The organism is Streptomyces sp. NPDC094032, assembly GCF_040303965.1.
Classification (GTDB): Bacteria; Actinomycetota; Actinomycetes; order Streptomycetales; family Streptomycetaceae; genus Streptomyces.
Genome location: NZ_JBEOUE010000026.1, coordinates 1 through 55,059, shown reverse-complemented (window position 1 = coordinate 55,059; position 55,059 = coordinate 1). Strand labels below are relative to the sequence as shown.

General features: G+C 74.3%; 53 protein-coding genes and 1 riboswitch (1 of these 54 only partly in view). Of the genes, 25 read left to right on the top strand and 28 right to left on the bottom strand.

Annotated features, from left to right (window positions below):
* The 7 genes from ABTZ54_RS29060 to ABTZ54_RS29030 all read right to left on the bottom strand — a co-directional run.
* Positions 1-399, bottom strand: the beginning of a protein-coding gene (locus tag ABTZ54_RS29060) for a maleate cis-trans isomerase family protein (protein ID WP_351668731.1). 411 nt of this gene lie to the left of the window's left edge; only the first 399 of its 810 coding nucleotides appear in the window; it begins with the start codon at positions 397-399; its stop codon lies beyond the left edge, outside the window.
* A gap of 12 nt (positions 400-411) precedes the next feature.
* A complete protein-coding gene (locus ABTZ54_RS29055) occupies positions 412-1,131 on the bottom strand; it encodes a transglutaminase-like domain-containing protein (protein WP_351668729.1) in 720 nt (239 codons plus the stop codon).
* Between the two features lie 18 nt (positions 1,132-1,149).
* Entirely contained in the window at positions 1,150-2,301 is a 1,152-nt protein-coding gene (locus ABTZ54_RS29050) for an acyl-CoA dehydrogenase family protein (RefSeq protein ID WP_351668727.1), read from the bottom strand.
* 97 nt (positions 2,302-2,398) lie between these two features.
* The gene (locus ABTZ54_RS29045) at positions 2,399-2,773 is read right to left on the bottom strand and encodes an ectoine synthase (RefSeq protein WP_351668725.1); all 375 of its coding nucleotides are present in this window, start codon (positions 2,771-2,773) and stop codon (positions 2,399-2,401) included.
* 44 nt (positions 2,774-2,817) lie between these two features.
* Positions 2,818-3,087, bottom strand: coding sequence for an acyl carrier protein (locus ABTZ54_RS29040; RefSeq protein ID WP_351668723.1), 270 nt, complete (start codon positions 3,085-3,087; stop codon positions 2,818-2,820).
* On the bottom strand, positions 3,084-4,550 hold the full coding sequence (locus tag ABTZ54_RS29035; RefSeq protein ID WP_351668721.1) for an AMP-binding protein: 1,467 nt from the start codon (positions 4,548-4,550) through the stop codon (positions 3,084-3,086). Before ABTZ54_RS29035 ends, ABTZ54_RS29040 begins: the two co-directional genes overlap by 4 nt.
* A gap of 369 nt (positions 4,551-4,919) precedes the next feature.
* Positions 4,920-5,375, bottom strand: a complete 456-nt coding sequence (locus ABTZ54_RS29030) for a MarR family winged helix-turn-helix transcriptional regulator (protein ID WP_351668719.1) — start codon at positions 5,373-5,375, stop codon at positions 4,920-4,922.
* A gap of 129 nt (positions 5,376-5,504) precedes the next feature.
* Between ABTZ54_RS29030 and ABTZ54_RS29025 the strand changes: the two genes are divergently transcribed.
* From ABTZ54_RS29025 to ABTZ54_RS28985, 9 genes are all read left to right on the top strand, one after another.
* On the top strand, positions 5,505-5,918 hold the full coding sequence (locus ABTZ54_RS29025; protein WP_351668717.1) for a DMT family transporter: 414 nt from the start codon (positions 5,505-5,507) through the stop codon (positions 5,916-5,918).
* A gap of 51 nt (positions 5,919-5,969) precedes the next feature.
* The gene (locus ABTZ54_RS29020) at positions 5,970-6,287 is read left to right on the top strand and encodes a DMT family transporter (RefSeq protein WP_046908007.1); all 318 of its coding nucleotides are present in this window, start codon (positions 5,970-5,972) and stop codon (positions 6,285-6,287) included.
* A gap of 8 nt (positions 6,288-6,295) precedes the next feature.
* A complete protein-coding gene (locus ABTZ54_RS29015) occupies positions 6,296-6,784 on the top strand; it encodes a nucleoside deaminase (protein WP_351668715.1) in 489 nt (162 codons plus the stop codon).
* Entirely contained in the window at positions 6,781-7,479 is a 699-nt protein-coding gene (locus ABTZ54_RS29010) for a DsbA family oxidoreductase (protein WP_351668713.1), read from the top strand. The genes ABTZ54_RS29015 and ABTZ54_RS29010 overlap by 4 nt, the downstream gene beginning before the upstream one ends.
* Before the next feature lie 82 nt (positions 7,480-7,561).
* Positions 7,562-8,518, top strand: a complete 957-nt coding sequence (locus tag ABTZ54_RS29005) for a pseudouridine-5'-phosphate glycosidase (RefSeq protein ID WP_351668711.1) — start codon at positions 7,562-7,564, stop codon at positions 8,516-8,518.
* Complete coding sequence (locus ABTZ54_RS29000) at positions 8,515-9,195, top strand: HAD family hydrolase (protein WP_351668709.1); 681 nt, start codon at positions 8,515-8,517, stop codon at positions 9,193-9,195. Before ABTZ54_RS29005 ends, ABTZ54_RS29000 begins: the two co-directional genes overlap by 4 nt.
* 35 nt (positions 9,196-9,230) lie before the next feature.
* Positions 9,231-10,622: an MFS transporter gene (locus ABTZ54_RS28995; protein WP_351668707.1), complete on the top strand. Its 1,392-nt coding sequence runs from the start codon at positions 9,231-9,233 to the stop codon at positions 10,620-10,622.
* A complete protein-coding gene (locus ABTZ54_RS28990; RefSeq protein WP_351668705.1) occupies positions 10,619-11,392 on the top strand; it encodes a maleate cis-trans isomerase family protein in 774 nt (257 codons plus the stop codon). The genes ABTZ54_RS28995 and ABTZ54_RS28990 overlap by 4 nt, the downstream gene beginning before the upstream one ends.
* Before the next feature lie 212 nt (positions 11,393-11,604).
* Positions 11,605-12,474 (top strand): alpha/beta fold hydrolase, encoded by an 870-nt coding sequence (locus ABTZ54_RS28985; RefSeq protein ID WP_351668703.1) that lies wholly within the window; start codon positions 11,605-11,607, stop codon positions 12,472-12,474.
* Between the two features lie 40 nt (positions 12,475-12,514).
* Here the strand turns inward: ABTZ54_RS28985 and ABTZ54_RS28980 are convergent, their stop codons facing one another.
* Positions 12,515-13,141, bottom strand: a complete 627-nt coding sequence (locus tag ABTZ54_RS28980) for a phosphoribosylanthranilate isomerase (protein ID WP_351668701.1) — start codon at positions 13,139-13,141, stop codon at positions 12,515-12,517.
* A gap of 74 nt (positions 13,142-13,215) precedes the next feature.
* Positions 13,216-14,301, bottom strand: a complete 1,086-nt coding sequence (locus ABTZ54_RS28975) for a hypothetical protein (RefSeq protein WP_351668699.1) — start codon at positions 14,299-14,301, stop codon at positions 13,216-13,218.
* A gap of 249 nt (positions 14,302-14,550) precedes the next feature.
* Here ABTZ54_RS28975 and ABTZ54_RS28970 point away from each other — a divergent pair, with 249 nt between their 5' ends.
* Both ABTZ54_RS28970 and lysA read left to right on the top strand, forming a co-directional pair.
* Complete coding sequence (locus ABTZ54_RS28970) at positions 14,551-14,871, top strand: SAV_915 family protein (RefSeq protein WP_351668697.1); 321 nt, start codon at positions 14,551-14,553, stop codon at positions 14,869-14,871.
* Between the two features lie 14 nt (positions 14,872-14,885).
* Positions 14,886-16,220: a diaminopimelate decarboxylase gene (lysA, locus tag ABTZ54_RS28965; RefSeq protein ID WP_351668695.1), complete on the top strand. Its 1,335-nt coding sequence runs from the start codon at positions 14,886-14,888 to the stop codon at positions 16,218-16,220.
* Between the two features lie 42 nt (positions 16,221-16,262).
* On the opposite strand, the gene ABTZ54_RS28960 is transcribed toward lysA, so the two are convergent.
* A complete protein-coding gene (locus ABTZ54_RS28960) occupies positions 16,263-17,009 on the bottom strand; it encodes a DJ-1/PfpI family protein (RefSeq protein WP_351668693.1) in 747 nt (248 codons plus the stop codon).
* A 178-nt stretch (positions 17,010-17,187) separates the two neighbouring features.
* On the opposite strand from ABTZ54_RS28960, the gene ABTZ54_RS28955 reads away from it, so the two are divergent.
* Genes ABTZ54_RS28955 through ABTZ54_RS28945 form a run of 3 tightly spaced genes read left to right on the top strand, consistent with a single transcriptional unit; the run spans position 17,188 to position 19,465 of the window.
* Positions 17,188-17,823: a metal ABC transporter ATP-binding protein gene (locus ABTZ54_RS28955; protein WP_351668691.1), complete on the top strand. Its 636-nt coding sequence runs from the start codon at positions 17,188-17,190 to the stop codon at positions 17,821-17,823.
* Complete coding sequence (locus tag ABTZ54_RS28950) at positions 17,820-18,707, top strand: metal ABC transporter permease (protein ID WP_351668689.1); 888 nt, start codon at positions 17,820-17,822, stop codon at positions 18,705-18,707. Before ABTZ54_RS28955 ends, ABTZ54_RS28950 begins: the two co-directional genes overlap by 4 nt.
* Positions 18,647-19,465, top strand: a complete 819-nt coding sequence (locus tag ABTZ54_RS28945) for a metal ABC transporter solute-binding protein, Zn/Mn family (protein ID WP_351668687.1) — start codon at positions 18,647-18,649, stop codon at positions 19,463-19,465. The genes ABTZ54_RS28950 and ABTZ54_RS28945 overlap by 61 nt, the downstream gene beginning before the upstream one ends.
* Before the next feature lie 9 nt (positions 19,466-19,474).
* On the opposite strand, the gene ABTZ54_RS28940 is transcribed toward ABTZ54_RS28945, so the two are convergent.
* Entirely contained in the window at positions 19,475-21,133 is a 1,659-nt protein-coding gene (locus ABTZ54_RS28940) for a class I adenylate-forming enzyme family protein (RefSeq protein ID WP_351668685.1), read from the bottom strand.
* The gene (locus ABTZ54_RS28935; protein ID WP_351668683.1) at positions 21,130-23,124 is read right to left on the bottom strand and encodes a CoA transferase; all 1,995 of its coding nucleotides are present in this window, start codon (positions 23,122-23,124) and stop codon (positions 21,130-21,132) included. Before ABTZ54_RS28935 ends, ABTZ54_RS28940 begins: the two co-directional genes overlap by 4 nt.
* Positions 23,125-23,309: 185 nt before the next feature.
* Between ABTZ54_RS28935 and ABTZ54_RS28930 the strand changes: the two genes are divergently transcribed.
* Both ABTZ54_RS28930 and ABTZ54_RS28925 read left to right on the top strand, forming a co-directional pair.
* Positions 23,310-24,509, top strand: coding sequence for an acyl-CoA dehydrogenase family protein (locus ABTZ54_RS28930; protein ID WP_351668681.1), 1,200 nt, complete (start codon positions 23,310-23,312; stop codon positions 24,507-24,509).
* Between the two features lie 12 nt (positions 24,510-24,521).
* The gene (locus ABTZ54_RS28925) at positions 24,522-25,061 is read left to right on the top strand and encodes a hypothetical protein (RefSeq protein WP_351668679.1); all 540 of its coding nucleotides are present in this window, start codon (positions 24,522-24,524) and stop codon (positions 25,059-25,061) included.
* Positions 25,062-25,088: 27 nt separating this feature from the next.
* Here the strand turns inward: ABTZ54_RS28925 and ABTZ54_RS28920 are convergent, their stop codons facing one another.
* Positions 25,089-27,452, bottom strand: a complete 2,364-nt coding sequence (locus tag ABTZ54_RS28920; RefSeq protein ID WP_351668677.1) for an ATP-binding protein — start codon at positions 27,450-27,452, stop codon at positions 25,089-25,091.
* Between the two features lie 120 nt (positions 27,453-27,572).
* On the opposite strand from ABTZ54_RS28920, the gene ABTZ54_RS28915 reads away from it, so the two are divergent.
* Complete coding sequence (locus tag ABTZ54_RS28915) at positions 27,573-27,968, top strand: hypothetical protein (protein ID WP_351668675.1); 396 nt, start codon at positions 27,573-27,575, stop codon at positions 27,966-27,968.
* 41 nt (positions 27,969-28,009) lie between these two features.
* Here ABTZ54_RS28915 and ABTZ54_RS28910 read toward each other — a convergent pair whose 3' ends face one another.
* Together ABTZ54_RS28910 and ABTZ54_RS28905 are read right to left on the bottom strand one after the other, a co-directional pair.
* Positions 28,010-29,128, bottom strand: a complete 1,119-nt coding sequence (locus ABTZ54_RS28910; protein WP_351668673.1) for a sugar ABC transporter permease — start codon at positions 29,126-29,128, stop codon at positions 28,010-28,012.
* Positions 29,125-30,273, bottom strand: coding sequence for an MFS transporter (locus ABTZ54_RS28905; RefSeq protein ID WP_502997334.1), 1,149 nt, complete (start codon positions 30,271-30,273; stop codon positions 29,125-29,127). The genes ABTZ54_RS28910 and ABTZ54_RS28905 overlap by 4 nt, the downstream gene beginning before the upstream one ends.
* Before the next feature lie 233 nt (positions 30,274-30,506).
* Here ABTZ54_RS28905 and ABTZ54_RS28900 point away from each other — a divergent pair, with 233 nt between their 5' ends.
* Positions 30,507-31,247: a hypothetical protein gene (locus tag ABTZ54_RS28900; RefSeq protein WP_351668669.1), complete on the top strand. Its 741-nt coding sequence runs from the start codon at positions 30,507-30,509 to the stop codon at positions 31,245-31,247.
* A gap of 122 nt (positions 31,248-31,369) precedes the next feature.
* Positions 31,370-32,017 carry a sigma-70 family RNA polymerase sigma factor gene (locus tag ABTZ54_RS28895; RefSeq protein WP_351668667.1) on the top strand — a complete coding sequence of 216 codons (648 nt, stop codon included), beginning with the start codon at positions 31,370-31,372 and terminating at the stop codon, positions 32,015-32,017.
* Positions 32,018-32,073: 56 nt separating this feature from the next.
* Here ABTZ54_RS28895 and ABTZ54_RS28890 read toward each other — a convergent pair whose 3' ends face one another.
* Both ABTZ54_RS28890 and ABTZ54_RS28885 read right to left on the bottom strand, forming a co-directional pair.
* Positions 32,074-32,940: a DUF3592 domain-containing protein gene (locus ABTZ54_RS28890; RefSeq protein ID WP_351668665.1), complete on the bottom strand. Its 867-nt coding sequence runs from the start codon at positions 32,938-32,940 to the stop codon at positions 32,074-32,076.
* Positions 32,941-32,994: 54 nt separating this feature from the next.
* Positions 32,995-34,086 (bottom strand): hypothetical protein, encoded by a 1,092-nt coding sequence (locus tag ABTZ54_RS28885; RefSeq protein WP_351668663.1) that lies wholly within the window; start codon positions 34,084-34,086, stop codon positions 32,995-32,997.
* Positions 34,087-34,215: 129 nt separating this feature from the next.
* A riboswitch (cobalamin riboswitch) is annotated at positions 34,216-34,400 on the top strand.
* 163 nt (positions 34,401-34,563) lie between these two features.
* On the opposite strand from ABTZ54_RS28885, the gene metE reads away from it, so the two are divergent.
* Entirely contained in the window at positions 34,564-36,870 is a 2,307-nt protein-coding gene (gene metE, locus ABTZ54_RS28880) for a 5-methyltetrahydropteroyltriglutamate--homocysteine S-methyltransferase (protein WP_351668661.1), read from the top strand.
* Positions 36,871-37,022: 152 nt separating this feature from the next.
* A complete protein-coding gene (locus ABTZ54_RS28875; RefSeq protein ID WP_351668659.1) occupies positions 37,023-38,468 on the top strand; it encodes a glyceraldehyde-3-phosphate dehydrogenase in 1,446 nt (481 codons plus the stop codon).
* A 91-nt stretch (positions 38,469-38,559) separates the two neighbouring features.
* Here ABTZ54_RS28875 and ABTZ54_RS28870 read toward each other — a convergent pair whose 3' ends face one another.
* Both ABTZ54_RS28870 and ABTZ54_RS28865 read right to left on the bottom strand, forming a co-directional pair.
* Positions 38,560-39,900, bottom strand: a complete 1,341-nt coding sequence (locus ABTZ54_RS28870; RefSeq protein ID WP_351668657.1) for an MFS transporter — start codon at positions 39,898-39,900, stop codon at positions 38,560-38,562.
* A gap of 86 nt (positions 39,901-39,986) precedes the next feature.
* Positions 39,987-40,325, bottom strand: coding sequence for an ArsR/SmtB family transcription factor (locus ABTZ54_RS28865; RefSeq protein WP_351668655.1), 339 nt, complete (start codon positions 40,323-40,325; stop codon positions 39,987-39,989).
* A 90-nt stretch (positions 40,326-40,415) separates the two neighbouring features.
* On the opposite strand from ABTZ54_RS28865, the gene ABTZ54_RS28860 reads away from it, so the two are divergent.
* On the top strand, positions 40,416-40,871 hold the full coding sequence (locus tag ABTZ54_RS28860; RefSeq protein ID WP_351668653.1) for a tellurite resistance TerB family protein: 456 nt from the start codon (positions 40,416-40,418) through the stop codon (positions 40,869-40,871).
* Positions 40,872-40,974: 103 nt separating this feature from the next.
* On the opposite strand, the gene ABTZ54_RS28855 is transcribed toward ABTZ54_RS28860, so the two are convergent.
* Together ABTZ54_RS28855 and ABTZ54_RS28850 are read right to left on the bottom strand one after the other, a co-directional pair.
* Positions 40,975-41,988: a LysR family transcriptional regulator gene (locus ABTZ54_RS28855; RefSeq protein ID WP_351668651.1), complete on the bottom strand. Its 1,014-nt coding sequence runs from the start codon at positions 41,986-41,988 to the stop codon at positions 40,975-40,977.
* Positions 41,989-42,140: 152 nt separating this feature from the next.
* A complete protein-coding gene (locus ABTZ54_RS28850; protein WP_351668649.1) occupies positions 42,141-42,689 on the bottom strand; it encodes a carboxymuconolactone decarboxylase family protein in 549 nt (182 codons plus the stop codon).
* A 141-nt stretch (positions 42,690-42,830) separates the two neighbouring features.
* Between ABTZ54_RS28850 and ABTZ54_RS28845 the strand changes: the two genes are divergently transcribed.
* On the top strand, positions 42,831-43,412 hold the full coding sequence (locus ABTZ54_RS28845; protein ID WP_351668647.1) for a TetR/AcrR family transcriptional regulator: 582 nt from the start codon (positions 42,831-42,833) through the stop codon (positions 43,410-43,412).
* 15 nt (positions 43,413-43,427) lie between these two features.
* On the opposite strand, the gene ABTZ54_RS28840 is transcribed toward ABTZ54_RS28845, so the two are convergent.
* The 7 genes from ABTZ54_RS28840 to ABTZ54_RS28810 form a co-directional block, all read right to left on the bottom strand.
* Complete coding sequence (locus tag ABTZ54_RS28840) at positions 43,428-45,176, bottom strand: acetate--CoA ligase (RefSeq protein ID WP_351668645.1); 1,749 nt, start codon at positions 45,174-45,176, stop codon at positions 43,428-43,430.
* A complete protein-coding gene (locus ABTZ54_RS28835) occupies positions 45,173-48,559 on the bottom strand; it encodes an FAD/NAD(P)-binding protein (RefSeq protein WP_351668643.1) in 3,387 nt (1,128 codons plus the stop codon). The genes ABTZ54_RS28840 and ABTZ54_RS28835 overlap by 4 nt, the downstream gene beginning before the upstream one ends.
* The gene (locus tag ABTZ54_RS28830; RefSeq protein WP_351668641.1) at positions 48,556-49,029 is read right to left on the bottom strand and encodes a cobalamin B12-binding domain-containing protein; all 474 of its coding nucleotides are present in this window, start codon (positions 49,027-49,029) and stop codon (positions 48,556-48,558) included. Before ABTZ54_RS28830 ends, ABTZ54_RS28835 begins: the two co-directional genes overlap by 4 nt.
* 563 nt (positions 49,030-49,592) lie before the next feature.
* Positions 49,593-50,024 carry a cupin domain-containing protein gene (locus tag ABTZ54_RS28825; RefSeq protein WP_351668639.1) on the bottom strand — a complete coding sequence of 144 codons (432 nt, stop codon included), beginning with the start codon at positions 50,022-50,024 and terminating at the stop codon, positions 49,593-49,595.
* Positions 50,017-50,928 (bottom strand): sulfurtransferase, encoded by a 912-nt coding sequence (locus tag ABTZ54_RS28820; RefSeq protein WP_351668637.1) that lies wholly within the window; start codon positions 50,926-50,928, stop codon positions 50,017-50,019. Before ABTZ54_RS28820 ends, ABTZ54_RS28825 begins: the two co-directional genes overlap by 8 nt.
* A gap of 5 nt (positions 50,929-50,933) precedes the next feature.
* The gene (locus ABTZ54_RS28815; RefSeq protein WP_351668635.1) at positions 50,934-51,449 is read right to left on the bottom strand and encodes an HPP family protein; all 516 of its coding nucleotides are present in this window, start codon (positions 51,447-51,449) and stop codon (positions 50,934-50,936) included.
* 11 nt (positions 51,450-51,460) lie between these two features.
* On the bottom strand, positions 51,461-53,020 hold the full coding sequence (locus tag ABTZ54_RS28810) for a vanadium-dependent haloperoxidase (RefSeq protein ID WP_351668633.1): 1,560 nt from the start codon (positions 53,018-53,020) through the stop codon (positions 51,461-51,463).
* Between the two features lie 886 nt (positions 53,021-53,906).
* Between ABTZ54_RS28810 and ABTZ54_RS28805 the strand changes: the two genes are divergently transcribed.
* Positions 53,907-54,425 carry a hypothetical protein gene (locus tag ABTZ54_RS28805; protein ID WP_351668631.1) on the top strand — a complete coding sequence of 173 codons (519 nt, stop codon included), beginning with the start codon at positions 53,907-53,909 and terminating at the stop codon, positions 54,423-54,425.
* Between the two features lie 104 nt (positions 54,426-54,529).
* On the top strand, positions 54,530-55,059 hold a 530-nt coding region (locus ABTZ54_RS28800), incomplete at its 3' end, for an acyl-CoA dehydrogenase family protein (protein WP_351668629.1).

Below are 55,059 nucleotides of genomic sequence, written 5' to 3'. Positions count from 1 at the left end.
GACGGCCGCCCTGGCGGTGCCGGTGAGGGGGATGGAGCGGGTGAGGGGGGCGAGCCGCTCGTAGAGGGCGTTCTCACCGTCCACGCCAAGGACGTACGAGGAGCTGGTGAAGCCGAGCACGAGTGCGTGCAGCGGCGAGTCGGCCAGGAGCGTGACGGCGTTGTCGACGGCCGGGGGCTCGACGAACGCCGTGATGGGGTCCTGGGGGATCTTCTCCGCGACCATGTGCCCGCCGGGGAGCATCCCGCCGAAGTCGATGCGGGAGGCGTGGATCGTCACCGAGTCCGGGGCGAGGGCCTGGAGTTCGGCCTCGGGGCCGATGTCGGCCGAGGGGACGACGACGCCGATGCGGGTGGTGGCGTCCCAGCCGTCGGACGGCGAGGTGGTGGCGCTGCTCATGCTCTCGGGTCCTTATCTGCCGGAGTCGGCGGGCTCGGCGGCGGTGACGGTGCCGGCCTCGGCGGCCAGCGAGCCGCCCTTGACCGTGCCGCTTCCCTCGCTGCTCAGGAAGTTGGGGTGCTTGGCGCGCATGGTGGAGATGACGAAGTCGTACGGGACGTCGTCGAAGGAGCCGTGGTCCTTGAGGAACTCCATGGAGCCCTTGCCCTCCCCGCCCGCGTAGGGGTGGTAGAGGGAGTCGCCGGTGCCGTCGAACTCCAGGGCCTCCATGCCGTAGAGGCGGCAGAGCAGCTTGTTGAAGACGGGGGTGGCCTTGACCCAGCGGCCGTCCAGGTAGACCTGGGTGAGGCCGTGGAAGAAGACGTCGCCGCCGATGTGGGCGATCAGCCGGGGGCTGGCGAGGTGGTTGCGGACGTCGCCGTAGACCAGCTTGGAGGGGATGCCGAGGGCGCGGACGGCGGCGGCGTAGACGACCGACTTGTGCAGGCAGAAGCCCTGGCCGGCGGTGAGGACGCTGGAGGCCTTGAGGCCCTCGGGGCTGAGGTCGGTGTCGTAGACCTCGTAGTCGAGTCCGTCGCGGACGGCGTAGTAGAGCTTCACGGCGTTCTCGCGCCGGTCGGCGGCACGGTCCTTGACGACGGAGTCCACGAAGTTCTGGACCGCGTCGGACTCGTGGTCGAGGAAGTCCGTGGGCCGGGTCAGTGCGTGCAGTTCGTCGAGGGCGATGCTCATGACGGGAGAGCTCCTAGCTCAGAGTCCGAGGAGGGCGGCCATGCGGTTGCGCTGGATCTCGCTGCTGCCCGAGTAGATGGTTCCGGCGACCGAGTTGCGCAGGTCGCGCTCGATTCCGTACGAGGTGAGGACGCCGCGGCCGCCGTGGATCTGGACGGCGTCCAGGGCGGTCTGCACATTGGCCTCGGAGACGACGATCTTGGTGGAGGCCAGGTCGAGGGAGATGTCCTCGCCGCGCTCGGCCTTGGCGCCGGTGTCCGCGAGCCACTTGGCGGCGGTCTCGACAGCGATCCGCATGTCGACGATCTTGTGGCTGATGGCCTGGTAGCTCGCGATGGGCTGCCCGAACTGGGTGCGCTCGGTGGCGAACCGGGTGACGGTGTCGAGCCGGTGGCGCATCTCGCCGAGGGTGAGGGAGAAGGCGTAGAGGATCTCGCGCTTCATCACGTAGTCCAGGACGAGGAAGCCGGCGCCCTCGGCGCCGACCCGGTTGGTCACCGGGACGCGCAGCCGGTCGAAGCCGAGCCGGCCGAGGGGGGAGGTGCGCAGGCCCAGCTTGTCGAGGGGTTCGCCGATCTCCAGGCCCGGGGTGTCGCGTTCGACGAGCAGGCAGGTCAGGCCGAACGGGCCGGGCTTGCCGGTGCGCACGTACAGCAGGAAGAGGTCGGCGACGGGGGCGTTGGTGATGAACATCTTGCCGCCGTCGACGACGTAGTGGTCGTCCTCGCGGACGGCGACGGTGGTGATGTTCATGGCGTCGGAGCCGCCGGACTCCTCGGTGATGGCGTGCGCGGTGATGGCCTCGCCGGAGAGGATGCGCGGCAGGTAGCGGGCCTTCAGCTCGGCGGAGCCGAACTTCTCCAGCGGGGTGGCGAGGGAGACGATCTGGGTCGAGGCGGAGAAGGCGACACCGGCGTCCCGGCAGTGCCGGCCGAGCCCTTCGAGCACCTTCATGGTCTCGGTGAAGCTGCGTCCGCTGCCGCCGTGCTCCTCCTTGAAGGGGGTGCGCAGGATGCCGCTGTCCTTGATCGCCTGCCATTTGGCGCGGGAGAAGACGGCTCCCGCGTCGAGCTCCGCGAGGTCGGCGTTGAGGACGTCGGCGTAGGGGGCGACGAGTTCGGTGAGCGGGCCGTCCCGGTCGGTCAGGGGCGGCAGTACATCGGCGGTCACGGTCTTCCTTCCTGGTGCGGGCGGGGCGGGCGTTCCCGGCCGGGCCGTGTCGCGCCGACGGCCCGGCCGGGAACGTGGGGCAGTACCAGGGCAGGGCCTAGTACTGGGAGAAGCCGTCCTCGGAGAGTCTGTGCTGCTCCGCGCCGGTCAGCGGCGGGTTGAAGACCGAGATGAGGTGCAGGTCCTCGTGCTCGGAGGCTATGAGGTAGTGCGGGTCGTGGTCGTCGAGGACATAGATGGTGCCCGGGTTGATCTTGAAGACGGTGCCGTCCTTGTGCACGACCGCGCCGGAGCCGGCCACGCAGTAGCAGGCCTCCAGGTGGTTGCGGTACTGGAGGGCGGAGTTGGTGCCCTTGCGGACGAGCGTCTTGCAGACGGTGAAGCCCATCTTGTCGGTCTCGGTCAGCAGCCGGTGGCTGGTGCCGTTGCCCCACTCGACCGGGGTGACGTCCTCAAGCGTGCGCGTGAACATGACTGACTCCTCAAACGGGATGTGCGGATACCGGAAGGGGACGTTCAGAGGGCGGTGTTGTCCGTGATGGTCTTCGTGATGGCGTCGATCGTGCGGAAGTTGTCCGGCCCGATCTCGATGTCGTCGACGGGGACGCCGTAGGTGTTGGCGATGTACTGGATGAGCTTCACGAGGCCCAGCGAGTCGACGACGCCCGACTCGATCAGCTCGTAGTCGCCGGGCAGGTCCTCGGCGGTGATGTCCTCGCCCTTGAGGTACTGCGTGAGCAGGTGGGCGCGGATCTCTCCGGCGATGTCACGGGTGGGGGCGCTCATGCGCTGATCTCCTCCTTGATCTTGTTGCGGTCCGGCTTGCCGGTCGAGGTGCGCGGCAGCGGGATCTCACTGATGCGGACGCTGGACGGAATGGCGTGGCGGGGCAGGTTCGCTCCCGCGTAGGAGCGGATCGTGAGGGAGTTGAGGCCGGCTCCGGCCCGCTTGGTGAGGCGGGCGTGCAGCCTGACCCCGGCCTCCGGGTCGGGGAGGGCGACGACGGCCGCCTCCTCGACGTCGGGGTGCTGGGCGAGGACGGATTCGACTTCCTGGAGGTTGGTGCGCACCCCGCGCACCTTGACCTGCCAGTCGGAGCGGCCTTCGAGGTGGTGCAGGCCGTCGGCGTCGCGGGTGACGATGTCCCCGGTGCGGTAGAGGACCCGGCCCTCGCGGACGAGGAACACGTCCGGGTTCAGGGATTCCTGGAGGTAGCCGGTGGTCTGGAAGGGGGTGCGGACGACGAGTTCGCCGGTGCCCGGGCCGGTCAGCTCCTCTCCCCGGTCGTCGAGGACGGTGGCCTCGACACCGGGCAGCGGCCGGCCGATGGGGATCCTGCCGTGCTTCTCGTACACCGTGCGCGGGTCGACGGGGTGCAGGAAGCTGTCGTTGGTCTCGGTGCATCCGTAGACGTTGTGGAAGCGCGCGTGAGGAAACGATTCTGCCGCGCGTTCCAGGAGGTCACGCGGGACGGCGTCCCCGGTGAGGACCACCTCGCGCACCCGCTCGAAGCTCCCCTCCCCCTCGGTGAGGAGGCGGTAGAGCAGCGGCACCCCCTGGACGAAGGTGACCGTGCCGTCCGCGACGAGGCTCCGCAGGTACGGGGCGTCGGTGGCCTTGTCGCGGTCGACCAGGACGACCCGCGCCCCGGCGCCGAGGAAGGTCCACACGTCGAGCAGGGCCAGGTCGAAGTTGAGCGGCGCGTAGGACAGGGCGCCGTCCGCGGCGGTGATGCGGAACTCCTCCACGGCCCAGGCCGCGAAGGCGTCGAAGGCCTTGGTCCCGATCGGCACCAGTTTGGGGGTGCCGGTGGAGCCGGAGGTGGTCAGGAGCAGCCGGGCCGCGTCGGCGGCGGGCCGGCCGAAGCCGTCCGCGGCCGCCGCGTCCTCGGCCTGCCGCAGGACGGTCAGGGTGCCGTCGGCGGCGGCCGAGAGCCGCGCCGAGACCCGCGCCTGGCGGCAGATCCGGTCGAGGGCGTCCTCGCCGAGTTCGGCCGAGGGGGCGAGGACGACCAGGGGCCGGCCGAAGGCGGCGAGCATCAGGGCGACGGTCGCCGGGTCCTTGCGGGCCGGTACGCACACCGGCCGGTCGGCCGGGAGGTCCGCCGCCTCGATCCGCTCCGACAGGAGCGCCACCAGGGCGGCGAGTTCGCCGTACGTCACCCGCTCGTCGTCGAGTACGAGTGCCGTCAGGGAAGGCTGCCGCTCGGCGTGCGCGGCGATGTTCTGGGCAAGGCTGGGCGATGGCACGTTTCCCCCGCATGGTCTGGAAAAGACTGGGCCAAGCACCGTTCGATTCGTCCGGCCTTCGGTGATCGAGTTTCCGATCCCCCGTTCGAACCGATCTGCGCCGAAGCAAGACATTACCGAGTTTCCATGCACGGTCAAGCATATACCGAGCGGTCGCGTTGTGACCTAGCTCACCGCTTGTGCATGCAACTAACAATCTAGGTCAAGATCATTAAGACGGTGCTGCAGGCGTGTGAACGCAAAAAGGCCGCGCCCTTCCGTCTCCGGCGGGAGGAGACGGTGGGAGGCGACGGCCAGGGGGACGAGGGTGCGGGGGTGCGCCGGGGGTGCCGGAGGTGCCGGGGGCGCGCTTGAGGCGGAGCGGGAGGGTTACGCCGGGCGGGCGCTGCGCAGCGACGCCACGGTGGCCGCGAGGGCGGGGTCGGAGCCCTGGGAGTTGAGCGCGCCGGAGAGCACTTCCGCGTAGGTCGCGCGGGCGGCCACATAGCGGCTGCGGCCCTCGTCCGTGATCACCGCGTAGACCCCGCGCTTGTCCGAGGGACAGAGGTCCTTGAAGGCGTAACCGGCGCCTTTCAGCCGCTCCACGAGCCGGGTGACCGAAGACTGCCCAAGCCCGATCTTGTCCGCGAGCTCCTGCATGCGCAGCTCGCTGGTGGGCGAGGAGGACAGGTTCTCCAGCGCCCGGTACTCCGAGAGGCCGATGCCGTGCCGGCGCTGGAGCGCGTTGGCGAGCTCCCGCTCCACCCGCGCGTGGAGGGTGAGCACACGGTCCCAGACGGCCTGGTCCGAGGTGGGCGCGGGAGACGTGGTGGTGGCGTTGTTCATGTGCCTCTCCTCAAAAGGGGGTTTGACAACAGGTTATATGACCATGCAAGATCCTAGCTAACACCGTGCCGAACTTAGGAGCTTCACGATCCTAAGGAACTTGCACGCACAAACAACTATGGAGGCATCGTGTCCGCCGAGCAGACACAGAAGAACCAGAACATCGGCTGGGCCTGGCTGCTGTTCTCGTCGCTCTTCGAGATCACCTTCGCCCTCTCCACCGAGGCCACCCACGCCTTCACCCGCCTCGGCCCCTCGCTCCTCACGGCCGCGGCCGCCTCGTGCGGCATCTACACGCTCTCCCAGGCCCTCAAGTACATCGACGTCGGCGTCGGCTACACGGTCTGGGCCGGCATCGGCGGCGTCGGCACCGTCATCTTCGGCACGCTGATCTACGACGAGCCGATGACCATCTGGAAGGTCCTCGCCTTCGTCCTGATCATCGGCGGCGGCACCACGCTGCGCATCACGGACAAGATCGCCGCGGACAAGAAGGTCGCCGCGGAGAGCGTCACGGAAGAGCGCGCCAAGGCCACGGTCTGACCCTGATCGCCCGTCCCTCCCCACCCAACTCCAGTAGAGAGAGCCGCTCCCATGACCTGGGTCTACCTCGGCATCGCCATCGTCTTCGAGATCCTCTTCGCGCTCGGCACCAACGCCACACAGGGCTTCACCAAGCTGTGGCCCAGCGTGCTGACCCTGCTCGCCGCGGCCGGCGGCATCTACACGCTGTCCCACGCCCTGCTCGAACTGGACGTGTCGGTCGGCTACACGATCTGGACCGGCATCGGCGGCGTCGGCACCGTCGTCTTCGGCGCGATCATCTTCAAGGAGAAGATCACCCTCGCGCGGCTGCTCTCCTTCGCGTCGATCATCGGCGGCGCCATCATCCTGCGCGTGACCTCCGTCTGAGCCCCCTCATGACGACCGCAGCCAAGGACCACCTGACCAAGCAGGTGGAAGAAGCAGTCCGGATCAGCCGCGAGCACGTCGCCTCGGGCGGCATCCCCTTCTCCGGCATCGTGGTCCGCCACGACGGCCGGGTGCTGGGCACCGGCTTCAACCGCGTCCGCGAGGAGCGCGACGCCTCCGCCCACGCGGAGGTGGTCGCCCTGCGCAACGCCACGAAGCAGCACGGCTCGTTCGCCGTGCACGGGGCGACCCTGATCGCCTCCGGAGAGCCGTGCGCCCTGTGCTACCAGGTCGCCCTCTACTTCGGGGTCGAGCACATCGTCTACGCCGCCGACCGCCGGACCGCCGCCCAGTACGGGTTCGACTACGCCAGCTCGTACGGCATCTACCGCACCGACCCGACCGAGTGGGGCATCAGGACCACCCATCTGCCGGTCGAGGGACACGAGGTGCCGTTCCAGGAGTACCTGGCCAACCGAGGGAGCATCCACTCGTGAGCACCGAGACCGCGGAGACCACGGAGACCACGGAGACCACCGAGAAGGTACGGATCCAGGTCTGGTCCGACTACGTGTGTCCCTTCTGCATGCTGGCCGAGGGCCCGCTGGAGGAGGCCGTCGAGGGCCTCGACGTCGAGATCGAGTGGAAGCCCTTCGAGCTCCGCGCCGAGCCCAAGCCCACCCTCCGCCCGGAGGACCCGTACCTGCCCGAGATCTGGAAGCGCGCCGTCTACCCGATGGCCCGCCGCCTGGGCGTGGACATCACCCTGCCCACGGTCTCGCCGCAGCCCTACACCCGACTGGCCTTCGAGGGCTGGCAGTTCGCCGTCGAGCACGGTCTGGGCGACGCGTACAACCAGCGCATGTTCCGGGCCTTCTTCCAGGAGAGCCTGGACCTCGGCCGGCTCGACGTCCTCGTCGGTCTCGCCGAGGAGATCGGCCTCGACGGGCCCGCGTACCGCAAGGCCCTGGAGGACGGCACGTACTACGAGCGCCACCAGGACGCCCTGCGGGACGCCGAGGCCAACCGCGTCCAGGCCGTCCCGACCATCCTCGTCGGCGACACCCGCCTGGAGGGCGTGCCCAGCACCGCGCAGATCCGGAAGGCCGTCCTGGACGAGCGGGCCAGGCTCGCCGAGTCGGTCACGGTCGAAGGCGTGGTCTGTCGCGCCGACGGCACGGGCTGCGCGTAGCGCGTACGCCGCTCACGGAAACACACGTCAGAGAGACAGGCACAGCACCACACAGCACTACGCAACACAAAGGGGACCCTTCATGACCACCTCCTCGCACCCCGGTGCGCCGGCGTTCTTCGACCCGACCCTGCTCGCACTCGGCGAGGAGGTGTCAGAAGCCCTGGCCCACGGCAGACCCGTCGTGGCCCTGGAATCCTCCGTCCTGTCCGGCTTCCCGTACCCCGACAACCTGGCACTGGCCCGGGAGATGGACGCCGGGATCCGCGCCCAGGGTGCCGTACCGGCCCGGATCGCGCTGCTCGGCGGGAAGCTGCGGGTCGGCCTGGACGACGACCTGCTCCAGGAGTTCTGCGCGTACGGGAAGGTGCCGAAGGTCTCCACCCGGGACATCGGCATCACCCTGGCGGCCGGCGGCCCCGGCGGGACCACCGTCTCGTCCTCGCTGCTCGCCGCCGAACTGGCCGGGATCCGCGTCTTCGCCGTCGCCGGGATCGGCGGCGTCCACCGCGACGCACCCGCCAGCTTCGACATCTCCACCGACCTCGTCCAGTTCACCCGCGCGCGGACCGCCGTGGTGTGCGCCGGCGCGAAGTCGATGCTGCACCCCCAGTGGACCCTGGAGTGGCTGGAGACCGCGGGCATCCCCGTCATCGGCTACCGCTGCGACGACTTCCCCGCCTACCTCTCGGTCTCCAGCGGCGTGCGCAACCCGCACCGGCTCGACGACCTCGCCGAGATCGCCCGCGCCACCTGGGCCCACTGGCGCTCCGGCAACGACACCAGCGTCCTCGTCACCCACCCCATCGCCGAGGCCGACGGCATCCCCTCCCAGGAGATCGCCGACGCGCTCGCCGAGGCCACCGAGCGGGCCGGACGCGAAGGGATCACGGGCCCGGCGGTCACCCCGTACCTGCTCAAGGCCATCGCCGAGGCCACCGAGGGCCGCACCGCCGACGCCAACGTGTCGGTGCTGAAGTCGACCACGGCGCTCGCCGCCGAGTTCGCGGTCCACGTCGCCAAGGAGGAGCAGCGGTGAGCGCGGTCCTCTTCGACCTGGACGGCACCCTGCTCGACACGCCGTCCGCCATCGCCGACACCCTGCACGCCACCCTCGCCGAGCGGGGCCGCAGCGCCCCGGAGGCGCGGGTGCGGGCGACGATCGGCCGGCCGCTGGCCGCGTCCTTCGCGCAGCTCACGGAGCTCCCCGAGGACCACCCCGAGGTGCTGGCCGCGGTGGAGCTGTTCCGGCGCCTGTTCCGCGAGCGGGCCGTGCCGCGCGCCCGTGAGCTGGTCTTCCCCGGCATCCGCGCGCTGCTCGAAGGGCTGCGCGACGAGGGGCACCAGATCGCCATCGTGACCAGCAAGATCCGGCCGAGCGCGGAGGAACTCCTCAGGCCCGCCGGGCTGTACGAGCTGTTCCACGCCGTGGTCTGCCACGGCATGGCCGAGCGCGGCAAGCCGCACCCGGACCTCGCCCTGCTGGCCGCCCGGGAGCTGGGCCGGGGCCCGGAGGCCTGTGTCGTGGTCGGGGACGCCGTCGACGACATGCGGATGGCCCGGTCGGCCGGCATGCGCGCGGTCGGCGTCACCTACGGGGTCGCCACCGAGGAGGCCCTGAACGAGGCGGGGGCGCACACCGTCGTCCGCTCCGTGGACGCGCTCACCGACGCCCTCGGCACCCTGACCGCGCCGCCGCGGCCCGCACCGCACTAGAAGCCCGAACCAGCGAACCGTAGAGACCAGGGGACATGACAGCCACACTCACCTCCACACCGAAGCGGAGCGTCACGGGCAGCCTGCTGACCATCTCCGCAGCGCAGTTCCTGATCGCACTGGACTTCTCCGTCATCTTCGTCGCCATGCCCAGCATGAGCGCCGACCTGGACCTGTCCGGCTCGGCCATGCAGTGGGTGGTCAGCGCCTACAGCGTGTTCTTCGCGGGCTTCCTGATCCTCGGCGGCCGGATCGCCGACCGGATCGGCCCCCGCACCCTGTTCATCGCCGCGCTCGCCCTCTTCGGCGTGGCCTCGCTCGCCGGCGGTCTCGCGGCCGGCGCGGCCGTGCTGCTGATCGCCCGGGCCGCGCAGGGCGTCGCCGCCGCCGCGCTCCAGCCGTCGATCCTCGCCCTGCTCAACACCAGCTTCGAGGCGGGCCGTGAGCGCACCCGGGCGATGGCCGTGTGGGGCACCGTCGGCGCCAGCGGACTGGCCGCCGGGGTCGTCGTGGGCGGTCTGCTCACCACGGTGTCCTGGCGGTGGACCTTCTTCGTCAACCTGCCCTTCGCGCTGATCTGCGTGCTCGCCGCGCCGCGCTTCCTCGCCCAGGCGACCGCCCGGGCGCCGAAGCGGCTGAACGTCCTCAGCGCCGTGGTGTGCACCGCGACCGTGCTCGCCTCGGTCTTCGGCCTGACCTTCGCCGCGGGCGAGGGCTGGGGCGCGCCGTCGACGCTGATCTCGTTCGGCGCCGCCGTGGTCGGCCTGGTGGTGTTCGTGCTGCGGGAGCGCGGCGGCGGCGGGGAGCCGCTGATCGAGCGGTCCCTGCGCGGCACCCGCACCCTGCTCGTCGGCTGTGGCGCGACGGCGCTGTACATGGCGAGTGTCGCGGGCGTCGAGTTCTACATGGTGACGCTCTTCCTCCAGGAGAACCGGGGCATGGCCCCGCTCGCCGCCGGCATCGCCTTCCTGCCGCTGGCCGTCTGCATCACGCTCGGCAACATGATCGCCGGCCGGATCATCCCGAAGGTGGGGGTCGGGGTCAGCACCCCGATCGCCTTCCTGGTCGGCGCGGCCGGTCTGGTGCTGCTCGCCCTGGGCGTCCACACCACCTCGTACTGGACCGGGATGCTGCCGGGTCTGATCGTCTCGGGCCTGGGCCACGGCATGATCTACACGTCGATGTTCGTCGGCGGCACGCGGGACGTGGACGACGCCAACCAGGGTGTCGCGGGCGCTCTCATGACGACCAGCCAGTACGCGGGCGGGGCGCTCGGCGTGGCCGTCCTGGTCATCCTGCTCGGCGACGGTCCCGCGGACTCCCGCTTCCTGCCGGGCTTCCTGCTGGCCGCGGCCATCGCCGCCGTCGGCGCCCTGTGGAGCTGGCGGGGCTTCGCGGGTCTGCGCGGGAAGGACTCGGTGGCATGACGCGCCTGGGCATCCTCGTCATCCACAACGACCCCGTGCCGGAGACCGAGATCTGGCGGACGGCACCGGACGGCACCAGCGTCCACACGGCCCGCTTCGAGTGCCCCCGGCTCGACGACGCCGAGTACACCGGCAGTACGGCGCGGCTGCTCGCCGACGCGCCCGACGTGGTCCGCTCGCTGGACTTCCTCGGCCGGCTCGGCGTCGACCGGATCGCGTTCTGCTTCGGCTCGCCCAGCTTCTTCGGCGGCGAGGGCTTCGACGCCGAGTTCGCCGAGGCCGCCCTGGCGCACTCCCACGGCACGCCGGTCTACACCTCGGGGCAGGCGCTGACCGAGGCGCTGGAGGCGGTGGGCGTGCGGCGTCCGCTGGTGGTGATGCCGCCGTGGTTCACCCCGCCGACCCACCGCGCGGCGGCGGCGTACCTGACGGCGCACGGTGTCGAGGAGGTGTTCGTGCACCCCTTCGAGCTGGGCCCGGAGTGGGCGCACGTCCCGCCGTACAACGCCTTCGACGAGGGCGCCCGTTGGGTGATCGACGCCGACGAGGTGCAGCGGCAGACCGTCGCCGCGTTCGAGGCGCTGGACGGCCGGGCGGACGGGGTGCTCGTGCCCGGCAGCGGCTTCCGCAGTCAGGCGCGGGTGTCCGCCCTGGAGGAGGCGCTGGGCGTGCCCGTCGTCACCGCCAACCAGTCCGTGCTGTGGTTCGGGCTGCGCGCGGCGGGCGAGAAGGGCGACGAGCGGCACGGCCGGCTGTTCGGCTCGCTCTAGCCCTCCCCCGAGTCCCCTAGGTCCCCAGAGTCCCGTGCCCCGGTGCGCCGTCCCCCGCCACCGGGGCACGGTCATGCCCGCTTCCTGGGGCGGGGCCGGGGCCCGACATGCGCGCTCTCGAAAATTCGGAAAAATATTCTGGCGGGGAGCGATGAGTTCTGTCCGGGCCGGTCGTCTACCCCTATGACTGGCTCACCACCGAGGAGAACACCATGGCCGAGACCGACACCCGCATCCTGGAGACCGTCGGCGCGACCGTCCACTACGACGTCCGCCCCGGCACCGGGACCGACCCGCGCCCGCTGCTGCTGATCGGCTCCCCGATGGACGCCACCGGCTTCACCACCCTCGCCTCGCACTTCACCGACCGCACGGTCGTGACGTACGACCCGCGCGGAGTCGGCCGCAGCAAGCGCACCGACGGCGCCACCGAGAACCTTCCCGAGGAGCACGCCGACGACCTCGCCCGGATCATCGAGGCGCTCGGCGCGGGCCCTGTCGACCTCTTCGCCAGCAGCGGCGGTGCCGTCAACTCCCTGGCGCTCGTCGCCGCCCGCCCGGAGCTCGTGCACACCGTCGTCGCGCACGAGCCGCCCGCCGCCCCGGTCCTCCCGGACCACGAGGCCGCCCTCGGCCTCTGCGCCGACATCCACGCCACCTACCTGCGCGACGGCCAGGGCCCGGCGATGGCCAAGTTCATCGCGCTGGTCAGCCGGACGGGCCCGATCCCGGCGAACTGGGCCGAGGAGCCCGCGCCCGCCCCGGAGGCCTTCGGCCTGCCCACCGAGGACGACGGCACCCGCGACGACCCGCTGCTCGGCCAGAACATGCGCGGCTGCACCTCGTACGCCCCCGACTTCGCCGCCCTGCGGGCCGCGTCCACCCGGATCGTCATCGCGGCGGGCAAGGAGTCCGGGGACACGTTCTGCGCCCGCACGGCGGTGGGCGTCGCCGAGGGCATCGGCGTCCCGGTCTCCGTCTACCCCAGCCACCACGGCGGCTTCCTCGGCGGCGAGTTCGGACAGCAGGGCGCCCCGACGGAGTTCGCCGAGGCCCTGCGCGTCTCCCTCGAAGGCGCCTGAGCGACGGACCCGGCCCCGGCCGGGAGGCGCCGCTCGGGCCTCAGGCCCGGGTGGCGGCCTCGGCGGCGGCCTTGGCGGCCGTGACGAAGGCGTGGATCCGCTCGTGGTCCTTGACGCCGGGGGCGGACTCGACGCCGCTGGAGACGTCGACGCCCCAGGGGCGGGCCTGCCGGATCGCCTCGGCGACGTTGTCGGGGGCGAGACCGCCGGCGAGCAGCCAGGTGCCCTCGGGGCGGGCGGCGTCCAGGAGGGAGAGGTCCCAGCGGGCGCCGGATCCGGCGCGGGGCGAGTCGAGCAGCAGGACCTCCTCCCCGTAGGCGCCGACGCGGGTGTCGGGCCTCTCGTCCAGGGAGGTGGCCCGCCACAGGCGGGGGAAGATCCGGGCCGCCTCGTCGAAGTCGGCGCGGGCGTAGGCGGGGCCGTGCAGCTGGAGGGCGTCGACGCCGAGCTCCTCGGCCGCGCGGGCGGCGTCGGCGGCGGGCGTGTCGTTGACGACGAGGACGGACCGTACGTGGGAGGGCACGTGGGCCGCGAGGCGCGCGGCCGTGTCCCGGTCGAGGCCGCGGACGCTGGTCCCGCTGATCACCAGGCCGACCGCTTCGGCCCCGGCCTCGGCGGCCACGTCGATGTCGGCGGTCGTGGCGAGCCCGCACACCTTGACGAACACTGCTTCTCCTCGCTCCCGGACGGCCCGAAGGACCCGAAGCCCCGAAGGGCCCGTGCGAGCCTACCGCCCGCCGGTCACGCGTCCTCCGGCTCCTGGACCAGCTCGTCGGCCGCGTACGGGTGTACGTAACGGTCCTCGCCGAAGGGGGTGAACCAGGTGCCGAAGCCGAGGACGGCCGGCTCGTCCGGGGTGTCGCCCGTGTCGTCGAAGAGCCATTCGAAGTCCTGGTCCTCGTAGACCCCGGTGGCGAAGCACTCCAGCGCCGCGGTGACCTCGTCGTCGAGGAGTCCGTACAGGTCCAGGGTGACGTGCGCCTGCTCCAGGAGGAACTTCAGTACGAGCTCCTCGGCCAGGCAGCCGAGCCGTTCGAAGCGGCCGTCGGTGAAGCGGGTGGTGAGGGCGACGGCGGTGACGAGGAAGCGGCGGGCGAACAGCTCGTCGTAGCGGGCGGCGTAGCGGACCGGCAGCTGGTCCAGGTGCCACAGGTGGCCCTCGCAGTCGGCGACGTTCGTGTCCTCCTCGGCGAGCGCCTGCACGTCGTCGAAGAGCTCGTCGATCAGGACCTCCGCGCCGTAGACGACGGCGCCGGCGGCCAGTTCGGCGGCGCCGGGGCCGACGCCGAGCTCGTCCACCGGGTCGACGACCCCGAACGCGGCCGGGGCGAAGGACCGCAGCCGGGCCGCCATGGCCCGGATCTCGGCCTCGGGGTCGTGGGTCTCCTCGGCCGGTTCGAAGGTCTCGTCGGCCTTCAGGGCGTGCTGGGCGCGCCGCGCCTGTGGGTCGCTGGGCGGGGCGTCGGGTCCGTCGGCCGCCTCCAGGCTCTCCCGGGCCAGGTCGGTGTGCAGCTTGACCTCGCTGCTCTCCACCACCCATTCGGCCAGTACCTCGGAGCGTTCGAGGACCTCCTGGGTCACGGAGCCGACCGCGTCCTCGGCGACCTCCAGCGAGGGCGCCTCGACGAAGACCTTGAGGACCGCCCCGCCCGGGTGGACCCCGACGACGACGTCGAGGACGTCGATCTCGACCCCGTCGGGCCCCTCCACCCCGGCCACGGAGTCGAAGCCCCGCTCAAGGAGCGTCCCGGCCCCGACCCTGCGCAGCTCGTCCAGCTCGGGAACCCCGTCGGGTATGCACGTTTCCACGGTTACGACGTACGTCACGACGGCAAGCGTGCCAGCTCGCCGCGCGCGGATCGAGGTGATCGCGCAATCTCGTACCGGACGGGCCCCGGCGCGCCCATGGGGGCGGCTCTTCGGCACCACTTCGGCGCCACTTGGGCGCACGATTCGCGTCAAACCACCGTCAGGGGTACGTCAGGGGGGCTTCCGGGCGCGCGGGGCGGGCGTAGCTTCGGCTGACGGCCCCGGGGCGCACGTCGCCGGGGCGCACGCCCGTTCCCTGGAGGAACCATGCCCCACGTCCAGTGCGGTGAGCTGTACGGCGACGATCCCGAGCCTTCTGAACAGGTGCCGGCCGGACGGCTCTGCGTCCCCGTCCGCCCGGCAGCCCACGGCTTCACCGTCCGCCTGTTCCGCACCCCCGTCGGTTCCCGCACGACGGTCGCCTTCACGACCCCCGCCCGACTCCGTGCCGTCCTGGGCGCGGACCAGCCGTGGACGGCCCTCGCCGAGCCGGCGCTGCGGGCGCTGGTGGCCCCGCTGGGCATCGACGGCCTGACCGTCGACCCGGCGAGCGCCCCCGCCCGCCCGCTGACCGCCTCCGCGCGCTGAAGGGTGGTGCCGAGATGACCGTGACGCCGCTGCCGCCGGTCGCCGTTCCCTCGGGGGACCTGTCCGTCTGGCCCGCCAGTACCGTCGAGCGCCCGTACGGACGTCTGTCCGTCGGCGGGGTGCCGCTGGACGAGCTCGCCGAGAGCCACGGCACCCCCGTCTACGTCCTCGACGAGGCCGAGGTCCGCGACCGCTGCCGCACCTACCGGGACGCCTTCCCCGAGGCCGACGTCCACTACGCGGCCAAGGCGTTCCTGTGCCGCGCCCTCGTCCACTGGGTCGAGGAGGAGGGCCTCGGCCTGGACGTCTGCTCCGCCGGGGAGCTCGAACTCGCCGTCACCACCGGGTTCCCGCCCGAGCGGATCCTGCTGCACGGCAACGCCAAGTCCCCGGAGGACCTGCGGACCGCGCTGCGGCTCAGCGTCGGCCGGATCGTCATCGACAGCCCCGCCGAGATCGCCCGGATCGCCGCCGCCGTCGGCCCCGGCGAGCGGCAGCGGGTGATGCTGCGGGTCACCCCCGGCATCAGCGCGGGCGGCCACGCCAAGATCCGTACCGGCTCCGACGACCAGAAGTTCGGGCTCTCGCTGCGCGACGGGCACGCCCAGCACGCGATCAGCCGTGTCCTCGGCCAGCCCCGGCTGCGGCTCACGGGACTGCACTGCCACCTCGGCTCGCAGATCACCGACGTCAAGCCGTATCTCGTCGCCGTCCGCCGGATGGTGGGGCTGATGGCCCGTACCCGGGACGCGCACGGGGTGGTGCTGTCCGAGCTCGACCTCGGCGGCGGGCACGGCATCGCGTACCGGCCGGGCGACCGGGCCCTCGACCTGACCGCGCTCGCCCGCCGGGTGCGGTCCGAGCTGGTCGAGAGCTGCGCGGGCGCCGGGCTGCCGGTGCCCCGGCTGATCGTCGAGCCGGGGCGGGCCGTGTCGGGCCCGGCGGGGGTCGTGGTCTACCGGGTCCTCGCGGTCAAGGCGACGCCCGAGCGCTTCTTCGTCGCCGTGGACGGGGGCATGAGCGACAACCCGCGCCCGGCGCTGTACGGGGTGCGGTACGCGCCCCGGCTGATCGGGCGCCGGTCCGAGGCGGAGGCGCGCCGGGCGACGGTCGTCGGACGCCACTGCGAGGCCGGGGACGTCCTGGCGGAGGACGTCCCGCTGCCTGCGGACGTGCGCCCCGGCGACCTGCTGGCGGTGCCGGTCGCCGGCGCGTACCACCTGTCGATGGCCTCCTCGTACAACCTGGTCGGCCGTCCGCCCGTGGTCGCCGTCGCGGCGGGGACGAGCAGGCTGCTCGTACGCCGGGAGACCCAGGCCGATCTGCGGGCCCGCGACGTGGGCCTGTAGCGGGGGACGGCGGGGCGGGGCCGGACCGGGGGTCCCCCCGTCCTACCGTCCCGAGGTCCAGACCGTGCCGCGGGCCTCGTACTCCAGCATCGTCTCCAGGTCGGTGGCGGCGTCGGAGCCGAGTTCGCGGCGGACCAGCCACAGGGCGAGTTCGAGTCCCGAGGTGACGCCGGCGGCGGTGACGAGGTCGCCGTCGTCGACGACCCGGGCGTTCTTGACCTGGCCGCCCTGGGCCGCCAGGTCCGCCTTGGCCTTGTGGTGGGTGGTGCAGGGGCGCCCCCGGGTCAGCCCGGCCGCCGACAGGAGCATGACGCCGGTGCACAGGGCGGCGACGGTGAGCCCCGGGCGGGCGGCGGCCCCGAGGGCACGGGGCAGGGTGCCCCGGTCGATCTCGGCCCAGACGCCGGGGCTGTCCCGCCGCGCGTACCCGCCGCCGGGGACGACGAGGACGTCGGCCTCCTCGGGGGCCCAGGGCCGGAGGCCCCGGACGGCGGTCCCGTACGCGGCGGTGACGGAGCGGGCGCCGGTGGCGGAGACGTAACGGACCTCCACCGGGCGGGTGGTGAAGAAGCCCGCGGCGGAGAGGACCTCGTAGGGGGCGGCGAAGTCGAGCTCCTCGACGCCGTCGAAGAGGGGGACGTGCACGCGCAGCGGCCGGTTCGCGGCGCGGGCGGCGGGGGCGGCCGGGGCGGCGGTCGCCGTTCCGGCCGTGGCCGCGAGGGCGCCCGTGGCGCCGACGGCGGTGGTGGCCCCGGCGGCGGTGGCGCGGAGTAGCTGCCTGCGGTTCATGGGTGGCTCCTGGGGTGGATGTGACAGATGGGGTGGGAGGTGTCCGTGTGTTCCGGGAAAGGGGTCGGCCATGGCCGCCCACGGGTTCCGGCGCGTCCACGGGAACTCCCGGGCCGCACCGGCCGACTCCTCCCCCGCCCCGAGCCCGAGAGACGGGGCGGAGGGGCAGGAGCGGGGCATGGGCGGACTGGACATACGCATGCGCGGAGTCGGCTGCCGCCACGGGCGTACGGAGGCGGTCACCGACGTCGATCTGGTGGTCGCGGCGGGCGAGCGGGTGGCCCTGACCGGCACCAACGGCTCCGGGAAGACGACCCTGCTGCGCGCCGTCCTCGGGCTGCACCCGCACACCACCGGCACCATCGAGGTCGGCGGCCGGACCGCCCGCTCGGCGGCCGAGTGGGGCGAGCGGCGCCGGGCCTGCGCGTGGATCCCGCAGAAGCCCGCGGCGGGCCGGTTCCCGCTGCGCGGCGACGAGCTCCTGGCCAGCGGCGGCGCACCCGCCGAGGCCGCCGAGGCGGCCGGGCGGCTCGGTGTCGGCGGGCTGACGGGCCGCCCCGTACACACGTTGTCCGGCGGCCAGTTGGCCCGCATGTACCTCGCCCGGGCGCTCGGCTCCGTGGCGGCCGGCGCGCAGGTGCTGCTCGCCGACGAGCCGACCGCCGCGCTGGACTTCGCGGGTCAGGAGGAGGCCGCCGACGTGCTGGCCGCGCTGCCGGTGACGCTCGTGGTGGTGACCCACGACCGGGCCCTCGCCGCGCGCTGCGACCGGGTCCTGGAGATGGCCGCGGGCCGGCTGCGGGAGGCGCGGTGAGCGCGCTGGCCACCGCCGACCTGGGCGTCCTGCTCGATCTGGTGCCGGTGCGGCGGGCGGGGCTCGCGCTGCTGCTCGCGGCCGTGGGGCTGCCGGTGGTCGGCGTGGTGATCGTCGGGCTGGACATCATGCCGGTGCGGTTCGCGATGATGCACGTGGCCCTGCTGGGCATCGCGGTCGGGCTGCTGACCGGGCTCGACCCTATGGTGTGCGCGCTGGTCGCGTGCGCGCTCTCGGGCGCGGGCGTGGCCCCGCTGGCCCGTACCCCGGACGGACTCTCGGGCGCGATGGGCCTGTTGATGAGCCTGGCCATCGCGGGCGCGCTGCTCGTCCTGGCTGTCTCCGGCGTCAACGCGTCCGGCGCGTTCGCCCTGTTGTGGGGGTCGATCCTGTCGGTCGGCACGGCGGACCTCGTCGTCCTGGGCGCGCTCGCCGTGACCGTACCGGCGCTGCTGTGGTGGCGGCGGCGCGAGGTGGCGCTGCTGCTGTACGACCGGGAGCTCGCCCAGTGTTCGGGGGTGCCGGTGCGGCTGCTCACCACGGTGCTCCTGGTCCTCGTCGCGGTGGCGGTGGCCGGGGCGATCAAGCTCACCGGCGCCCTGCTCGTCGACGCCCTCACGCTGCTGCCCGCGCTCGCCGCGCGGCGCCTTGGCCGTTCGCTGCGGTCGATCGCGCTGTGGGCGGTCGGCATCGGCGTCGGCGTCAATCTGACCGGCTTCCTGCTGGCCCTGTGGCTGGACTGGCCGCCGGGGCCGGTCCTGGTCCTGACGGCGGGGCTCGTCGTCCTCGCCGTCCATCTCGTCCCCGAACGGAGAATCCGCCCATGGCGCGCTGCCGCGTCCGTACCGCCCGCTCCGCACCCCTCCTTCCCCTCCTCGCACTGAGCGCGGTCCTGCTCCTGACCGCGGGCTGCGGGACCGCCGACCCGGCCCCGGACCGGGGCCACGCGGCGACCGGCAGGCCCGGCGGGCCGGTGGTCGTGGCGACGACCACCTGGGAGGGCGCCTTCGCCAAGGCCGCCGGGGCCGAGGACGTCACGGTGATCGTGCCGCGGTCGGTCCATCACGCCCCCGACTACGACCCGAGGCCCTCGGACCTGGCGGCCGTCGCCGGGGCGGACTTCGTGCTGTACGCGCCGTTCGAGCCGTACGCCGCGAAGATCAAGGAGGCGGCCGGTTCGAAGGCCCGGCTCGTCGAGGTGGCCCTCGACAACGAGCCCGCGAAGGCCGCCGCCGAAGTCGCGCGCCTGGGAGCCCTGTTCGGTACGGGGGAGGCGGCGGCGCACTGGAAGACGGGGCTCGACGCGGAGGTGGCGAAGCTGCGCGGCGAACTCCGCGAGGCCTGGCCGGGCGGCCGGAGCCCGGCCGTCGTCACCCAGGTCTTCACCGCCTGGGCGGCCGGCCTCGCGGGCGCCACGACGGTCGGCTCGTACGGCCCCGAACCGGTCACCCCGGCCCAGCTCGCGGCCCTGTCCGCGAAGAAGCCCGCGCTCGTCCTGGACAACGCCCACATGTCGACGGGCACGGTGCTGCCCGACTCGGGCGCCCGGCAGGTGGAGATCGCCAACTACCCGGATGAGGATCTGGACCTGCTGGCGGTGTACCGGGGCGCGGCGAGGGAGCTGCGGAAGGCGATGGGGTGAGGGACAGGGTCAGGCGGCCCGGCGGCGCAGTTCGGCGCGGTCGGGCTTCCCAGCGGCGGTGAGCGGGAGCGCGTCGAGCAGGAGCAGCAGCTCGGGGTGCTTGTGGCGGTCGAGGCCGCGCGCGGTCAGGTGGGCGCCGAGGTCCGGGAGCTCCGGAGCCGCGCCGGGCCTCCTGGGCACGACGCAGGCGGCGAGCCGCTCCCCCATGAGCGGGTCGGGGACGCCGACGCACACCACGTCGCGGATCCGGGGGTGGGCGGCGAGGGCGCGTTCCACCTCGGCGGGGCTGATGTTGGCGCCGCCCCGGATGACGACGTCCTTGAGCCGTCCGACGACGTGGAGCAGGCCGTCGGCGTCGAGGTAGCCGAGGTCACCGGTGCGGACCCAGCCCTCGGGGGTGCGGTAGCGGGCGTCGAGCTCGGGGGCGGCGACGTAGCAGAGCGGGGTCATCGGGCCGCGCGAGACGATCTCGCCGATCCGGCCGTCGGGCAGCGGACGGTGGGTCTCGGGGTCGGCGACGCGGATGTCGGCGACACGGGGGTCGGGTCTGCCCACGACGACGCCGGCGGGCGTGTCGTCGGTACGGGACGGGCACGCGGCCGGCGTCCGCCCGGTGATCCCCGTATGGCAGTTGACGCCGTCCGCCGACCCGTACAGGTTGACGACGGGGCAGCCGAAGGCCTCGGTGGCGGCGGTGGCGGTGGCCTCGTCGAGGGGGGCGCCGCCGAGGACGAGGGCGGTGGGGGCGGGCAGTGGCCCGGCGGGGCCCTCGGCCTCCAGGCGTTCGAGCATCATCCGGATCATGGTGGGGACGCCGAGGACGTGGGTGGGCGCGTGCGCGCGGACGGCCGCGAGCGCCGCCTCGGGCGTGAAGTGGTCGAGCAGGACGAGGGTGCCGCCGTGCCGGGCGAGGGTGACGGCGGTGCCGCTGGAGCCGAAGGCGGAGGCCAGGGGGGCGAGGAAGAGGCAGCGCGGCGGGGTGGTGTCGGGCATGAGGGCGGCGAGGAAGTTGCCCCGGCCGCCAGCGAGGGCGTTGTGGGAGTAGGCGACCATCTTCGGGGCGGCCTCGGAGCCGGAGGAGACCAGGATGCGGGCGGCGCCGTCGGGGTCGGGGCGGGCGGGGACGAATCCGGTGGGGTCGGTACGGAGCAGGCGGGCCAGCGGAATCGTTCCTTCGGGGGCGGGGCCCGGGCCGGCGGAGATCACGTGCCGCAGGGCGGGCAGGGCGGGCGCGAGGGCGAGCAGACCGGCCGCGCGGGTCCGCCCCCGGTGCTCGGTTGCGGCGATCACGGCGACGGCCTCCGCACGCCGCAGCAGCTCCTCGGCCTCCGGCGCCCCTCGGCCGACCGGGAACGGCAGGGCGACCGCCCCCAGGGCCGCGAGCGCCAGATCGGCGGCGACCGCGCCACGCCCGTCGGGAAGCTGGACCCCGACGACGTCCCCGGGCCCGACCCCCAGCCCCCGCAGCCCCTCGGCGAGACATCGCACCTTGCGGTCGAGCGCCGTGCGGCAGAGCGCCCCTCGGGCGTCGATCACGGCCGTCCGATGCGGCTCGGCGACGAGCCGGGCCCGGAACAGGCTGTACAGATCGAGATCGGGGCAGAGCCCCTCCACCGCCCAGGAACGGCGCAGCCGGGCGGGCAGCAGATCGCGCAGGACGACAGTCACACGAAGCTCCAGGGGTCGGGAACGACGGGCGCCCCGCGCCGGTCCCGCCCGATCGGGGCGGGGGTGGGGGCGCGGGGGGTGGTGCCGGCGGAGGCGGGGTCGGCGTGGGTGGGGTCGGCGTGGGTGGGGTCGGCGCACGTGGCGCTGGCGCACGTGGCGTCGGAGCACATGGCGTCCGCGCCCACGACTTCAGCGCCCACGGCATCGGCGCACATGGCATCGGCGCATATGGCGATCCCGCACGTGGCGTCCGCGCCCACGGCCTCGGCGGCCGTCCTCACCCCGTCCAGCAGCGCGCCCAGGTCGGTGACCACGCCGGTGGCGGCCAGGCCGTGGGTGCGCAGGAGGGTCAGGGCGTCGGCGGTGGGCAGGGTGTGGAGTGGGTACGTGGCGGCTGCGGCGGCCGAGGTGTCGGTGGGGGTGAGGTGGCCGTCGGCGGTCGCGAGGGGGCGCCGGAAGCCGGGCGGTCTGCGGGGGGCGGCGCCCCCGGCCGCGCGGCGCAGGAAGGGTGCGAGGAGGGTGTCGGCGGCGCCGAGCAGGGAGGACTCCACCCGTACGCCGTGGCCGGTGCGTTCACGCAGGAGGAGTCCGGCGAGGACGGCTTCGGCGCCGTGCAGGCCGCCGAGGAGGTCCAGCAGGGTCATCAGCGACGGCACGGGCGGCTCGCCCTCGGGGTGGACGGCCTCGCCCACCCCGGTGCGGGCCTGCACCATGAAGTCCGTACCCATGGGCGCGTCGGGCAGGCGCCCGGCCCAGCCGCCGGTGTAGGCGTGGACGAGGGCCGGGTTCACGGCGGTCAAGTCGGCGGCGTCGAGGCCGAGTTCGGCGGCCTTGCCGGGGGCCCAGTTGTGCAGGAACACGTCGGCGTCGGCGGCGAGTGCGCGCAGCGCGTCCCGGTCGCCCGGCGACTTGATGTCGAGCTCGACGGCCTCCTTGCCCCGGTTGAGGGCGAGCCAGCGGGCGGAGACCCCGGCGCAGGCGGGGGGCATGCCGCGCAGCGGGTCGCCACCCGGGGGCTCGACCCGGATGACGCGGGCGCCGAGCAGCCCGAGGAGATGGGCGGCGAGCGGTGCCTGGATCCGCCGCCCGGCCTCCAGGACGGTCAGCCCCTCCAGCGGCCGGCCGCCCAGGGCTGTGGCGTCGCTCCGCCACCCGCCCGGTCCGAGCGCGCGTACGTCCCACGGGTCGGCCCCGTCGTCCTCCCGGGCCCGTTCGGCGAGCGTCCGCAGCCGGCACACCTCCGCGCCCGAGCGGGCGGCGGCGCGCCGGATCCGCGCGATGCCGTGGGCGAGGGCGGTCGCGTGCAGGGCGGGCGGCAGGGGCGCGCAGGCCGTCGCGTACCGGAACTGGAAGGGGCGCCATCCGTCCCGTACCGCTTCGGAGGGCGCGTCGAGCTCCCGCCAGAACGCGGCCCAGGCTCCCGGGTCCAGCGTCTCCAGCTCGAAGACGACGCCGTCGTGGGAGGTGAACGGCGGTCCGCCGGGGGCGAGTTCGACGACCTCGGGTTCGTCGGCGCCCGCGGCGGCGAGGTACTGGGAGACGAGGAGGAGTCCCGTACGGTCGGCGGCCGTGTCCACGCGGCCGACGGGCGCGGCGCCCCGGGCCCGGCCGATCAGCGCGGCGAGCAGTCCCTGGACGGTGAGGACTCCGGTCGCGGTGGCGAGGAGGTCGACGCCCAGGCCGCGCGGGGTGCCGTGGCGGCGCCCGTGCACGCTCATCACGCCGGTGGCGGCCTGCGCGGTGGCCTCGTCCTCGACCCCGGAGCCGGGCGCGCCCCACCGGGTCCGGGCGCGGACGGAGCCGAGGCCGCCGCCCGTGAGGAGGAAGCGCCCGTGGCCGGGCGGGGGCCCGTCGGCGCGCCGCCCGGCCGCCGCGCCCAGGCGGCGCAGGTGGTCGTCGACCACCCGGGTGAGCGGCGCGGGCCCTGCGGCCTCGAAGCGCAGGCCGTCGAGGGGCCGGACGGGCCCCGGGTTCGTGGTCTCTGACGCCATGCCGCTGCTCTCCTGGCACGTCTCGGGGCGGGAACGGGTGTCGTGAATCGGGGGCGGGAATCGGGGGCGGGAACCGGGGACGGGACGGCCCCGACCTCTTCCACGGGCAAGGGGTCGGACGCGCGTTCCGCCCAGTTCCCGACAGGTGCGGCCGACGGAGGCGGGAAGGGAGGCGAGCGGAGACGGTGACGGATCAAGCAACCGCGGCCGATGGGGAGCCGCTGCGGGAGCGGGTCGCCGCTTTCGTGAGGGAGCGGGTCTTCCCGTACGAGACACGCCTGGACGCGGGCGGCCCGGACGCCGCCGGGATCCGGGCGCGCCTGCGGGAGGAGGCGCGCGAGGCGGGCCTGTGGGCGCTGCCGCTCCCGGCCGAACTGGGCGGCGGGGGCCTGCTGTTGAGCCGGTACGCGTCCCTCGCGGAGGCGGAGGGCGCGAGCGACCACGGCCCTGCGGCGCTGGGATCGGCCCCGCTCCTGGACGTGACGATGCTGTCCCGGCACGGCTCGCCGAGGGTGCGCGCCGAGTACCTTCCCCTCCTGGTCTCGGGGGAGCTCCGCGCCTGCTACGCGATGACGGAGCCCGACACGCCCGGCACCGAGCCGGCGCTCACGGCCACGCGCGCGGAGCGGCGGCCGGGTGGCGGATGGAGTGTCAGCGGGCGCAAGTGGTTCGTGTCGCACGCGCGGGACGCGGACCTGGTGACCGTCCTGGCCCGGACGGGCGGTTCCCCCGGGGACCGGGACGGCCTCTCCCTCCTGCTGCTCCCCACCACCGCCCCAGGCTTCCGTGTGGTGCGCGAACTGCCGGTGCTCGGCGCGACGGGGCAGTACGAGCTCGCCCTGGACCGGGTGCCGGTCGACGAGGACCATCTGGTGGGCCCGCCGGGAGGGGCGCTCGCGGTGGCGGGCGAGCGCCTCCAACTGGGCCGTACATTGCGGGCGTTGCGCTGGCTCGGGCAGGCAGGGCGAGCCTTCGACCTGCTCTGCGGGCGGGCGGTCGCCCGGCAGGGCGGCCGGGGTCCGCTGGGCGGCCACCAGCTCGTCCAGCGGCACGTCTTCGAGGCGCTGCTCGCCCTGCGCTCGACCCGGCCGCTGGTGTACGAGGCGATGGCGCTGGTCGCCGAGGGCCGCGACGCGCACGTGGAGGTGGGCCTGGCGAAGACGGCGGCGGCCCGGACCCTTCAGGACGTGGCGGACCGCGCCGTCCAGGTGTTCGGCGCGGCGGGCCTGGGCCCGGACACCCCGCTCCCCGCCCTGTTCCGCTCGGGCCGCACGGCCCGTGTCCTGGACGGCCCCGACGAGCTGCACATCACGTCGGTGGCGCGCAGGGTGCTGCGCGACAGGGGAACTTCCCAGGACTCCCGCCCGTTGCCGAGGGCGACCTGACCGCTGGAAGAAGTGAGCACGACCATGGCCATGGTGGGCCTGTTCTGGATCGCCGAGGGCGATGTGTACGTGGGCGCGAAGCCGTCCGGGCACGCGCCCGGGGTACGCCTGACCCCCGAGGCGGTGGTGGGCCTCGGCGACGGGCAGTCCCGTCTCCATCTGTGGGAGGACATACGGGACCTGACGGTGTCGGAGGTCCCCGAGAGGACCCTGATGCGGCAGGTCGGCGCGGTCAGGGACCTGGCCCTCGGCACGGTCCTGGAGCTGGCCATGGCCGGCGGCACGGGCCTGGGGGGCGAGGCCCCGCCGCTGATGAGGGTCGGTGTGCGGACCCCCGACGGCGTCCACGAACTGATGACGTACGTGGCCGCCGCCTCCGGCTACTCCCCGGCCGAGACCGACCTCTCCCGCGCCCTGCTGTCCCGCCTGACGGAGGGCGAGGCGACGCTGGAGACGACCCTGGCGGCCATGTCCCAGTGGGGCCGCACCCACGAGGGCGGCACTCCCCGCCGCTCGGAGCGCGAGGAGCTGCTGCGGGAGTGGCTGGGGTAGGGCGCGGGCTCGCGGGGCCCGCCGGAGTCAGAGGAAGCGGAAGCCCGCTGGGATGTGTCCGGGGCCTTCCCGCTCCAGGGCGCGCAGTGCCAGCGTCGTCTGTTCGGCTCTGTGGGTGTCCGAGACGGCGGTGAACAGGCCGGCGGCGTGCCGGTACGCGGTGGCCGCCTCCTCGTGGCGGCCGAGGCCTTCGAGGGCGCGGGCGATGACCTGGTGGGCGCCGGCCGGGCCCCAGGCGTCCTCGAAGGTGTGGAAGAGGTCGAGCGCGGCGCGGGCGGTGGTGAGGGCTTCGGGGTGGCGGCCCTGGTCGGCGTAGACGCAGGCGGTGCGGTAGTCGGCCATGGCGATGCCGCGCGCGGTGCCGAGTCCGGTCCAGATGGTCCGCGCCCGGGCGAGCGCGTCGAGGGCCTCGTCGAAGTGTCCGGCGAGCCGGAGGGCCGTGCCGAGGTGGCTGAGGGCGCTCGCCTGGCGGGCGCGGTCGTCGTTGGCCTGGGCGAGGCGCAGGTCGGCGCGGTGGCATTGGACGGCGTCGGTGTAGCGGCCCAGGCCCCAGTAGGCGAGGCCGGTCTTGGACAGGGCGTCGGCCTCCTGGTACCAGTCGTCGGCCCGGCGGGCGGCGGCGAGTGCTTCCCGGTGGTGCTCGACGGCCTGGGCGTGGCGGCCCTGTTCCAGGCGGGCGAGGCCGAGTGCGTTGAGTCCGGCGGCGCGTTCGGCGTCGTCCTCGGCGCGGGTGGCGGTGGTCCGGCCGGCCTCGGCCATGGCCTCCCAGCGGCAGCGCCGGTCGAAGTACCAGCTGAGCACGGTGACGAGGGGGGCGAGGCCGACGGGCCAGTCGCGGGTGCCCGGGGCGGTTCTCATCAGGCCGAGGAGCGTGGCCTGTTCGCCGTCGAGCCAGCTCAGCGCGGCTTGTTCGCCGCCGGGGAAGGCGGTGCGGGCCGGGGAGAGGGCGCTCGCGGCGCGGTGGGCGGTGTCGACGAGCCAGTGGTGCAGGCGCTGGGCGGCGGCTGCCCGGGCGGCGGGGCGGTCCTGGGCGGCGGACTGCTCGGTGGCGTACAGCCGCAGCAGGTCGTGGAGCTGCCAGCGGCCGGGGGCCGGGGCGGGGGTGAGCAGTCCGGCCTCGGCGAGGTCGTCGAGGGCTTCGGCGGCGTGCCGGGCGTCGCGGCCGAGGAGGGCGGCCGCGGCCTCGGTGCCGGTGTGCGGGGCGGGGACGAGCGGCAGGAGTCTGAAGAGCCGGGCCTGGAGGGGCGTCAGATGCCGGTAGGTGCAGGCGAAGGCCTGGCGGATGTCGCTGTCGCCGGCCTTGAGCAGGGACAGCCGGGTGCGTTCGTCGCGCAGTTGGGCCGAGAGGTGGGCCAGGCTCCAGGCCGGGGAGACGGCGAGGCGGCTGGCCGCGATGCGTACGGCCAGGGGCAGCCCGCCGCAGCCGGCGACGATGTCGGCGGCGGCGTCGGGTTCGCGGGCGGTCCTGCCGGGTCCGGCGATGGCGGCGAGGAGGGATTGGGCGTCGGTGTCGGGCAGCGGGTCGAGCGTGAGGCGGTGGACTCCGGCGAGTCCGGAGAGCCGGGCGCGGCTGGTGACGAGGGCCCGGGAGCCGCCGTTCCCCGGCAGCAACGGTCTGACCTGGGCCTCGCCCGCGGCGTCGTCGAGGATGACGAGCACGCGCCGGTCGGCGAGCAGGCCGCGCAGGAGGGCCGAGCGGGCCGGGATGTCGGCGGGGATCCGCTGGTCCGGTACGCCGAGTCCGGACAGGAGGGTGTGGAGCGCGGCGGCGGTCCCGGTGTCACCGTCCGTCCGGGCCTGGGTGCCGCGCAGGTCGGCGAAGAGGTGTCCGTCGGGGAAGCGGTCGGCGGTGGCGTGGCCGACGTGCAGGGCGAGGGTGGTCTTGCCGATGCCGGGTGGTCCGGAGACGACGACGGGCGCGGCGGCCGGTCCGGTGAGCAGGGTGCGCAGCGCGGCCACGTCGTCGGAGCGGCCGCTGAAGTCGGCGGGGACGGGCGGAAGAGCGGCGGTCGGCCGGACCACCGTGAAACCGGCGGGGGCAGGGGCAGGGGCGGGGGCGGGCGGCAGGGCGGCGGCGGGGCGGACGGTGACGGTGCTCAGGGCGGCTTCTGCGGCCAGGGCGGCGTCGGCGACCAGCAGTTCGCGCCGCAGGGTCCGTAACTCCCCTTCCCGTAGGCCCAGTCGGCGTTCGTAGAGACCCAGGGTGTCGTCCGACGGAACGCGCCGGGCGTGCTCCCAGTCGCCGATGGAGGTGTGCGAGCTCATGTGCAGCAGCCGGGCGAGGGCCCGTTGGGAGAGGCCGTGTTCCCGCCGGGCGCGGCGCAGGGCGAGGGCGAGGCGCTCGTGGGGCGGGGGCGCGTCGGCCGTGGGCGGGTCCGTCGGCGTGGGCATGGTCGGAGTCTGGTCGGCGTGTGGTCGATCCGCTAGTGACCGCCCGGTCCGTCCGGATTCACTTCGAGGCATTCCCCGGCGGACGGGGACGAGGACGTCGGCAAGGAGAGGAGAACGCTGATGAGTCGGCGGGTACGAGCGACGGTGGCGATGGTGACGGCGGTGACGGCCATGTCCCTGGTGTGGGGCGGGGCTTCGGCCGCCCAGGCGACGGAGAGCGCGACGAGCGGCCCGGGGTGGTACCGGGTGAACGCCACGGACGGGGTGTTCACCCGGTACCAGCCCAGCTACGGCGCCGCCGTCGTCGGGTCGGCGAACTACGGGTCGTACGTGTACGTGGTGTGCCAGGAGGCCCACGGCGGCTGGGACAACGTCCACATGCAGTACGGCAGGCCGTTCACGACCTGGGACCGGCTCAGTGACGGCACGTACGTCTACGACTGGTGGATGGACACCCCGATCGTCGCCGAGGACGGCCACTCGCCCGGGATCCCGGCCTGCGTCTACGCGCCGTGAGCCAGGGGCGGCGCCCCCACCCGATGGGGGCGCCGCCCGTCCTACACGCGGGTCAGGTCCACGTCGCCGCGGAGGGCCGCGAGGCCGAGGGCGAGGAAGAAGTCGCCCCAGACGAGTTCGTGCCAGACGGCGGTGCGTTCGGCCGAGTCGTAGCAGCCGTCCAGGAGCATGCCGCCCGGTCGCGTCCCGCCGGACCGGGTGAGGTGGGCGTGGGAGAGGCGGTGGAGGATGGCGTCCGAGCGGGCCGTGCAGGCGGTGGCCCAGGGGGCACCGGGGACCAGGGCCAGTTTGCGCAGCGCGACCGCCGCGATGGCGGCGGCGGAGGTGTCGAGGGGGCCGGCGCGGTGGCGGGCGTCGGCGGGCGGGACGAGGGGTCCGGTGAGGAACTCGCCGGTGCAGAGGAGCTGTTCGGCCGCGTCGGCCAGGGTCGCGGTGCCCGGCCGGCGGTCGGGGGCGGGCCCGGGCTCCTCGGCGCCCACGCCCAGCAGGCCGTCCGCCACCGCGAGGAGCAGCCAGGCTTCGCCGCGGGTCCAGCCGGGGCCCGGTTCGGGCTCCGCGGTCCAGGCGGCGGCCGTCTCGTCGTAACGCCAGGAGGGCTGGGGGCGCCGCCCGTCCCCGGGCAGGCACAGGTCGAGGTGGCGGCGCAGATGCGCGTCGGCCGCCCGGGCGCCCGCGGGTCCGGCGGCCGCGAGGAGCGGTACGAGGCCGGGCACGCCGTCCGCCCTGGCCCGCAGCCGCTCGCCGCCGAGCGCCGCGCCCCACGGGACCAGGCCGTGGCGCGGCTCCCACGCATCGAGGACGGTCCGGGCCGCGCGGGCCCGCAGCGCGTCGGCGCCCTTGTCGGCGAAGGCCAGCGCGGTCCCGTACCAGAGGATCAGGCCGCGGGTCGCGGTGTCCGCCGTGACCCAGGGGGCGAGGCGGGCCGTGCAGGCGGAGGCGGCGAGGACGTCCGACGGGGCGATGCCGGCCCGGTGCCGGGCGCGCAGCCACAGCAGCCCGGCCCAGAAGCCGCCGGTCCAGGAGCCGCGGCCGGTCGTCGTCCAGCGCCCGTCGCCCGGCTCGGCGTACAACGGGAAGCGGGAGCCGATCTGTTCGGCCGTCCGCCCGGCCCGGTGGAGGAGCAGCGCGAGGGCCGACTCGGCCCAGTCCGGGGCGGTCACGCGACGCGTTCCCGGGTGCGGTCGCGGGTACGGCGGTCCCGCAGCGCCCAGGTGTACGCGACGGCCCCGGCGACGCCGAACTCGGCCGCGACCAGGAGCCAGCCCTGGTCGTAGCGGCCGCGGGCCGCGAGCGTCCCGAAGAGCGGCGGGCCCACCGCGAATCCGGCGAAGAATCCGGCGGCGACGAGCGCCGAGTCCTGTCCCGCGCGCCCGGGCGCGGAGCGCTGGAGCACAAGCACCATCGAGACCGCGTTGCCCGCGACCGCGAACCCGCCCACGGCCACCGCCCCCGCCCACACCAGGGGTGTGGCGTGTTCGGCGAGGGCGAGGAGCAGGGCGGCGGCAACCGCTCCGGCGGCGAGCCCGCCGGGCAGCCACGGGGCCCGGCGCGGTACGGCGGCGCGGGACCAGCCGACGCGGCCCGCGACGCCCGCGACGCCGAGGACGGCGACCAGCGCGCCCGCGACGGCCGGGCCCAGGCCGAGCCGCCCGGCACCGTACAGCGCGAGGTAGGTGTTGACGGAGGCGATGCCCGCGCCGAGGAAGAACGAGAAGGCGCCGAGGGCGGCGAGCCAGGCCACCGGGCCACGGTCCGCCGCGCCGGGGCCGCCGGGAGGGGTGGGGGCGGGAGACATGTGCGGCGGCACCATGTGCCACGCCCACACGGCGGCGAGCAGCGCCGCCCCGGCCGCCGCCCACACCGCGCCCCGCCAGCCGAGCACTCCGGCGGCGGAGGCGAGCGGCAGCCCGGCGGCGAACGCGCCCCACTGCACCCCGGACTGCTTCGTCCCCGTGACCGCGCCCCTGCGCGCCGCCGGGACGGCGGCCAGAATGGCCTTGTTGGTCGCGGGGTTGGCCAGTGCCTGCGGTACGCCGCCGAGCGCGACCCCGGCCAGCAGGAGCCCCGGTCCCGGTGCGGCGCCGATCAGCGCGAGGGCGAGCGCCGACAGCCCGAGCAGGGCGACGAGCGTGTGCCGGGGGCCGACCCGGTCGACGATCCGTCCGCCGAGCGGCGACAGGACGGCGGCGGTGCCGAAGCCGACGGTGGTGGTCAGACCGAGCAGGGTCTCGGAGACGCCGAGCCGCTCCACCAGACGCGGCCCGAGCGCGCCGAGCAGGAAGAGCTGCATCATCGAGAACGCCATGGCCGTCGTCAGCAGCGCGGTCAGCCCGCGCGCCGGGCGCTGCTCGGTCACCCGCGGCCCCTCCCCCGTACCGCGCCCGGTGCCTCCGGCCGCTTCCGGGAGGAAGAGTCGGCCGGGGCCGCCGGGGAGTTCCCGGGCCCTCTTGTGGGACGGACCACATGTCGCGTAGGCATGGGTCCACGGGTCGAGGGGGCGGGCAGACCACCGGGGAGGGGTGCGAGGATGGGCACGCCATGACACCGGGCCGATTAGCGCGTGCGGTACGGGCCGCCCTGTTCGCGGCCGTCTGCGTGCTGCTCGCCGCGACCGGCCACGTCCTGATGTCGGGCCGTCCCGTGGGCGGTTGGGCGCTGGGCGCGGCCTTCGCGGCGACCGCCGGGGCGGCGTGGGCCGTGGCCGCCCGCGAGCGCGGCCTGTGCGCGGTGACGGCGGCGGCCGTGGGCGTCCAGACGGTGCTGCACTCGGTGTTCTCCTGGGCGCAGTCCGGTGGCGGGGCCGCCGGGTCCGGCGCGGGTGTGTTCTCCGGCCCCATGGTCCGTCCGGCCATGAGCCATGTGCCCGACGTGGGGCTCGACATGGGTACCGCCGGTCACATGGGGCACCTCGCCATGGCGCATCTGCCGGCGGCCGCCGACGCCCACGACATGACATCGCTCGCGAGCCTCCCAGGGCTCCCGGGCCTCCCGGGCCTCTCGCTCTCCTCGTCCTCCGGCATGTTCGCCGCGCACCTTCTGGCCGCGCTGCTCAGCGGGCTGTGGCTCGCGTACGGCGAGCGCGGCGCGTTCCGGCTGCTGCGGGCGCTGCCCGCGGGGCTGTTCCGGCCGCTGGCCCTGCTGCTCGGCGCCGCGCCCGTCCCCGTGCACCGGCCGCGGCTGCGTCCCGTACGCCCGGGCGACGAGCGTGCGCCCCGGCAGCCGCACCTCGCCCATTCGCTCGTCTCACGGGGTCCTCCGCAGGCAGTCGCTGTCGTCTGATCCGACAGCCGGTTCCCCGGGCCCGCCGGCCGCCGCACGGCCGCCGCTCGGGCCTCGGCCGTGCCCTCGGGGCAGGCCGGAACACCCCTCTGTCTCCCTCAAGGATCGAAGGACCTGTGGCGATGACTCCTGCCCGCACACCCGCCGGCCCCGCCGGCCCCGCCGGCCCCCCGGCCCGTACCCACCACTCCGCCGAATCCGACGCCGCCACGACCCTGCTGGCCCTCGCGGCCCGGGACGGGGACCCCGCGAAGGCCGATCAGTTCGTCCGCGCGCTGCACCGTGACGTGTGGCGGTACGTGGCGTATCTGAGCGCCGACCGTCAGGCGGCCGACGACCTCACCCAGGAGGTGTTCCTGAGAGCCCTCGCGGCCCTGCCCCGTTTCCAGGGGCGTTCGTCCGCGCGGACCTGGCTGCTCTCGATAGCGCGTCGCACCGTGGTCGACAGCCTGCGGCACGCCGCCGCGCGGCCCCGGCTCTCGGACCGTGACGACTGGCAGACCGCCGCCGAGCACGCGCAGCCCCGTGACCTGCCCGGTTTCGAGGACGGCATCGCGCTCGCCGAGCTCCTGTCGGCCATCCCGGGTGAGCGCCGTGACGCCTTCGTCCTCACCCAGCTCCTCGGTCTGCCGTACGCGGAGGCCGCCGAGGCCATGGGCTGTCCGGTCGGCACCGTGCGTTCACGGGTGGCACGGGCCCGGGCCGCACTGCTCACTCTGCTCCGGCACGACGAGGGCGTCACCAACTCGCCCGCCATGGCGGTGGCCTGACGGATCGCCATGCGTGAGGACGGCCGGTGCGGTGGGCGCACCGGCCGTCCGGCGGCTCACCTCGTGACCAGGACCGTGCCCACCACGGCCGCCGCCACCCCCACGACGACCGCCACGGCGCTACAGCCGAAGTCGAGTCTGCGGGACCGGTTCTCGGCGCCCATGTCCAGGACGAATTCGGACGGGTCGGCGGGCGTGTAGCGGACCGTGAGGAGGCGGCCGCGCGAGTGGACGGGGTCGGGCAGACCGTCCGGGCAGTACGCGGTGACGGCGGTGCCCTCGTGCGTGGTGAAGGCGACGACCGGCCGGTGGTGGGTGAGGGTGTCGCCGTCCTCGTCGATGGTGACGTCCCTGAGCACGGCGACGACCCGGCCGGGCACGGGGGCCACGGAGGTCAGCTCTTCGGCGCGGCGGCGCGTGACGCGCACGGAGCCGGGCAGATAGGTCACGGCCAGCAGGGTCCAGGGCACCCCGAAGCCGATGAGGGCCCACGGCCAGCCCCAGTCGACGGCCGCGACGACGACCAGGCCGACGTAGATCAGGAAGACCGCGAAGTTGGGCCAGCCGAGCCCGCTCCGGCCCTCCTCCGGGTCGCTGATGAACCGGTAGGCGTGCGGCCGGCCGGGGGGATAGCGGAGGCCGACCTCCCGTCCGGTCCAGGCCGCGCGGATCAGATCACCGCGCTCGCCGTCGTTGGTGACGGTGAACTCCTGTCCGGTGGCCGGGTCCTGGAAGGCGACGACGACGGATATCCCGTCGCGCCCCGAGCTTCCGTGCCGTGGCTCCGTGACCCGCTCGATCCTGCCCATGACCCTGACCGCCCGCTGGCCGGCGGTCACCCCGGCCAGCGACCGCCCGTAGCCGACCAGCGCCACCGTGCCGAACACCCCGCACCACAACGCCAGATACCCGTGCCAGCCCATCCGTGTTCCTCCTGCTCCTCCTGGTCCGCCTGCTCCGCCTGGTCCGCCTCGTCGTCAGTGTGCCGAGGTGCGCGAGACCACCCTGCCGTCGCCGTCCGCCTCCAGCGAGCCGGCCCCGTCGGCGCCGGTCACGCCGATCCTGAGGGTGAGGGATCCGGTGAGGCTCTCGGCGGTGAGCTGCCAGGTCTGCGGGGAGCGGACGCCGAGGCCGGTCCTGGCCTCGCGGACGAGTGCGGGGATGCGCGCGTAGGGCAGCGCGTCCAGGTCGAAGCCGGGGGCCTGGGTGCCGGTGGGGGCGAACACGACGGTGAGCAGCCGGTCCTGCACGACGACGGTGAGTGCCTGGCGCTTCTCGTCGCCCTGGGTGAGCTGCGTGACGGCCAGGCGCAGGGCGCCCGGGTCGAGCATGGACTGGCCGGGGCCGAAGGAGACCGTACCGGTGGACGAGGAGACGCCCGTGGTCGACGAGGGGGCGGCGGCCGACGGGGGCGGCGCGTCGGTGTCGGGGCCGAAGAGTTCGGCGCGGTAGAGGAAGACGACGGCGGCCGCGGCGAGCAGCAGGGCGAAGAGGTTGACGAAGCCGGCGGCGGAGCTGCCCTCGGGGAGCGACTCGGTCAGGGCGGGTCCGGGCACCGAGTCGATACGGGCCCCGGCCGCGCGGTCCTCCCCCTGGGGCGTCGGCCGCTTCACGATCTCGACCTTCCACGGCCGGTCCGGCGGATACCGCACCACGACCGTGCCGCCCGGCTGGTAGTCGGGCAGGTCGACGACGTTGATGAACTGGGTGAACTCGACGCGGTACGGCGGCTCGTCGTCCGGCGCGACGGTGGCCTCGAAGCGTACGAGGACGTCGCTGGTGTCGCCGCCGCCGGTGGCCTGCCGGCTCTCGATCTTCCCGAGGGCGGTGCGGTGGACGACGGCCGCCTCCCGCCGGCGTGCGGGTGCTCCGGCGGCGAGGACGAGCAGGCCGTAGACGAGGGGCACGACCAGGCCCGCGACGAGGAGCGGCGGGTTCTCGATGACGGTGCCGACGACGAGCCCGGCGAGTGAGCCCCCGATCACGGCGCTCGTCAGGATGCCGCGGGCGAAGTGGAGGAGGGTGCGGCGCGTCCGCTGAGCGCTCCGGGTGACCGGGGTGATCGTCATAGGGGGATTGTGTCGGGCCCGGGCGGCGTCCGGTAGGCGTTCGGCCCGCCAGTTCGCGCCCCGTTCCCCGCGTGCCCGCCGATCGGCCTTCTCGCTCCCAACGGCAGGGCGTAGGGTGGGCGTTGCAGCTGGTTCGCCCCGTCCGCCAGGCGGGATGCGTCGTAAGAGGGAACCCGGTGGGAATCCGGGACTGCCCCGCAGCGGTGAGCGGGAACGACCGCCGTCAACAGCACTGGGCCCTGGGGGTCCGGGAAGCGACGGCCAGTAGGTGTCCTCCACGAGGAGGGCGTGCCCGCGAGTCCGAAGACCTGCCACTGCCCGTGCGTGACGACCGCGCGCGGAGATTCCGGTGACCTCGTGGGCGGGTCGGCGACGGTACGGGCACGGCGCATGCGCCGTCTCCCGGGTTTCCTCGCTCCTTTCGCGCGCTCGTGGTCCCACCGGGGTCCTCCCACACGACTCGCGAAGGAGAGTCCCGTGACCAGCACGACCACGACCGTGTACGGATACCCCCGCCAGGGCCCGGACCGGGAGCTCAAGAAGGCCGTCGAGGGCTACTGGCAGGGCAGGGTGACGGCCGATCAGCTGCGCCGGACGGGGGCGGAGCTGCGCCGCGCGGCCTGGCGGCAGCTCGTCGAGGACGGTGTCCGCGAGGTGCCGACCGGCGACTTCTCGTACTACGACCATGTCCTGGACACCAGCGTGATGGTGGGCGCGGTGCCCGCCCGGCATCGTGCCGCGGTCGCCGCCGACCCCCTCGACGGGTACTTCGCCATGGCGCGCGGTACGCGGGAGGTGGCGCCGCTGGAGATGACCAAGTGGTTCGACACCAACTACCACTACCTGGTGCCGGAACTCGGCCCGGGGACGGTGTTCTCGGCCGACGCGCGCAAGCAGGTCGGCGAGCTGACCGAGGCCCTGTCGCTGGGCTTCGCGGCCCGGCCGGTGCTCGTCGGGCCCGTGACGTTCCTGCTGCTCGCGAAGCCGGCCGCGGACGCGCCCGCCGACTTCGTCCCGCTGACGCTGCTCGACCGGCTGCTGCCGGTGTACGCGGAGGTGCTGGCGGATCTGCGGGCGGCGGGCGCGGAGTGGGTGCAGCTGGACGAGCCGGCCCTGGTGCAGGACCGCACCCCGGCGGAGCTGAACGCGGCCGCCCGCGCGTACCGGGATCTCGGGGCGCTCACCGACCGGCCGCGGCTGCTGGTGGCCTCGTACTTCGACCGTCTCGGCGAGGCGCTGCCCGTGCTCGCGAAGGCGCCGGTCGACGGTCTGGCGCTGGACTTCACGGGTCCCGCGGCGGCGAACCTGGCGGACCTCGCGGCGGTCGGCGGGCTGCCGGGCAAGCGGCTCGTCGCGGGGGTGGTGGACGGCCGGAACGTGTGGATCAACGATCTGGAGCGTTCGCTTGCGACCCTGGCGACCCTCCTCGGCCTGGCCGACCGGGTCGACGTGGCGGCCTCCTGCTCCCTGCTGCACGTGCCGCTGGACGCGGCGGCCGAGCGGGACGTGGATCCGCAGGTCGCGCGCTGGCTGGCGTTCGCCCGGCAGAAGGCGGAGGAGGTCGCGACGCTGGCGCGGGGGCTCGCCGAGGGGCCCGGCGCCGTCGCGGCCCGGCTCGCGGCCAACCGGGCCGCGCTGGGTTCGCGTACCGCTTCCGCGCTGACGCGGGATCCGGCGGTACGGGCCCGGGCGGCGGCGGTCACCGCGGCCGACACGCGCCGCGCGCAGCCGTACGCGGAGCGGGCGGCGGCCCAGCGGGTCCGGCTGCGGCTGCCGCTGCTGCCGACGACGACGATCGGGTCCTTCCCGCAGACGCCGGAGCTGCGCGCGGCCCGCGCCGGTCTGCGCGCGGGGCGGATCGGGGCCGCCGCGTACGAGGAGCGGATCGAGGCGGAGATCCGGGAGGTGGTCGCGTTCCAGGAGAAGGCGGGCCTGGACGTGCTGGTGCACGGGGAGCCCGAGCGCAACGACATGGTGCAGTACTTCGCCGAGCGGCTCGACGGCTTCCTCGCGACCCGGCACGGCTGGGTGCAGTCGTACGGCACGCGGTACGTCCGGCCGCCGGTGCTGGCCGGTGACGTGGCGCGGCCGGGGCCGATGACGGTGCGCTGGACGGGGTTCGCGCAGTCGCTGACGGCGCGCCCGGTGAAGGGGATGCTGACAGGTCCGGTGACGATGCTGGCCTGGTCGTTCGTCCGGGACGACCAGCCGCTCGCGGAGACGGCCCGGCAGGTGGCGCTGGCGCTGCGGGACGAGGTCGCGGACCTGGAGGCGGCGGGCACCTCGGTGGTGCAGGTCGACGAGCCGGCGCTGCGGGAGACCCTGCCGCTGCGGGCGGCGGGCCGGGCGGCGTACCTGGAGTGGGCGACGGAGGCGTTCCGGCTCGCGACGAGCGGGGTGCGGCCGGACACCCAGATCCACACGCACATGTGTTACGCCGAGTTCGGCGACGTGATCGGCGCCATCGACGAGCTGGACGCGGACGTGATCAGTCTGGAGGCGGCCCGTTCGCGCATGCGGGTGGCCCGGGAGCTCGCCGCGCACGCCTATCCGCGCGAGGCGGGGCCCGGTGTGTACGACATCCACTCGCCCCGGGTGCCGGATCCGGAGGAGGCGGCGGCTCTGCTGCGGACGGGACTTTCGGCCATCCCCGCGGAGCGGCTGTGGGTGAACCCGGACTGCGGTCTGAAGACGCGCGGCTGGCCGGAGACGCGTACGGCCCTGGAGAACCTGGTGGCCGCGGCCCGCACCGTACGGACGGAGCTCGCACCCCCCTCCGTATGACGGGAGTGCGGGGTGTGACCGGAGAGAAGACGGTGACGCGACAGGGATGACCGGTTCCCGGCGACGTGACGACCACCTCGCCGGGGACCCCTTGAAGGACCCGATGGCGGTCGGGTTAGCATATGAGCACTGCCTAGCTCGAAAGTTGCACTGTGACTGTCAACGAGGACTCGTTCACCAACTGGAAGCACCGCGAGGAGATCGCGGAGTCCATGATTCCGATCATCGGGAAGCTGCACCGCGAGCAGGACGTCACGGTCCTCCTCCACAGCCGCTCCCTGGTGAACAAGTCGGTGGTCAGCATTCTCAAGACCCACCGATTCGCCCGCCAGATCGACGGCGAGGAGCTCTCGGTCACCGAGACCCTGCCGTTCCTGGAGGCGCTGACCACGCTGGACCTGGGCCCGTCCCAGATCGACATCGGCATGCTGGCGGCGGAGTACAAGGCCGACGACCGCGGTCTCTCGGTGGCGGAGTTCACCGCCGACGCCGTCGCCGGTGCCATCGGCGCCAACAAGATCGCGCGGAGCGACGGCCGTGACGTCGTCCTGTACGGCTTCGGCCGCATCGGGCGCCTGGTCGCGCGGCTGCTCATCGAGAAGGCCGGCTCCGGCAACGGTCTGCGGCTGCGCGCCATCGTCGTGCGCGGCGGCGGTGACCAGGATCTCGTCAAGCGCGCCTCGCTGCTGCGCCGCGACTCGATCCACGGCCAGTTCCAGGGCACCATCACCGTCGACGAGGCGAACAGCACGATCGTCGCCAACGGCAACTCGATCCGCGTGATCTACGCCAACGACCCCTCCGAGGTCGACTACACGGCGTACGGCATCGAGAACGCCATCCTCATCGACAACACCGGCAAGTGGCGCGACCGCGAGGGCCTGTCCAAGCACCTGCGCCCCGGCATCGACAAGGTCGTGCTGACGGCTCCGGGCAAGGGCGACGTCCCGAACATCGTGCACGGCGTCAACCACGACACGATCAAGCCGGACGAGCAGGTCATCTCCTGCGCGTCCTGCACCACCAACGCGATCGTCCCGCCGCTCAAGGCCATGGACGACGAGTACGGTGTGCTGCGCGGTCACGTGGAGACCGTCCACTCGTTCACGAACGACCAGAACCTGCTGGACAACTACCACAAGGCCGACCGCCGTGGCCGGTCCGCGCCGCTCAACATGGTGATCACCGAGACCGGTGCCGCCTCGGCCGTCGCCAAGGCGCTGCCGGAGCTGAAGGCCCCGATCACGGGCAGCTCGATCCGCGTCCCCGTCCCGGACGTCTCGATCGCCATCCTCAGCCTGCGGCTGGGCCGCGAGACCACCCGCGAGGAGGTCCTTGAGTACCTCCGCGACGTCTCGCTGCACTCGCCGCTGAAGCGCCAGATCGACTTCACCACGGCTCCCGACGCCGTCTCGATGGACTTCGTGGGCTCGCGCCACTCGTCGATCGTGGACGCCGGCGCGACCAAGGTCGACGGCGACAACGCGATCCTGTACCTGTGGTACGACAACGAGTTCGGCTACTCCTGCCAGGTCATCCGGGTCGTCCAGCACGTCTCGGGCGTCGAGTACCCGACCTTCCCGGCTCCGGCGGTCTGAACCGACTGACGGACCGAAGAGACCGACGCGAACGGCGGCGGGGCGAGAGCCCCGCCGCCGTTCGGCGTTCCCGGGCGCCACTCCCCCGGTGTTACGGGGCGGGCGCCGGCCAGCGCCGGTGCAGGGCGTCGATGTGGAAGGCGTGGGTGTGGGGTCCCGGGGCTCCGGCCAGGTGCGGGTGGTCGGCCGGGAGCTCGGGGTGGACGTGCGCCAGGTCGACGGGGTCCGCGCGGGGCCAGAGGCGGGCCGCGGCCAGCGCGCCGAGCAGGGCGAGCCCGGCGAGCACCGCCGCCGCGGGCGCGGGTCCGGCGCGGGTGACGAGGAGCCCGGCGAGCGGGTAGGCGAGCAGCCAGCAGGCGTGCGAGAGCGAGAACTGCGCGGCGAAGGCGGCGGGCAGGTCGCCTGAGGCGGCCGAGCGGCGCAGCAGCCGCCCGCTGGGGGTGAGGACGGCGGAGGTGGCGGCGCCGACGAGGAGGTAGCCGGCGAGCAGTCCCGGCCAGGTCCAGGCGCCCGGCGGGGCGGCGAGCAGCAGGGCGAGCGGGCCGAGGGCGCCGGGCAGGGCGAGGGCCCCGGCGAGCATGAGCCGGCGTTCGTCGAGCCGGTCGAGGAGCCGGGGCAGCAGCAGGGCGACGCCCATGGAGCCCGCTCCGTACGCGCCGAGCGCGAGCGGCACGTCGCCGGCGGGCCGGCCCAGGGTGTCGCGGACCAGGACGACGGTGCCGACCAGGACCAGGGCGCCCGCCGCGGCCACCGCCAGGTCGAGGGCGAGCAGGGCGCGCAGGCGCGGGGTGGCGAGGAAGAGGCGGGCGCCGAGGCCGAAGGTCCCGGAGCGGCGTCCCGCCGGGTGTGCGCGGGGCGCGGGCGGCCTGGGCAGGGCGACGGAGAGGACGAGCAGCGCGGAGGCGAGGAAGCCGGCGGCGGTGCCGGTGAACAGCCAGGGGTACGGGACGAGGGCGAGGAGCGCGGCGGCGAGCACCGGTGAGACGAGGCTCTCCAGGTCGTAGGCGAGCCGGGAGAGCGACAGGGCCTCGGTGTAGGCGCGTTCCTCGGGCAGGACGTCGGGGACGGTCGCCTGGAAGACGGGGGTGAAGGTGGCGGAGGCGGCCTGGAGGAGCAGGATCAGGCCATAGATCTGCCAGACCTGGTCGACGAAGGGCAGGGTGAGCGCGGCGCAGGCCCGGACGAGGTCGGCGGAGACGAGCAGGGCCCGCCGGGGGACGCGGGCGGCGAGCGCGGCGGCGAGGGGGGCGACGGCTACGTACGCGCACATCTTGAGGGCGAGGGCGGTGCCGAGGACCGCGGCGGCGTCGGCCCCGGCGAGGTCGTAGGCGAGCAGGCCGAGGGCGACGGTCGCGAGGCCGGTGCCCAGGAGGGCGACGGTCTGGGCGACGAAGAGGTGCCGGTAGGTGCGGTGGCGCAGGACGGACAGCACGGTTCCACGGTAGCGGACATGTGCGCGCTTGCGCACATGTTGACGCCAGATGGCCGCCAGGCCGGGCGGGCCGGATGTCCGCCCCCTCAGTCGTGCCAGGGCTCTCCGCTCACCTCGTGGTCGGCCCGGCTGACCGCCTCGACCACCAGCCGTCTGAGGTGCCCGTCCGGCATCGCGTACACGACCCGCCGGCCGTCCCTGCGGGACTGGACGAGGCCGCCGATCCGCAGCTTGGCCAGGTGCTGGCTGACCGCGGGCCGGGAGGCCCCGCACGCCTCGGTCAGGGCGCTCACGTCGGCCTCGCCCCTGGTGAGCAGCCAGACGAGCTGGAGGCGGGTGGGGTCGGCGAGCAGGGCGAAGACCGCGGCCGCGGCGGCGAGTTCGGGCGGGCCCGGGGTCCGCTCGTGTGTTTGACGTTCCGGCATGCCGTCATCGTAGGCAGCGGCGGGAACCGACCGCTCCCCTGGTACGTTCTACAGGCCAGTAGAATTAACCGACGTATGGAGTGCGCGCACATGGCCCTGTGGGACCGCATCAAGGAGTCCGCATCGACGATGCAGACCCAGCTGGTGGCGAAGAAGAACGACCTCAAGAGCGGCGCCTTCCGCGACGCGAGCATGGCGATGTGCGCCCTGGTCGCGGCGGCTGACGGTTCGATCGACCCGGCCGAGCGGCGCCGTGTCGCCCAGCTCATCGCGTCCAACGAGGTGCTGCAGAACTTCGACGCGACCGATCTGCAGCGCCGCTTCGACGCCAACCTCGACAAGCTGGCCGCCGACTTCGACTTCGGCAAGGTCAGCGTGCTCCAGGAGATCGCCAAGGCGAAGAAGAAGCCGGCCGAGGCCCGCGCGGTCGTGCAGATCGGCATCGTCATCGGCGGCGCCGACGGCGACTTCGACAAGACCGAGCAGGCCGTGGTCCGCGAGGCCTGCTTCGCGCTGGACCTGCCGCCGCACGAGTTCGACCTCTAGCGGGCGAGAGGTGCCACGGCGCACCGCCGCCCTCGGGGCCCGGTCGGGGGTTTGGGTCCGGGGAGGGGGCGGTGCGCCGTGACACCCGTTCCAGGGATACGCCCTAGGGGGCGGGCCGGCCCGCGACGCCCGGGTCGAGGGCGGGGAGCACGCCCGGGTCCTCGTGATGGCCCGGGTAGACCGCGCAGGCGAGGGCGGTGGCCTGACGGAGCGTCTCGGTGAGGTTCTCCCAGTCGAGCGCGGGACGGTCGTCGGCGCGGGCGGAGACGAGCGAGGCGTTCCAGCGCATCCGGGGGACGCCCGGCAGCGGGCGCAGTCCGGTGGCCTCGCGCGGGGAGGCGGCGAGCGCCATGGGGAGCATCGCGCAGCCGAGCCCGGACTGGGCGGCGGCGCGGACTCCGGCCATGGAGCCGAGTTCATGGATCTCGGGCGGTCCGTCGGAGCGGAGCCGGAGGAATTCGGGCAGCCAGCGCTGCGAGGGACAGTCGGGGTCCGCGATGACCACCTGACGGCCCGCCGAGGCGCGCCCGCGGGCCCGGGAGACGCCGGTGACGGGCACGAACTCGACTTCCTGGAGCCGTACTTCGGTGAAGTCGTCCGGTCGTTCGGCGCGCGGCTGGTCGGGCAGTCCCGCGGGCTGCGCGGTGGGGTCCTCGGCCTCCACGACGGTGAGGACGAGGGCGCCGTCGATGGCTCCGGCGCGGAAGGCGTCGTGGATCTCGGCGGTGCCCATGACGCGCAGGGCCAACTGGACGCCGGAGAGCAGCCGTCGGCCGATGTGGGTCACCCGGGCGAGCTGCTGCCCGTACGCGAGGGCGGGGACGATGCCGACGGTCATCCGCGGCGGATTGGCGGCGGGGCGGCGTAAGGCGGTCTCCATCTCGCCGACGAGGGTGAGGATCTGGCGCGCGTACTCGGTCAGGACGGTGCCGGCGCGGGTCAGGCGCACACCGCTGGGCAGCCGTTCGAAGACGGGCTCCCCGATCTGGCGTTCCAGGGCACGCATCTGCGCCGTGACGCTGGACTGCGAGTACCCGAGGCGGCGGGCCGCCTGGGTGAAGGACCCGGTCAGGGTCACCTCGCGAAACGTTCTCAGGGTTCTTGCGTCGATGTCCACGTGAACAACCCCCTCGCCACCCACCGGTGGCAGCCGGCACTCGGATGGCAGGTCACGCCACCCGTTCGATCGCCCCAGTCGGTCTGTCGACACCACAGGGGTGCCGGCACGCTCCCTCGCGCGCCGGCACCCCTGGTCGGCCGCGAAGGACTCTACTCGGCGAGCTGGGCCGGGACCAACGGAAAGTCCAACTCCGGTTGCGCAACGTGATTGAAGAAGTTGGACAGCACGTTGAGCGCCACATGTCCGACGATCTCGGCCAGTTCGGCGTCGGTGACGCCGGCGGCGCGGGCGTCGGCGAGGGCGGCGTCGCTCACCCGGCCGCCGCTCTCGATGATCGCGCCGGTGATCCGCAGCACCTGGTCCATGTGCGGGTCGCCGGCGTCGCCGCCGCGGCGGGTGTCGAGCAGCTCCTGCTCGCTCAGGCCGACCTTGCCGCCGCGCAGGGTGTGCGCGGAGACGCAGTAGGTGCAGTCGTTGCGCTGGGCGATGTAGAGCGCCAGCTGCTCGCGCTGCCGGGCGCTGAAGGCGCCGCCGACGAGGGACTCGCGCAGGGCGAGGTAACCGCGCAGCGCGGCCGGGCCGTTGGCGAGGGCGGCGTAGAGGTTGGGCAGCTTGCCGAGCTGCTTGAGGGTGCCTTCGAGCAGCTCGCGCTGCTCCTCGTTGGCGGTGTCGACGGTCAGTTGGGGCAGGCGGGGCATGGAGCTCTCCTTGAGCCGGACCAAAGACGGAACTGATCGGTACCATCCTGACGGTACCGATCGGTTCCGTCTCGCGCAACGGGAGGCGGTGGGTCCGGTACGGGGAGCCCTCCGCTACGGAACCGAGTGGTACCGTCTGGTATGGCCACGAACGCTAAAGAACGGCTCCTCAGCGCGGCGGAGCGGCTCTTCTACGAGGAGGGCATCCGGGCCGTCGGCATCGAGCGGATCCTGTCCGAGTCCGGGGTGGGACGCGCCTCCTTCTACCGCCACTTCCCCAGCAAGGACGACGTGGTCGTCGAGGTGCTGCGGCGCCGCGACGGCATGTGGCGGGCCTGGCTCGACGGCCGGATCGAGGCCAGCGGCCGCGACCCGCAGGAGCTGCCGCTCGCCCTCTTCGACGGACTCGCCGAGCGCTTCGCCTCGGCCGACTTCCGCGGCTGCGCCTTCATCAACACGATGGTCGAGACGGCCGACCCCGAGAGCCCGGCCCACCACGTCGCCGCCGAGCACAAGGAACGCGTCATCGCCCGCCTCGACGGCCTCCTCGCCGACGGCGGCTACCGCGACCACGAGACCCTCGCCCGCCAACTCGCCCTCCTCGGCGACGGCGCCATCGTCACGGCCCTCCGCGAAGGCACCACCGAAGCCGCCGTCCGCGCCCGCGCCGTCGCCACGGTGCTGCTGCGCACGGCGGAACGCGGGGCGGGCGGGACGGCCTGACGGCCGGGGCACGCGCTAGCCGACCACCCCCACGCCCGGCCGCAGCGCCCCCCTGCGCACCTTGCCCGAGCGGGTGCGGGGCAGGGCCGGGAGTACGTCCACGCCGTGGGGAACGAACACCGGGGCCAGGCGCTTCGCGGCGAGGGCGATCAACTCCCGTTCCAGGAGCTCGGGAGGGTAGGTGTTACGGGTCTCCACCACGGCGTACGGGGCGAGGCCGCCGAACTCGTCGCGGCAGGGGATCACGGCCGCGTCGGCGACCGCCGGGTGGGTGCGCAGGACCGCCTCGATCTCCATCGGGGAGACCCGGTGACCGTACGACTTGAACACCTCGTCCATCCGCCCGAGCAGCCGGATCGACCCGTCGGCGCAGCGCTCGCCCCGGTCGCCGGTGCGGTAGAGGCCGTCGGCGAAGACGGCCGCGGTACGGGCGTCCTCCGCCGAGTCGCCGGAGCCCGGATCGCCCGGCGCCCGGTCGACGTACCCCCGCATCAGCCCCGGCGGACGTTCCGTCAGGTCGACGCACACCTCCCCCGCCTCCCCCGCGAGACCCGTCTCCGGGTCGCGCAGCACGATGCGGTAGCCCGGCAGCGGGTGGCCCAGCGGGGAGAGCGGGGGCGGGGTGTCGGGGGTGCGGCCGATGAGGGCGGTGGCCTCGGTCTGGCCGTAGCCGTCCCTGACCCTGACCCCCCAGGCCACCTCGATCCGGTCCGTCACCTCGGCCGTCAGCGGCTCCCCCGCCGCCGTCGCCTCCCGCAGCCGGGGCGCGCCCCTGCCCTCCGTCACGTACGGCAGCATCGCCCGCCAGGCGCTCGGCGGGGCGCAGAGGCTGCTGATCCGCAGGGTGGCGAGGATCCCGGGCAGGACGGACGGCGGGAGGCCGCCGTCCGGGGGCGCGACGACGGTCGCGCCGGCCGTCCACGGGACGAAGAAGCTGGACCAGGAGTGCTTGGCCCAGCCGGGCGCGGACAGGTTGAGGTGCCGGTCGCCGGGGCGCAGCCCGCTCCAGTACAGGCTGGAGAGGTGGCCGACGCCGTACCCGGCGTGGGAGTGCTCGACCAGCTTCGGCAGCGAGGTCGTACCGGAGGTGAAGTAGCAGAAGGACGGATCGGCCGAGGGGGTCGGGACGGTGGGGAGGAAGGGGCGGCGGCGGTCGGGGTCGCGGGTGTCGGGGTAAGCGGTCCAGCCCGGCACCCCCGCCGCGCCCGGCGCCATCCGCAGCCCGGGGATCGGCAACTCGCCCAGCAGATAGATGAGTTCGGGTGCGCAGACGACATGCCGGATGCCGCCCCGCGCGATCCGGTCGGCGGCCTCGTCGCGGGTGAGGTCCTGGTAGCCGGGGACGACGACCGCGCCCAGCTTGATGCAGCCGAGGAGCGTCTCCCACAGCTCCGTACGGGTGCCGAGCAGGATCAGCACCCGGTCGCCGCGCAGCACCCCCGCCTCCGCAAGGGACACCGCCAACTCGTCCGAGCGGGCCGCGAGTTCGGCGAAGGTCACCCGGTCGGCCACCGGGACCGAGCCGTCCGGCGCCGGGCGGCCGAGGATCTCCAGGGCGGTCCGCGCGTTGCCCTCGGCGACGACGTCGAACCACTCCAGGGCCCAGTTGAAGTGCCGGGCCCGCGGCCACCGGAACGCCGCCGAGGCCGCCTCCCGGTCGCCGCGCAGCCGCAGCAGCAGGTCCCGGGCGGCCCGGTACTCCTCGTGCGCCGCCGTCGCGCGATGCTCGGCGTACGCGGCGCCGTGCCGTACGGTCACGCTCATTCCGCCGCTCCCATCAGCGCCGACGCGATGGCGTCGGCGTCCTTGACGAAGGAGCCCCACGGGCCGGGGCGCCCGCTGCCCACCTGGGTGAACCAGCGGGTGTGCTCGCTCGGGATGCCGAGCACATGCGTGGCCCGGTCCGGCTCCCCGTCCGCGCCGACCGGGTGGAACGGCGCGTCGGTGCAGTCCATGCCGCCCGTCGCGAACTCCGCCGTACCGCCCTCGGGCCGCTCCGCCGCGTTGACGAAGGGCCGCACCCGCCCGTCGGCCAGCAGGCCCCGGATCAGCGGATCGCGGTCGGCGGTCAGGTCCGTGGCGGGGACCCGGGCGTCCACGAGGACGTCGAGCGCGGTCCACGAGTTCTCCACCCGGTCCGACTCGACCGTGAAGCGTCCCTCGACGGGATCGGCGCCGAACCGGGCGCCGGGACCCACCGGTTCGAGCACCCCGGCCGCGAGGAGCGCCAGGAACTGCTCGGACCGCAGCGGTGGCGGGCCCGTCGACACCAGCGAGGCGACCGGCCCGAACGCGGCGAGGAACCAGCGGTGCGAGTCCGGGGTGAGCCCGCCGAAGTCCACCACCGAACGGATGGTCTGCCGCACGTCCCGCAGGACGTCCGCCGCCGCCTTCATCGGACCGTCGGCGTTGCCGAGCCGGGCATCGCCCAGATCGGCGCGCAGCCACTCGGTGAGCACCTTGTGGAACTCGGCAGGCGAGCCGAACCTGCGCTCGCCGAACGGCCGGGCCAGGGCGTCGAGACCGGTCAGCGGCAGCGGGTCGATCCGGTAGCCGGCGGCGATCCGCTGGAGCGCCGCCGGCTCCGGCGCCCGGTCCGGCGCCTCCTCCGCGCGCTCGGTGAACTCCCGGGCCGCGTCGGGCCCGTGGACCTGCCGGATCCGGGTGGCGAGCAGCACGATGTTCACCTCGGCGAGCAGCCAGGGCAGCACGGACCGCTCGAAGTCGAGCGGCGCGTGCCCGGCGCGCAGCCGCGCCATCCGCTCCGGCGTGAAGAGCACCGGACGGTAACGGTGCGTCGGCGCCTTCTGGTTGGCGCCCCGGGTGAGCAGCGGCACCCCGCCGCGCGAACCGGCGTGGATCCTCGGCTCCTTGCCGCTGGGCAGGTAGAGCAGCCCGTCGCCGCCCTCCGTGAAGGTGCCGCCGCGCCCCAGGGTGAGCTCGGCCAGCACGTCGTAGAAGGTGAGCCCCATGCCGATGACGCCGACGCTCGCGCCCGCCGGGATATCGGCCAGCGGCATCTCGTCGGCGGAGCCGCCGGGCACGTACCGGACGGGGCGGGCGGGGGTCGAGTGGGTCCGGGCGAAGCGCAGCCACTCGCGCTGCCGCGCGTCGGGTTCGTTGAGCGGATGGCCGGTGGTGAGCACCAGCCGATCGACGGTGAGGACGTCACCACGGTCGAGGCGCAGCCGGTGCGTCCTGTCGCCGACGGAGCCGACGGGGCCGACGGAGCCGATGGAGCCAACGGGTCCTACGGAGCCGACGGAGCCGATGCCGCCCGCGCCGCCTGCGCCGCCCGCGCCGCCCATGCCGCCCATGCCGCCCATGCCCGCCGCGATCCCCGGGCCCCCCGCGCCGTCGCCGGCGCCCTCCGCCCGGTCCGCGCAGATCACCCGGGCCGGGACGCGGTGCACCGTCAGGCACGGCGGCAGGGTCGCCTCGACGCGCTCCATCACGTACGTCAGGTAGCGGCCGTAGACCCGGCGCGGCGCGTACCCCTCCGGCTCCGCGTGCTCCGGGTCGTCCTCCGCCCACCACTCGGCGAGGCTGGGACCCGCGCCGGGCCGGTGCGGGCCCGCGTCCGCCGGTCCCGAGAACATCGTGACCTCCTGCGCCGGGGTGTTCATCAGGAACCACGGCGACTGCTCCGTGCGCCAGATCCTGCCCGCCCCCGGCTCGTGCGGATCGATCGCGTACGCCTCGATCCGGCGGCCCGGCGGGTGCTCCGCGCAGTGGGCGGCGAGCCGTTCCAGTACGGACAGGCCGCGCGGCCCCATGCCCACGAAGGCCACCCGCAGCGGCGGGCGGACCGGGTCCGCGAGGCAGCGCTGCACCGGCGGCGGCGCGGGCTCGGGCGGCGGGTCGGTCTCGGCCGCCAGGTCGTGCTCGCGGGCGACCCGACCGAGCATCCCGGCGAGCTGACGCGAGGTCATCGGGGTGGTCCTCCGGCTGGTGGTGAGCAGCGGCAGCGCGCCCAGGTCGGTCCACTGGAGCCGGCCGTCGGCGGCGACGGCCGAGCGGGCCTCGCCCCGGTTGTCCGGGTGCAGGCAGAACGGGACGTCGAGCAGGCCCCGGTCGAAGGCCTTCAGGAGCGCGCCGCCGATGTCGTCGGAGAGCGCGAGGACGGCGCCGACCAGGGCGCGGGCCTCGGCCAGGATCTCCTCGGCGTCCGCCCCGGCCGGGCCCGTGCCCGGCGGTCGGGCGGCGTGCGGCCGGGCCCGGGCCGCGCGGGCCGCGTCGGCGGCGACCCTCAGCGCGGTCAGGTTCTCCTGGACGGTGGGGATGCGGTGCGCCTCGGTCTCGGTCTTCACGATCAGCCGCTGGGCCCCGCCGCGTACGGCGAGTTCGGCGCTGCGGCGCAGCAGCAGCCGGGCGCCGGGCACGGTGCGCGGATAGACGCCCATGTACGTGTAGAGCACGAGGTGCCGGTCCACGGCGGGCGGCAGCAGTTCGTCGGCGAGCGTCCGCAGCGCGGCGAGGGCGCCCGCGTCCTGGGCGGCGTGGGTCTGCTGGGCGTACGAGAGGGAGACGCTGGTGGCGCCGTTCTGCGCGAAGAACAGGCACTCCAGGACGGAGACGGCGACGAGCAGCGACGGCGGGCAGAGCTGCCCGAGGAGGCAGCCGCCGAAGGACTCCAGGTGGGCGCGACGGCCCTGGTTCCGGCTCTCCTCGGTGAGGAACTGCACGGAGTCCCGCCAGGCGGCGACGGACCGGGCGAGCGGGGTACGGCCGTAGGGCAGGCAGTACGAGACGGGGCCGCCCTCGCTCGCGGCGAGCCCGGCGGCGGTCATGGTGCGGAAGATGGCCATCGGGTCGGCGGAGCCGTGCCTGACCTGCACCGGGGTGCGGCGGCCTGCGGCGGAGGCGACCCGGGCGGTGGTCCTGGGCCCGTGGCTGACCAGGGGGAAGCCGTTGAGGGGCTGCCCGCTGCGCAGGGCGGCGGTGGCGGCGGCGTGGTCCCCGACCCGGGTGTAGCTGTCGATGGTGAGGGTGGCCACGGTCCGCTCGGGGAGGTCGGCGACGGCGGTGACGCCGGCGGCCATGTCCTCCGGGGCGACCATGCCCATCCGGGGCTGGACGACGAGCTCTCCGGCCTGGGCGGCCTCCTGGACGAACGCCCCGAGATCGGGCTGCGCGGCAGGGGTCACGCCGCGGCCCGCCCGGTACACGCGCCTCTCGGCGGGGCGCCGACCTCGCCGAGCCGCCGCAGCAGGGCGGTGGGGCCGGTGCCGTCGGCGTACACCTCGTCGTATCCGGCGTCGAGCAGTTCGGCGGTGCGCTGTTCGGCACCCTCGGGCGAGATGCCGAGGAGCCCCCCGATGACCATCGGGATGTCCTGGGTGCGCCGGTCCGCGCGCAGGGCCCGCGCGGCGCGCAGCCCGTCCTGGTGGCCGTGTCCGTTGACGGAGGACAGCACGACGAGGTCGGGGTGGGTCATCCGGGCGGTGTCGACGAGCAGCCGCTCGGGCACGCAGGGTCCGAGGTTGAGCACGGAGTGCCCGTGCTCCTCCAGGAACAACTGGAGGTGGACGAGGTTCCAGGTGTGCGCGTCGGAGGATCCGGTGGTGAGCAGGACCCGGCGCGGACTGTCGCTGCCCGGACTGTACGAGGGATGCATGGTGGCTCCAATGCCGGTGCGGATGCGGGGTGTGCGGGACGCACGGTGCCGTGGGGCTCGTTGGAGGGTGCGGGTGGCCGCGAGGTCGTACGGGGTGTGCGGGGCGCACAGGGTGTACGGGGTGTGTCGGGGTGTGCAGGGTGTGCGGGGCGCACAGGGTGTACGAGGCGTGCCGGGTGGGTCGGGTGTGCGGGGCGCACAGGTCGTACGGGGTGTGTCGGGGTGTGCCGGGTGTGCGGGACGCACAGGGTGTACGAGGCGTGCCGGGTGGGTCGGGTGTGCGGGACGCACAGAGTGCGCGAGGTGTACGGGGTTGCGCTGGGCGTACGAGATGCCCGGCGCCGCGCAGCGCGCGCGAGGCGCGCGGGACGCGCAGGTGGGCGCGGCGTCGACGCGCCGGTTCGTGCGCGGCGCGCGGGGCGTTCGGCGGCGTGCGGCGGGACGGTCCCGGCGTGCCCGGCCGGGACGGCCGGGCTCCGGCTCGGGCGGCCCGGCTGCCGGCCGCGGCGCCCGGCCGCCGTCTCGGCGGCGGCCCGGCGTCGGGCGGTGGTGGCCGGACGGAGTCAGGCCGCGTCGGCGGGCGCGCCCGCGCCGACGCCGGTGGTGATCTCGCCGGGCAGCGGCGTCCGCGCGGACGCCGGGCGGGCGCGGACCGCGAGGACGGTGCAGCCGGTCGCGCTGGACATCTGGTGACGGGTGCCCGGCTCCTCGATCACCAGGTCGCCGCGGTGGAAGCGGCGCCCGTCGCTGTGGTCGAGGGTGCCGTCGAGGACCAGCATCAGCTCATGGCCGAGGTGCTCGTGGAAGTCGCCGTGGGCGCCGGGCGGGAAGCGGAGGAGGAGGGAGGCTGAGTCTTCCTCGCCCGCGTGGCCGGGGCCCCACAGGACGACGAACTCGACGCCCTCGCGGCCGGGTTCGGCCCACGGCACCCAGGCCAGGTCGGTCTGCTCGAAGCCGTTGCGCAGCACATCGCGGAAGACGGTGACGTCAGGCACGGGCGGTGACCTCCGAGGGGGCGCGCTGGGCGACGATCGACGGGATGCCGTCGGGGCCCCACGGCTGGGGGCCGTTGACGATGGGCGCGCCGATGAGCGAGCCGAACTCCCGCCAGGCGCCGTCGTAGTTGCGCACGTCGGGCAGGCCGAGCAGCTCGTGCAGGACGAACCAGCTGTGGGCGGAGCGCCAGCCGACCCGGCAGTAGACGACGGTGGTCCGGTCGGCGGGCAGGACGCCGTAGGCGGCGCGCAGCTCGTCCTCGTCGCGGAAGGTGCCGTCGGGGTGGATGGCGGTGTGCCAGGGCAGGTGCTCGGCGGAGAGGGCGTGGCCGCAGCGGACGCCGGTGTCCTCGGGTACGCCGGGCGGGGTGTTGCTCTGCCCGAGGTACTCCTCCAGGGAGCGGACGTCGAGCAGGGTGCGGCGCCCGATGTGGTCGAGGACGTCGTCGCGGCGGGCCCGGATGGACTCGTCCGCCCCGGCCGGTACGGGGTAGCGGGTGGCGGACCGTTCGGGCGCCTCGGTGGTGAGGGCGCCGCCGATCGCCTCCCAGCGGGCCCGCCCGCCGTCGAGGATCCGCAGCTCGCGGTGGCCGTAGAGGCGGAACTGCCAGTACCCGGCCGCCGCCCACCAGTTGTTGTTGCCGCTGTAGAACACGACGGTGTCGTCGGCGCCGATGCCGTGCCGGCCGAGGAGTTCCGCGAAGGCCTCCGGGCCGATGAGATCCCGGCGTACCGGGTCCTGGAGGTCGCCGGTCCAGTCGAGGCGCACGGCGCCGGGGATGCGGCCGGGGCGGCCGCCGCCGTCGTTGCCGCCGTCGGTGATCTCGACCAGGACGAGTCCGGCGGGCCGTACGAGATGCTCCTGGACGGCCTCGGCGCTGACGAGCAGGGTCTCTCGGTTCATCGGGCTCACCACCAGTACGTCGGGTATTTGGCGATCACGGCGGCCTTGGAGGCGAGCAGGCCGAGGAGGACCAGCAGGACGCTGCCGATCGTGAGGAGCACGAGGAAGCGCAGCGGCGCGGGGTGCTGGAGGACGGCGAGGGCGGCGGTGGCCGCGGCCGGGGCATGGATGGCGCGCAGCAGCAGCATCAGGCCGACGCTGAGCCCCGCGGCGACGGACGCGACCCACAGGTTGTGCCCGAAGAGGGCGACGGCGGCGAGGCCGAGGGCGCCGGAGCCGACCTGGCCGAGGAGCACGTTGCGGGGCTGGGCGGGCGGCAGCGCGGGCGTGCTACAGATGATCATCGCGGTGGCGGCGAGCGGCGCGATCATCAGGAGGTTCCCGGTGGCCTCGCCGAGCGCCACGAGGACCAGCAGCGAGACGGCGGTGGCGAGGGTGCCGAGGACGGTGGCCCTGGCACCGGGGAACGGCGGGGCGCCGCTGCCCGTTCTGGGCGGGGTGGCGTTCTGGGTCTGGGTCATCGTTCGTCTCCTCAGCGGTGCGTGCCGGTGAAGTAACACTCGGCCTGGCGGTGCACGACCCGGCCGATCCTGTGGCCCATCTCGATGCCGGGCTCGTTGTCGAAGCTCCAGTGCATGCCGCCGTACACCCGGGAGATGCCGGCCTGGTGGGCGGCCTCGCTGAAGGTGGACCAGGTGAGGACGACATCGGTGCGCGGGGTCAGTCCGGGCTCGACGGTGGAGGCGCCGGCCTTGAAGCGGTACGAGTCGCCGAAGGCGTCGGTGCCGGTGAAGCGGCGCAGGAACTCGGCGGCGGCGCCGGAGAAGGTGCTGTGTCCGGAGACGGTGGCCGGGAACGGCGGCACGGCCACGTACGCCTGCCAGTCGACGCCGTCCATGGCGACGGCGCCCCGGCCGGGGCCGCCCCAGGCCTGGATCCGCTGACCGCGCCGGTCGTACGGGATGAGGGTGGAGGGCCGCGCGAAGTCGTACTGGGCCTTGACCGCCCAGGAGCCGATCGCGGCGTCGCACTCGGCCATGTTGAGGCCGAAGAACAGCTTGGCGTCCTCGTCGACGTCGTGGCCGTCCCGGGCGGAGACGTAGCGGCCCCACATCTGCTGGGCGCCGGGCGGGGTGACGTCGTCGTTGAGCCAGAACTCGGCGACGCACTTCTGCTCGTCCGTCAGGTTCGCGCTGATGTCGAGGAGTTCCTCGATGGCGGCGGTCATCCGGACCGAGGGGTACGCGGGCGGCGCCGCGACCGTGAACTGGTCGGGGCGGCTGAGCGCGAAGGGCTTCATGACGGCGAACTGCGGGGTGAGGTAGCGCTGGGTCTTGCCGCCGACGATCAGCGGGCTCCAGTGCTCGGGCGCGACGACGATCGACGGGTCGAAGGCGCCGGCGGTCTGCGGCGGGTTCTTCGGCTGGTACCCGGTGGTGTCGGTGTACGCGGGGGTGCCGAGCTGGTTGGCGCCGTCGGCGTGCCGGTAGTCGAGGACGGCCTGGGCGGTGCGGCGGCCGATCCACGCGGGGCTCTTGGGGGCCGGGTCGGTGAGCGCCGGGTCGTAGCCGAGGCTGCGCAGCATCGAGTCGATGGCGACCTTGTACTCGGGGAAGAGGTCGAGCAGGGCGCGGTGGGCGGCGTAGCTGATGGCCTCGTTCTTGTTGTCGAGGGTGCGCTCGGCGCGGGGGCGGCGCAGGGAGCCGCCGTAGCGGGTGCCGGTGGCGACGCGGTCGTAGCAGGCCCAGGCGTCGTAGACGCAGTTGTGGATGATCGCGAGGGCGCGGGCGTTGACGGTGGCGGGGCCGAAGCGGTTGCCGGCGGCCTGGTAGCGGCCGAGGATCGCGTCCATGGCGGCCTGGTTCCAGCGCACCACGACGCTGGGCTCGGCGACGGCGCCGGGCGCCCGGCGGCCGGTGCGGGTCTCCGCCTCGAACCGTGCGACGGGGGCCTCCGCCCAGGCGGTGCCGGTCCCCGAGGCGAGCGCGAAGGCGCCGGCCGCGGCGGCGGAGGCGGTGAGCACCCGGCGCCGGGTCAGCGGCGCGCGGGCCGCGGGGGCTATCGGGGCGGTGGAGACGGGTCGCTGAGACATCCCTGGATTCCTTCGCGTGTGGTGCGGGGCGGGCGCGGACGTCTCGATCCAGACGATCGAGACGATCGGACACAGTTCGAACAGACCTCAGGCTGGCGAGATCCGTTCGCGTGGGGCAACGGCCTATCGGCTTCTTCCATCGGAGGCATGCAAGGAGTCGATGGGCGTCGCCGTGGCGCCCGGGAAGTGGCTAGCGTGGGTCGGCACCAGGCGCTGTCCCGCCCGCCGACGGGCGGGAGACCGCGCCGCCGGGCGGACCGGTGGGGCCGCGCCGCCGGGCGGGCGGGTACGCCGTACCGCCGGGTGGACGGGTACGCCGTACCGCCGGAGGGTGGCACCCGGTCCCGCCGCCGGGGCGGGGCGCACCGCCGGGCGCGGCGGGGTGGCCGGTTCCCGACACGGGAGCCGCGGCGGCCGCCCCGACCGCGGCAGCCCCCGCCCCGGCCCCCGCACAACCGCGGCCCGCACCCGCGGCCCGCACCGCACCCCGCACCCTGCGGCCCGCACCCGCGCACCAACACCCCGCAGTCCGCACCCGCGGCCCGCACCCCGCATTTCCGCACCGCCGACCCGGCTCCCCGGGCCCGCACCCCGCATTTCCGCACCGCCGACCCGGCTCCCCGGGCCCGCACCCCGCTTTTCCGCACCGCCGACCCGGGCTCCCCGGGCCCGCACCCCGCATTCCCGTACCGCCGACCCGGTCCCCCCGGGTCCGCCCCGGTCATCCCGGCCACCCCGGCCGCCCCCGTTCCCGAGGGGCGTCGTGGGCCGCCGGCCGCCGGACGCTCCCCCAGGACACGCGGCCCCGGCCCGCCCCGGGCCGTCGGCGCCGCGCGTCCGCCCCGACCTCACCGATCCCGCACCGATCCGTTTGGAGTGGCCGCGCATGACCGTTTCCTCGCAGGTGACCCCGTCCACCCGCAAGCCCGCCCGTACGACGTCCCCGACCGCGCAGACCCCGCAGGCTCCCCCGGCCGCGCCCGTCGCCCTGTTCGAGCGGTTCGCGCCGCGTCTGCACCGGCTCGGCCTGGTGCTGCTGCGGGGCGGGCTCGGCGGGGTGTTCGTCTGGTTCGGGGTGCTGAAGGCGATCGGGATGAGCCCGGCGGCGCAGCTCGTCGTCGACGTCATGCCGTTCGACACGGGCGGCTGGTTCGTCCCGGCGCTCGGCTGGGCCGAGATCGTCCTCGGCGTGTGGCTGATCAGCGGACGGGCCCAGGCCCTGCTGCTGCCCGCGCTCGGCGGGCATCTGCTCGGCACCTTCGCCGTGCTGCTCGTCACCCCGAACCTGGCCTTCGACCACGCCAATCCGCTGCTGCTGACGATGGTCGGCGAGTTCGTGGTGAAGAACGTGGTGCTGTTCGCCGCGGCGGTGGTCCTCACGACCCGCCCACGTACCGCGCGCTGAGCGGCTGGTTCTCACCGGGCCACTAGCATCATGGCACTGAGTGTGTTTTGCTGAGGGTACTCAGTGCCAAAGTGCCACAAGCATTGCTAGGGGAGCTCCAGACCATGGCCAAGGACTTCGACCTGTATCGCCCGGCGGAGGAGCACGACATGCTCCGTGAGTCGGTCCGTGCGCTGGCGGAGGCGAAGATCGCGCCGTTCGCCGCGGCGGTGGACGAGGAGGGCCGGTTCCCGCAGGAGGCCCTGGACGCGCTGGTCGCGGCCGACCTGCACGCCGTCCACGTCCCCGAGAGCTACGGCGGCGCGGGCGCCGACGCCCTCGCGACCGTGATCGTGATCGAGGAGGTCGCCCGCGCCTGCGGCTCCTCCTCCCTGATCCCGGCGGTCAACAAGCTGGGCTCGCTGCCGGTCATCCTCTCCGGCTCCGAGGAACTCAAGGCCAAGTACCTCGCCCCCCTCGCCAAGGGCGACGCCATGTTCTCCTACGCCCTCTCGGAGCCCGACGCGGGCTCCGACGCCGCCGGCATGAAGACCCGCGCCGTACGCGACGGCGACTTCTGGATCCTCAACGGCGTCAAGCGCTGGATCACCAACGCCGGCGTCTCCGAGTACTACACCGTCATGGCCGTCACCGA

Bases quoted from the DNA above. Each gene is read 5' to 3' on its own strand.
- ABTZ54_RS29055 (WP_351668729.1), bottom strand. From the start codon at position 1,131: ATGAGCATCGCCCTCGACGAACTGCACGCACTGACCCGGCCCACGGAC.
- ABTZ54_RS29045 (WP_351668725.1), bottom strand. From the start codon at position 2,773: ATGTTCACGCGCACGCTTGAGGACGTCACCCCGGTCGAGTGGGGCAAC.
- ABTZ54_RS29040 (WP_351668723.1), bottom strand. From the start codon at position 3,087: ATGAGCGCCCCCACCCGTGACATCGCCGGAGAGATCCGCGCCCACCTG.
- ABTZ54_RS29030 (WP_351668719.1), bottom strand. From the start codon at position 5,375: ATGAACAACGCCACCACCACGTCTCCCGCGCCCACCTCGGACCAGGCC.
- ABTZ54_RS29020 (WP_046908007.1), top strand. From the start codon at position 5,970: ATGACCTGGGTCTACCTCGGCATCGCCATCGTCTTCGAGATCCTCTTC.
- ABTZ54_RS29015 (WP_351668715.1), top strand. From the start codon at position 6,296: ATGACGACCGCAGCCAAGGACCACCTGACCAAGCAGGTGGAAGAAGCA.
- ABTZ54_RS29005 (WP_351668711.1), top strand. From the start codon at position 7,562: ATGACCACCTCCTCGCACCCCGGTGCGCCGGCGTTCTTCGACCCGACC.
- ABTZ54_RS28995 (WP_351668707.1), top strand. From the start codon at position 9,231: ATGACAGCCACACTCACCTCCACACCGAAGCGGAGCGTCACGGGCAGC.
- ABTZ54_RS28990 (WP_351668705.1), top strand. From the start codon at position 10,619: ATGACGCGCCTGGGCATCCTCGTCATCCACAACGACCCCGTGCCGGAG.
- ABTZ54_RS28985 (WP_351668703.1), top strand. From the start codon at position 11,605: ATGGCCGAGACCGACACCCGCATCCTGGAGACCGTCGGCGCGACCGTC.
- ABTZ54_RS28970 (WP_351668697.1), top strand. From the start codon at position 14,551: ATGCCCCACGTCCAGTGCGGTGAGCTGTACGGCGACGATCCCGAGCCT.
- lysA (WP_351668695.1), top strand. From the start codon at position 14,886: ATGACCGTGACGCCGCTGCCGCCGGTCGCCGTTCCCTCGGGGGACCTG.
- ABTZ54_RS28960 (WP_351668693.1), bottom strand. From the start codon at position 17,009: ATGAACCGCAGGCAGCTACTCCGCGCCACCGCCGCCGGGGCCACCACC.
- ABTZ54_RS28955 (WP_351668691.1), top strand. From the start codon at position 17,188: ATGGGCGGACTGGACATACGCATGCGCGGAGTCGGCTGCCGCCACGGG.
- ABTZ54_RS28945 (WP_351668687.1), top strand. From the start codon at position 18,647: ATGGCGCGCTGCCGCGTCCGTACCGCCCGCTCCGCACCCCTCCTTCCC.
- ABTZ54_RS28935 (WP_351668683.1), bottom strand. From the start codon at position 23,124: ATGGCGTCAGAGACCACGAACCCGGGGCCCGTCCGGCCCCTCGACGGC.
- ABTZ54_RS28920 (WP_351668677.1), bottom strand. From the start codon at position 27,452: ATGCCCACGCCGACGGACCCGCCCACGGCCGACGCGCCCCCGCCCCAC.
- ABTZ54_RS28915 (WP_351668675.1), top strand. From the start codon at position 27,573: ATGAGTCGGCGGGTACGAGCGACGGTGGCGATGGTGACGGCGGTGACG.
- ABTZ54_RS28905 (WP_502997334.1), bottom strand. From the start codon at position 30,273: ATGGCGTTCTCGATGATGCAGCTCTTCCTGCTCGGCGCGCTCGGGCCG.
- ABTZ54_RS28900 (WP_351668669.1), top strand. From the start codon at position 30,507: ATGACACCGGGCCGATTAGCGCGTGCGGTACGGGCCGCCCTGTTCGCG.
- ABTZ54_RS28895 (WP_351668667.1), top strand. From the start codon at position 31,370: ATGACTCCTGCCCGCACACCCGCCGGCCCCGCCGGCCCCGCCGGCCCC.
- ABTZ54_RS28890 (WP_351668665.1), bottom strand. From the start codon at position 32,940: ATGGGCTGGCACGGGTATCTGGCGTTGTGGTGCGGGGTGTTCGGCACG.
- ABTZ54_RS28885 (WP_351668663.1), bottom strand. From the start codon at position 34,086: ATGACGATCACCCCGGTCACCCGGAGCGCTCAGCGGACGCGCCGCACC.
- ABTZ54_RS28865 (WP_351668655.1), bottom strand. From the start codon at position 40,325: ATGCCGGAACGTCAAACACACGAGCGGACCCCGGGCCCGCCCGAACTC.
- ABTZ54_RS28860 (WP_351668653.1), top strand. From the start codon at position 40,416: ATGGCCCTGTGGGACCGCATCAAGGAGTCCGCATCGACGATGCAGACC.
- ABTZ54_RS28850 (WP_351668649.1), bottom strand. From the start codon at position 42,689: ATGCCCCGCCTGCCCCAACTGACCGTCGACACCGCCAACGAGGAGCAG.
- ABTZ54_RS28845 (WP_351668647.1), top strand. From the start codon at position 42,831: ATGGCCACGAACGCTAAAGAACGGCTCCTCAGCGCGGCGGAGCGGCTC.
- ABTZ54_RS28840 (WP_351668645.1), bottom strand. From the start codon at position 45,176: ATGAGCGTGACCGTACGGCACGGCGCCGCGTACGCCGAGCATCGCGCG.
- ABTZ54_RS28830 (WP_351668641.1), bottom strand. From the start codon at position 49,029: ATGCATCCCTCGTACAGTCCGGGCAGCGACAGTCCGCGCCGGGTCCTG.
- ABTZ54_RS28820 (WP_351668637.1), bottom strand. From the start codon at position 50,928: ATGAACCGAGAGACCCTGCTCGTCAGCGCCGAGGCCGTCCAGGAGCAT.
- ABTZ54_RS28815 (WP_351668635.1), bottom strand. From the start codon at position 51,449: ATGACCCAGACCCAGAACGCCACCCCGCCCAGAACGGGCAGCGGCGCC.
- ABTZ54_RS28810 (WP_351668633.1), bottom strand. From the start codon at position 53,020: ATGTCTCAGCGACCCGTCTCCACCGCCCCGATAGCCCCCGCGGCCCGC.
- ABTZ54_RS28805 (WP_351668631.1), top strand. From the start codon at position 53,907: ATGACCGTTTCCTCGCAGGTGACCCCGTCCACCCGCAAGCCCGCCCGT.